We start from the raw sequence: 57,671 nt of genomic DNA, 5'->3' as shown, positions 1-57,671 counted from the left end.
GGCACGCCGTCGGGGGTCAGCGCGGTGATCACGGTGACCCCCGTGGGGAACCCCGCCATCAGCGGGCGGATGTCGGGTACGCTCTCGGCGGCCATACGCAATTTCCCTCCGGTATTCAGCTGGTTGTCCGGACGAGTTCCCCTCGGCCGCCCGGCTCCGGGGCACCGGACCGGCGTATCTCCTCGACCAGTTCGGCGGCGAACGCCGGAAAGTCCGGGCCCAGGAAATGGAAGTGGCCACCGGCGAAAACCCGGAGCCGGAAATCACCGCGCGTCTCGGCCGCCCACTCGCCCAGTTCGGACGGTGGGGCCCAGACGTCGTCGCTGCCGCCGAAAGCCGTCAGCGGCACGGACAGCGGGGTCCGCGCCGGGTCGGGGCGGTACCGGGCCACCGCCCCGAGATCGGTGCGGACCAGCCGCAGGAAACGCTCGCGGAACTCGGGCAGTTCGTCGATCCGCGGGTGCATGCCGCCCATCCGCGTCAGCTGCTTCATCAGCTCCCCGTCGGAGAGCGCGTGGTCGGGCAGGGCGACCGGGGCGCTCCGGCGGGGTGCGACCCGTCCGGACACCCCCAGCCAGGCGGGGGGCCGGCCGGCCGCCTCCAGCACGCGGGCGGTCTCGTAGGCGAGCACGGCACCGAGGCTGTGGCCGAACAGGGCCAGCGGTGCCGTCTCGGTGAAGGGCAGCACGTCGCGCACGGTCACCCCGACCAATTCCCGGACCGAGCCGACCGGCCGCCGGTCGTGCCGCTTGCCCCGGCCCGGCAGGTCGAGCAGCAGCACCTCCCAGCCCGGGGGCGTGACCCGGGTGAGCGGGAAGTACTGGGCGGCGGAGCCGCCGGCGTGGTGGAAGACCACCAGCCGCAGCTCCGGGTCCGGCACCGACCGGGGCCGCACGAAGGCGTCGGCGACGGCCCGCTCCCGCTCCCGCGAGACGTCGTTCATGCCCGCACCCCGCCGGCGATGTCGTCCGCCAGCCGGCCGAGCAGCTCGGTCAGCGGCAGGTCCAGTGGCAGGTCCTCGGCGGTCAGGCCGACCTCGTAGTTCTCCTCGACCCGGGTGATGAACAGGGTCGACATGAACGAGTCGCCGCCGGCCTCCAGGAAGGACCGGGACGGGTCCAGTTCCCCGGGGGCCTCCAGCACGGCCGCCAGCTCCGCGAGCAGGTAGCTCCTGACCGCGACGGGATCGCCGGAGTCGGGGGCGGCCGGACGGTCGTCGGCCCGTGCGCCGGACGGGCCCTGGCCGAGGGCGGGTTCCTCGATCCAGAAGCGGCGGCGCTGGAAGGGGTAGGTGGGCAGGTCGCCGAGCAGCTGCGCGCCGCTGCCACGCAGCGGGTCCAGACGGAGGTCCGCACCGTCGGTGAACAGTGCCGCGAGCGCGGCCGGCAGGTCGCCGGCGGGGTCGGCGAGCGGCGCGGAGCACCGCCGCCCGTCCGCCTCCCAGGTGAGCCGGACGGGTCCCTCGCCCCGGTGCACGGTCACCGGCAGGCCGAACGCCCCCAGTGCGGCGGCGAGTTCCGCCACCGGGTCGCCGCCCGGCGCGGCGGGCAGGGCCGGACAGATCTCACGCAGCGCGGCCAGGCAGGACACCGCAGGCGCACCGTCGGCCGGCTCGCCGGGGAGCAGCAGCACCAGCCGGCGCGGCGGCTGTGCGACGGGCTCGGGCGCGGGGCGCTGGATCGCGGCGGCGAGTACGTCGGCCAGCTCCGCGGCGCCGGTGCCGACGACGGCGATCCGGTGCGCGAAGGCGGCGCGCCCGGCGCGCAGGGTGTGGCAGAGCGAGGGCAGCCGATCGGGTCCGGCCTGCTTGAGGTGGCCGAGCACGGAGGCGGCGAGTTCGCCGAGCGCGACGGGGTCCTTGGCGGAGAGGGTGAGCAGTTCGGGGCGCGGCGCCGCGGAGGCTGCCCGCGGTCCGGCGGCGGGCGGGCGGTACGCCTCCAGTACGACGTGCGCGTTGGTGCCGCTCATGCCGAAGGAGTTCACGCCCGCGATGCGCCGTCCGTCCGCCGCCGGCCAGGGCTGGTTGCGGTCGGGCACGGTGATCCCCATCCGCTCCCAGGGGATGTGCGGGTTCAGCTCGCCGTCCTCGGCGGAGCGGGCGGCCGGGATCTCGCCGTGCCGGAGCATCAGGACGGTCTTGAGGACGGCCGCCATGCCCGAGGCCGCCTCCAGGTGGCCGAGCCGGGACTTGACGCTGCCGATGGGCAGCGGCAGGCCGCGGGCCCGGATCGCCGCGCCGAGCACACCGTCGAGGGCGCCGACCTCGATCGGGTCGCCGAGTGCCGTGCCGGTGCCGTGCGCCTCGACGTAGCCGAGGTCGCCGGGTTCGACCCGGGCGTCCGCGAGGGCCGCGCGGATCACCTCCTGCTGTGCGGGACCGTTGGGCGCGGTCAGGCCGGAGGCGGCACCGTCGTGGTTGACCGCGGTGCCCCGCACCACGGCGAGGACGGGCCGGCCCTCGCGTTCGGCGTCCGCGAGCCGCATCAGCACCAGGACGCCGACGCCCTCGCCGCGCCCGTAGCCGTCGGCGGAGGCCAGGAAGGACTTCGAGCGGCATTCCGGGGACAGGGCGCGGGTCTGGCACAGGGAGACCATCAGGTTGGCCGACAGCAGCAGGTTGGACCCGCAGACCAGGGCGTATCGGCACTCGCGGGCGCGCAGTCCCCGCACGGCCAGGTGCAGCGCGGACAGGGAGGAGGAGCAGGCGGTGTCGACGCTGAGCACCGGCCCGCGGAAGCCCATGACGTGGCTGATGCGGCCGGCCCCGAAGCAGAGGCCGCCGCCGGTGGTGTAGTACGGGTCGATCCGGGTGAGGTCCGCGCGGTCCTCCAGCCGCTCGCTGTACTCGGAGGCCATCATGCCGAGGTAGACCCCGACGTCGAGGCGGTCGGCGCGGCGCACGGCGATGCCGGCCCGCTCCAGGGCCTCCCAGGCGGTCTCCAGCAGCATCCGCTGCTGGGGGTCGAGCAGCCGGGCCTCGCGCTGGGAGATGCCGAAGAAGTCGGCGTCGAAGTGGGTGATGTCGGAGAGGAAACCGGCCTTGTCGACGTACGAGCGGCCGGGGCGTCCCGGTTCCGGGTCGTACACGGCGCGCAGACCGGGGCGGTCCTCGGGGATGGACGAGTAGGCGGTGCCGGTGCCGCGCAGGAAGTCCCAGTAGGCGTCGGGCGTGTCCAGTCCGCCGGGCAGGCGCAGTGCCGTCCCGACCACGGCCAGCGGCGCGTGCCGCTCGTCCTCCAGCTCCCGGACCCGCGACTGGAGGCGGCGGGACAGCTTGAGCTGGTCCTCCATCAGGCGGCGAATCGTGTCCATGTCCATGGTCGGTGCCCTCTACCTCTCTTCTGAGACGTCCGCCTGGACGGCTCGGACGAGTTCGTCGAACGACAGGCCTGCCAGTTCGGGGAATTCCTCGGCGGGTTCCCGCGGTGCCTCGCCGGCTGCCTGCCCGGGGAAGAGCAGCCGTCCGGTGTGGGCCGCGAGCTGGGCGACCGTGGGGTGGTCGAGCGCGACGGTCGCCGGGAGTTCCTCGGCGAGCGCGTGCGCCAGCCGGGTGCGCAGGTCGATGACCATGATCGAGTCGAGTCCGCACTCGGTGAAGCCCAGGTCGTCGTCGTGGTGCAGCGGTGCGCCCAGCGCGGAGCCGGCCAGCTCCCGGATCGCCTGCCGCAGCCGCTCCTCACGGCTGTCGGCGGCACTGCCGGCCAGCTGTTCGCGCAGCCAGCCGCGGGGTTCCGCGGGCTGCTCGGCGCCGCCGTCCCGGGACGCGGGCGGACGGCGCACGAGGCCGGTGAAGAGTGCGGCGGCTCCGTCGGCGCGCAGTTCGGTGAAGCGTGCCGCGTCCACGCCGACGGCGAGCAGTCGTGCCCGGTCGCCGTCGAGGGCGAGCCGGAAGGGTTCCTCGGCCTCCGCGTCGCCGAGCGCCCGGATGCCGAGGCGGGCGATGGCCTGGGCGGTGGCGGCGGAGCCGGCCATGCCCTGCTTGGCGTCCGGGGTCCACGGCCCCCAGTCCACGGTGGTGGCCCGTACGCCCTCGGCGCGCAGCCGTTCGGCCAGGCCGTCCAGGAAGCCGTTGGCGGCCGCGTAGTTGACCTGCCCGGCGGAGCCGAGCACGGTGGACGCGGAGGAGAACAGCAGCAGCCGCGCGTCGGGGTGGCCGGCCAGCGCCTCGGCGAGGTGGACGGCGCCGCGTGCCTTGGCGGCGAACACCCGGTCGTAGGAGTCGGCGGTGAGGTGTTCGAAGGCGCCGTCGGCGGCGGTGCCGGCGAGGTGCAGCGCGGTGCCCAGCGGGGCGGTGCGCGCCGCCTCGGCGACCGCCCGGCGGCAGTCCGCGGGGTCCGTGACGTCGCCCTGGACGACCTGGACGGCGATGCCGCGGCCGGACAGCTCCGCGATCACGGCACGGGCGGCGGCGTCCGGTGCGGAGCGGCCCATCAGGGTGACGGCCGGGGCGCCCAGACGGGCCAGGAAGCCGGCGGTGCTCAGACCGAGCGCACCGAGCCCGCCGGTGATCAGCACGGCGCCGGGGTGGCCCGGTGCGCTACCGGTGCCGTCGCAGGGGGCGAGGCGGGTGACGCGCACGGTGGTGCCGGCGATCTCCACGGGCGCCTCCGCGTCCCGGCCGGCCACGAGGGCGGCCAGGGTCGCGGCCACGGTCGCCGGGTCCGCGTCGGGCGTCAGGGCCAGGCGCAGCAGGCGGCGTTCGGGCTGCTCGGCCTCCAGTGCCGCCAGCAGGCCCCACAGCGTCTCGCGGACGGGGGCCGCGGCCGGGTCCGTGCCGCCGAGGACGGCGTACGGCACCCCCGGGGCCGCGGTCCGCAGGCCCTCGGTGAGGGCGAGGGCCGCCCGGAGGGCCTCGTCGGCGCCACCCTCCGCGGTGGCGAACCGGGCGTCGATCACCAGGTCCGGGACCGCGCCCGGGGCCGGTGCCGGCCCGGCGTCCACGACCTGGTGGCCGAGCGCCTCGAACGTCTCCGCGAGGCGGCGGCCGGTGTCGCCGCCACCCAGCAGGGCCACCCGCAGCGTGCCGGCCGGTGCGGCTGCGAACTCGCGCTCCACGCGGACCAGTTCGTAGGCGAGGGGCGGGGTGTCGCGCAACGACCGCTCCAGGAGGGCGCGGGGGGCGCGGCGGAAGCGGAAGCCGTCGGCGGTCAGGACGGTGGTCCCGCCGTCGCCGAACAGCCTGAGGTCGGCGGCGCTGACCCGCATCAGGCCGTCGGCCTCGCGGTCGCGGCCGGTGGCCCGGATGTGGCCCCACAGCTGTCCCGCGGAGGCGGGCCGGCCGCAGAAGTCGAGCCGGGCGACCGCGAACGGGATGGCCAGGGCCGCCTCCTCCGTCACGCTGTCCGGGTCGGCTTCCGCGACGGCGAAGGTGACCGCGCTCTGCAGGAGGGAGTCCAGCAGGCCGGGGTGGATCTCCCAGCCGGCCGGGTCCTCGCGCGGGTCGTCGGGCAGGTCGTAGCGGACCAGCGCCTCGTCACCGCGCAGCCAGACCTCGCCGATCCAGCGGAAGGACGGGCCGAGGTGGTAGCCGAGGGTGCGCAGGTGCCGGTAGAAGTCCGCGCCCGACAGGTGCCGTTCGGCTCCGGTGATGAACGCGGCGGGATCGGGGGCGGCCTTGTCCGGCACCGCCGGTGCCGGCACGACCCGGGCCGCCAGGTGCTCCTGCCAGCGGCCGGCGTGCACGTCGACCAGGCTCTGCACGCTGACCGTGCGGGTGCCGTGCTCCTGTTCGGCCTCGATCACCTGCACGGGGTAGCGCTCGTCGTCGCGCAGGACGAGGGCCCGCGGGAAGTGCAGGTCCTCCAGCACGACCCGGCCGCCGTCCGAGCCGAGCGCGGAGAGCGCGGTCGCGGTCTGCGAGGCGCCGGGCACCGACACGACGCCGAAGAGCCGGTGGTCGGTGAGGTGGGCCGGGTACTCGGGGGTGCGCTCGGTGGCCCACACCCGGCCGTGCAGGGCCGGCGAGCTGAGCCGGGTGCCCCAGGCGGGGCCCTGGGCCGCGGCCGGGCGCGCGCTGTCGGGTCGTACGGGTGCCCAGTAGCGGGTGTCGGCGAAGGGGTAGCGCGGGGCGGCGGCCCGGACGGTACCCGTGCCGGGCTGGACGCGCTCCCAGTCCAGCCGCCGGCCGGCGAGGTAGAGGACGCGGGCGGCGTCCAGCAGGGCGGCCCGTTCGCCGGTGCCGCGGCGCAGCGAGGAGGCGAGGCCGCCGGCCGGGGCGAGACCGGCGCCCTTGACCAGGTTCACCAGGGTGCGGTCGGGCCCGATCTCCAGGCACACGTCGACACCGAGACCGGCGAGGGAGCGGATTCCGTCGTGGAAGCGGACCGGGCGGCGGGCGTGCCGGCACCAGTACTGCGCGTCGTACTCCCCCGGTTCGGCGAGACGGCCGGTGACGTTGGAGATGACCGGGGTGTCGGGGTCGCGGAACGCGAGGGGGGCGAGGGCCCGGCCGAGCCGCTCCACCGCCGGGTCCAGCAGCCGGCTGTGGAAGGCGTGCGAGACGCTCAGCCGGCGGGCGCGCACCCCTTGGTCGCGCAGGGCCGCCGCGAGCGCGTCCACCGCGTCGGGGGCGCCGGCGAGCACGATGGACTCCGGGCCGTTGACGGCGGCCACGTCCAGCCCGTGCTCCCGGGCCCAGGAGGACGCCCGCTCCTCGTCGGCGACGACGGCGAGCATCGCGCCGCGCTCGCTCGCCTGCATCAGGCGGGCCCGTTCGGCGATGAGGGCGAGCCCGGTGTCCAGGTCCATGACGCCGGCCTGCACGGCGGCGGAGATCTCGCCGACGCTGTGCCCCATGACCACCGCCGGGGTCACGCCCCAGGACTCCCAGAGTGCGGCCAGCGCGGTCTGCAGGGTCACGAGGGCGGGCTGGGTGCAGCGGGTCTCGTTGATCGCCTGACGGTCCTCGCCGTAGAACATCAGCTCGGTGAGGGAGGCCCCGAGCCGGGGGGCCAGGACGGCGTCGCACCGGTCGAAGACCTCGCGGAAGACCGGCTCGGTCTCGTACAGCTCCCGGCCCATGCCGAAGTACTGGCTGCCCTGGCCGGAGAACAGGAACGCCACCCGGGGCGCACGGGCCGACGCCCGCGAGGGAGCCGTCTCGCGCAGCGCCCTGAGCATCTGCTCGCGGTCGCGGCCCAGCAGTGCGCGCCGGTACGGGAAGTGGCCGCGTCCGGCGCCGGCGACGGCCGCGAGGCGGGGCAGGTCGGTGTCGTCGGCCGTGCTGAGCGCCTGCTCCCAGGCGGCGGTCAGCCGGTCCAGGCCCGCCTCGTCCGGGGCGGACAGCGGCAGCAGGCAGACGGGCGGCTCCTCACCGGCGGGGCCGGGCGGCTCCTCACCGGCGGGGCGGGCAGGCTCCTCATCGGCGGGGCGGGCCGGCTCCGGCGCGGGGGCCGGCGGGTCGGACAGCAGGACGTGGGCGTTGGTGCCGGTGAAGCCGAAGCCCGAGACGCCGGCGATCCGGGTTCCGCCCGCGCGGCGCCAGGGGGTGGCGGCGTCGACGACCCGGACGTCCATCTCCGACCAGGCCACGTGCGGGTTGGGTTCCTTGAAGTGCAGGTTGCCGGGGATCAGTTCGTGCCGGAGGGCGAGCACGGTCTTGATCAGCGACACCACTCCGGCGGCCGACTCGCAGTGGCCGAGGTTGCTCTTCACGGAGCCGGTCCGCAAGGTCCGCCCCGGCCCGCGTCCTTCGCCGAGGACCCGCCAGGCGGCGCCGATCTCGATCGGGTCGCCGAGCGAGGTGCCCGTGCCGTGCGCCTCCAGGTACGACACGTCGCCCGGGGCGATACGGGCGTCGGCCAGGGCGGCCCTGAGCATCTCCTCCTGTGCCGCGCCGTTGGGCGCGGTGAGCCCGGAGGAGGCGCCGTCCTGGTTCATGGCGCTGCCCCGGATCACGGCGTAGACCCGGTCGCCGTCCCGCCGGGCGTCGGCGAGCCGTTTCAGCACGAGCACACCGCACGCCTCGGACCGGGCGAACCCGTCGGCGTCCGCGGAGAAGGTCCGGCAACGGCCGCCGGGCGAGAGCATGTGCGCGCGGCTGACGGCCGTCCAGGAGGTCCGGTCGAGCAGGACGTTGACCCCGCCGGCGAGCGCCGTCTCGCTCTCCCCCGAGCGCAGGGAGCGCACCGCGAGGTGCACCGCCACCAGGGACGAGGAACAGGCGGTGTCGACGGCGACGGCGGGCCCGGTGAGCCCGAAGGTGTAGGCGATGCGGCCGGCCGCGGCGTTCAGCGCGGTGCCCGTGCTGTAGTAGGCGTCGACCTTGTCCGGCCCGCCGTCGGCGAGCAGCCGGGCGTAGTCGGCGTAGCTGATGCCGACGAAGACCCCGGTGCGGGTGGACCGCAGCCGCTCGGGATCGATGCCGCCGTCCTCCAGGGCGTGCCAGGCGGATTCCAGCAGCAGGCGCTGCTGGGGGTCGAGGTTCTCCGCCTCACGTGCCGGTATGCCGAAGAAGGCGGCGTCGAAGCGGTCCAGGTCGCGCAGGAAGCCGCCCTGGTCGGTGGTGGAGGGTCCGCCGGACAGACCGGCCAGTGCGTCCCGGTCCTCGGGTACGGCGGTGATGCCGTCGCGGCCCTCGCGCAGCAGCTCCCACAGCTCCTCGACCGAGTCCGCCCGCGGGAAGCGGCCGGCCATCCCGACGATCGCGACCGGCTCGGGTTCCGTGGAGCCGGCCGCCGCCGGTTCGGGCGCGGCGGGGGCGGTGCGGGCGGGCGGCGGGGCGGCGGGCGGCCCCGGCCGGGGCGCGGGGGCCCGGTGGGCGGCCACGGCGCCGTTCAGCCGAGCGAGGAGGTGGTCGGCGAGGCGGGCGACGGTGGGGTGGTCGAAGACGTCGCCCGCCGGGACGTGGCTGCCGAACGCCTCACCGAGCCGGGCCGCCAGGTCGACGGCGGTGATCGAGTCGAGGCCGAGGTCGAGGAAGCCGGTGGTCTCGTCGATGTCCTCCGCGCGGGCGTGGCCGAGCTGGTCGGCGAGCAGCCGGGCCACCTCGGTGCGCGCGGCGGCCGCGCGGGCGCGCTCGGGCAGCGCGAGCAGCCGGGCCGCGGCGGACGGTTCGCGCGGCGCCCGCGCGGCCGGGGCGGGCTCGCCGCCGAACACGCCGCGGGGCCGCAGGCCGGACATGACGGTCCGCAGCCTCTCCAGGTCGAGGGGGCAGACGACGAGGTGCCCCTCCGGGCCGGGCGCCGTGGTCGTGAGAGCCGCGCGCCCGGTGGCCGCGTCGAAGGAGCCGACGCCCAGCCGGGCGGACCGTTCCAGCAGCTCGCCGTCGGCCATGCCGCCGGATCCGGCGCCGGTGAGGGTCCAGGGGCCGAAGCCGAGGGACGCGGCGGGCAGACCGAGGCTCGTGCGGTGGGCGGCGAGGGCGTCCAGCATGCCGTTGGCGGCCGAGTAGGCGGCGCATCCCTCGGTGCCCCACAGCGCCGAGACGGAGGAGACGAGGACGAAGAAGTCCAGCGGCCAGCCGGCCGAGGCCCGGTGCAGCCACCAGGCGCCGGCCGCCTTGCCGCGCAGTTCCGCCGCGTAGCCGTCGGCGGTGAGGCCGGCGGCCGGGGTGCGGGTGAGGGTGCCGGCGGCGTGTACGACGCCCCGCACCGGGGGCATGCCGGCCAGGGCGGTGCAGGCGTCGGCCAGGGCCTCGGCGGTGTCGCAGCCGCCGCCCCGGTAGACCGCGCGGACGCCGTCGTCGGCGAGCCGGCCGAGGAACGCGCGGGCCTCGTCGCCGAGTTCGCTCGCGGCGCGGCGCCCGATCAGCAGCAGGTGGCGGGCGCCGCGCCGGACCAGCTCGGCCGTGAGTTCGCGGCCGACTGCGCCGAGCGCGCCGGTCACCAGGTAGGTGGCGTCCTCGTGCGGTGCGGGCCGGGCCGCGGGGGTGCCGTCGGCGGGGACGATCCGCGGCACCCGCACCGTCCCGCCCCGGACGGCGGCCAGGTCCTCGGTGCGGTCCTCGCCGGTCACCAGGGCCAGCAGCGCGGCGGCGTCCGCGGGCTCCGGCTCGGCCGGCAGGTCCACGACGCCGCCCCAGCCGGCGGCGAACTCCAGGCCGAGGACGGGCGCGAGGCCGTGCAGCGCCGCGTGGGGGCCGGCCGCGGCCGGTTCCTCGTCGGTGGTGCGCCGCACCCCCCGGGTCACGGCGTGCACCCGGGCGCCCGCCGCCTCGGCGGCGGCCACGGCGTCGGTGACCGCCGCGCACAGCAGGGCCGCAGGGCCGACCGGGTCGGGCGCCGGGGCCGCCGTGTCGGCGTCGGTGTAGGTGTCACCGACGGCCGGGTCGGGCGCCGATGCCGCCGTATCGGCGTTGGCGACGGCCAGGTCGGGATCCGGCGCAGTCGCGTCGGCGTTGGCGACGGCCAGGTCGGACGCCGGGGCCGCCGCGTCGGCGTCGGTGTGGGCGTCGCCGACGGCCAGGGCGGGCGCCGGGGCCGTCGCGTCGTCGTTGGTGTCGCTGACGGCCAGGTCGGGATCCGGCGCCACAGCGTCGGCGTCGGTGTAGGCGTCGCCGACGGCCAGGGCGGGCGCCGGGGCCGCCGTGTCGGCGTAGGTGTCGCTGACGGCCAGGTCGGGATCCGGCGCCGTCGCGTCGGCGTTGGCGACGGCCAAGTCGGACGCCGGGGCCGCCGCGTCGGCGTCGGTGTGGGCGTCGCCGACGGCCAGGGCGGGCGCCGTGGCCGTCGCGTCGGCGTTGCCGGATACGGTCGGCCGGGGGCCGGGGTGGAAGGCGAGGACGAGCGTGGCGGGAGCGGAGCGGGCGGCCCAGTGGGCGGCCCAGTCGGCGCGGCCCGCGGGGAGTTCCGCCCGGTCCCAGCCCCCGGGCAGGGCCGGCGCGTGGTCGCACAGCACGGTGCCCCGGTGGCCCCGGGCCGCCGCCTCGGCCGCCAGCAGGTGCAGCGTCCGTACGTCGTCGCCGGCGAGGACGAGCGGCTCGGCGCCCGACGGCTCGGCGGGCGTGTGGTCCTGCCACACCAGCCGGTGCATGGTGGGCAGCGCCGTGTCGGCGACCCCGTCCGCCGGGCCTGCCGTGCGGTTCTCCGGCTCGTAACGCTGCCGCTGCCAGGGGTAGGAGGGCAGGTCGAGCACCTGCCGGGGCAGGGCCGGCAGGTCCGTCGGGGGTGCGAGGTGCACGGCCGGGCTGTCCTCACCCGCGGCCAGGGACCGCAGCGCGGCGGCGGCCGCCGCGGGGTCGCCGGCCGTGATCCGGGCGCGGACGGTGTGCCGGGCCCGGCCCTCGGTGGCGGTGTACGCGAAGGCCGGGTACCGCTCGGCGGGCAGTCCGTCCAGCCGGTCGGCGTAGCGCGCGGCCAGTTCGCGCAGTGCCTCCGGAGTGCGGGCCGACAGGTCGAAACCGGTGACGTCGGCCGCCGCCGGTTCCGGCGCGGCGTCGGGCGCGCCGAGGATGACGTGGGCGTTGGTGCCGCTCATGCCGAAGGAGCTGACACCGGCGTGACGGCCGCTCCCGGCGGGCCAGTCGGTGGGCTCCAGGGGCAGGGTGATCCGGGTGCCGCCGAGGTCGATGCGCGGATTGAGCGTGCGGTGGTGCAGCAGCGGCGGGATGCGCCGGTGCCGCAGGCAGAGCATCGTCTTGATCAGACCGGCGACGCCCGCCGCCGACTCCAGGTGCCCCAGGTTGGTCTTGACGGCGCCGACCAGGAGCGGCGCGTCGCCGTTGCGGCGGCCGAGGACGGTGGCCAGCGCCTCCATCTCGATCGGGTCGCCGAGCGCGGTGCCGGTGCCGTGGGCCTCGACGTAGCCGATGTCGGCCGGCTCCAGCCGGGCGTCGGCGAGAGCCTGTTCCAGCAGGGCGGTCTGGGAGAGCACGTTGGGCGCGGTGAAGCCGCCCGAGCGGCCGTCCTGGTTGACGGCGGAGCCGTGGATGACGGCCTGCACCCGGTCGCCGTCGCGCAGCGCGTGGTCCAGGCGCTTGAGCACGACGACGCCGCAGCCCTCGCCGCGGGTGAAGCCGTTGGCGCGGGCGTCGAACGTCTTGCACAGGCCGTCCGGGGCCAGCGAGCGGGTCTCCTGCACCAGTCGCATGGAGCGCGGCGACATGATGAGGTTGGTGCCGGCGGCCAGGGCGATCTCGCACTCGCCGCGTCGCAGCGCCTGCGCCGCGAGGTGGACGGACACCAGCGAGGAGGAGCAGGCGGTGTCGACGGAGACGGTGGGTCCGGTCAGGCCGAGCGCGTAGGCGACCCGGCCGGCCGCGAAGTTGTGCCCGTTGCCCGTGGTCCAGTAGGCGTCGGGGTCACCGCTCAGCCACTCGCGGTAGTCCTGCCACATGATGCCGAGGTACAGGCCGGTACGGACGCCGCCGAGCCGGTCGGCCGGCACGCCCGCGTTCTCCAGCGCCTCCCAGGTGACCTCCAGCAGCAGGCGGTGCTGGGGGTCGAGGTGCCGCGCCTCGCGCGGGCTGATACCGAAGAAGGCGGCGTCGAAGTCCAGCACCTCGTCCAGGAACCCGCCGCGCTGCGGCAGGCCCTCCCACTGCGCCGCGAACGGCCCCTTGCGGCGCGGTGGCAGCGGGCCGACCAGGTCGCGCCCGGCGATCAGGGCCGTCCAGTAGTCGTCCGGCCCGTCGATCCCGCCGGGCAGGCGCAGCCCGGTGCCGATCACGGCGACCGCCTGGCCGCCCTGTTGTTCGTCGAGCTGCCGGCGCAGGGTGCGGATGGTCGCGAGCGCCCGGGTCAGCGGAGTCTGTCGGGTTGCGTCGGAGGTGGTGGTGTCCGGCATGGATCGGTTCCTCGCGGTCTGGTCCGGTGACTGTCTGGTCCGGTGAGCGGTGCGATCGGAGGGGCGATCTGGGGCGCCCGGCGGTCTGCGGTCGGTCGTGCGTGCCGCCGCCGGGCGCCTCGGGTCAGGCGAGGTCCGCCTCGGCGGCGGGCTCCAGTTGGGCGCACAGGTGCTCGGCGAGCGCCTTGGTGGTGCCGTACGCCCACAGCAGGGTCGGGGACAGGCGGGTGCCGAAGGCGGCCTCGAGCCGGTTGCGCAGCTCCAGGCTCATCAGCGAGTCCAGTCCGAGGGACTTGAAGGGGGTGCCGGCCTCGATGCGGTCGGCGTCCAGCCGCAGCACCCGGCCGGCCAGCTCGCGGATGCGGCCGGCCGCGATCGCGGTCCGGTCCGCGGGCCGGGCCGCGAGCAGCCGGGAGAGGAACTCCCCGTCGGCCGCGGTACCGGATCCGCCGTCGCCGGCGGCCGCGCGCAGCCGTTGCCAGCTGGCCAGGGCCGCCGTGTCGGGGTAGGCGTCGAACCACTGCCGCAGGTCGATCGGGACGTACCCGACGACCGGCCGGTCGCCCGCGAGCATCCGGGTGAGGGCGCCCCACGCCTGTTCGGCGGAGATGCCGCCCATGCCCCGTTCGCCGAGCCGGGCTCCGCGCGTCTCCTCGCTCGCCGCGAGGCCGATGTCGTCGAACGGGCCCCACTGCACGCTCAGCGCGGGCACCCCGCGGCGGCGCCTGGCCTCGGCGAGCGCGTCCAGGCCGGTGTTGGCCGCCGCGTAGGCGGCCTGGCCCGCGTTGCCGACCAGACCGGCGGCGGAGGAGAAGAGCACGAACAGGTCCAGCGGGTCGTCGGCGGTCAGCCGGTCGAGGTGGGCCGCGCCCACCGTCTTCGGGCCGAGTACCCGCTCCAGCTGGGCGGCGGTGAGATTGCGGACGGTGGCGTCGTCGAGGACGCCGGCCGCGTGCACGACGCCCCGCAACGGCGGGAGTTCGGCGCGGACGGTGTCCAGGGCCGCCGCGAGCGCGGTGCCGTCGGAGACGTCGCAGCGCAGGGTGCGGACCCGCGCGCCGCGTGCGCGGATCCGGTCGATCCGGGCGGCGGCCTCCGGGCCGGGGGCCGAGCGGCCCAGCAGCGCCAGGGCACCGGCACCGTGCTCCGCGAGGTGTTCGGCCAGCGACAGGCCGAGCGCGCCGAGGCCGCCGGTGATCAGGTAGCTGCCGTCCGCGCGGAACGTTCCGCCGGGCATCGGTACGGCCGCCACCGCGTCCACGGTGGAGGGGCCGAGCAGCACCGGTGTCACGGCCGGGTGGGCCGGGGCCTGCGGTGCCGGGCCGGCGCCTTCGGCCGGCCGCGACGGGTCCGACGGCCCGGCGGGTACGGCGGGTACGGCGGGTACGGCGGGGGTCCGCCCGGATCGTGCGCCGGGTCCGCCGGCCTCGGCGAAGGTGCGCGGCGCGAGCGGGAGCGGTCCGGTGGTGGCGGCCCGGTCCCACACCGCCGCCAGGGCGGCGGCGAACCGTTCCGGCCGCCGCTGCAGCAGGCCTCGCGGATCTACGGTGAACAGCGCGGCGCCGGCCGGGAGCGCCGCCGGGTCGGGACGGGTGCCGTCGAGGGTCACCGCCCGCCCGTCGGGGGCCAGCGCGGCGACCGCCCGCGCGGGGCCGGCGCCGGCCGGGCGGCCGATCACCACGTCCACGCCCCGGCCGCCGAGGGCCGACCGGACGGCCCGCGGCCATCCCGGGTCACGGGCGTCGAACACCTCGACACCGGCGAGCACTTCAAGGACCGCGGCCGGGACGCCCGATCCGGGCGCGGCACCGGCATACGCGGACCACCGAGCACCAGCCGCCGGACCGGACACAGCCGACTCCCCGGCCCCGCCCTCCGCCGCAGCCATGACATCGCCGGTGACACCCTCCGCCGGGGCCACGACCCCGCCGGACCCTGCCTCGGCCACAGCCGCGTCCCCGCCGGACCCGCCCTCCGCCGGGGCCAGGACACCGTCGGCGCCGGGCGCGTCCGCCCGCGTGGCCCGCACACGGGCACGCTCGACACCGGCGAGCGACTCGAGAACCGCGGCCGGGACGCCCGATCCGGGCGCCGCACCGGCGTACGCGGACCACCGAGCACCAGCCGACAGACCCGACGAAGCCGACTCACCGGACCCGACCTGCGCCACCGCCGCGACATCACCGGTGACGCCCTCCGCCGGGGCCAGGACCCCGCCGGATCCGCGTTCCGCCGCAGCCGCGGCACCGTCGGACCCGGCCTCCGCGGTCATGACACCGTCGGTGACGCCCGCGGGCGTGAGCGTGGCCAGGACGTGGGCGCCCAGGTCGCGGGCGAGGGCGGCCGCGGCCAGGCCCACCGCGTCGCCGATGTGGACGAGGACCGAGTCCCCGGGGGTGACGCGGGCCGCTTCCACCACCGCGTACCAGGCGGTGGCGGCGGCGACCGGGAGGACGGCGGCGGCCGCGTCGCCGAGCCCCTCGGGTATCGGGCGGGCGAGGTCGGCGCGCACGGTGACATGGCTCGCCGGACCGTCCGGGGCACAGACGGCGGCCCGGTCGCCCACCGCGAATCCCGTCACCGCGTCACCCACGGCGACCACCCGTCCGGCGCAGCCGGCCCAGGGGGCGGCCGGGCCGCCGGGAGCGGTCGCCGCGGTCGTCTCGACCTCGATCTCGCCGGGGCCGGGCGGGCGGCGGGTGAGGGCGACGGGGGTGCCGCCGGGGTCGATACGGAAGGGCTGGTGCCGGGTGCGGGGGGCGGGCAGCGGCGTCGGCTCGGTGGCCGGGCCGCGGGTCAGCCGGGCGGCCAGCCTGCGGCCCGCGCGCAGCGCGAGCTGGTCCTCGGCGTCGGCGCCGCCGCGGAGGAGTTCGGCCGCGCCGTCGGCGCCGCGGCCCGCGTCGGCGGGGCCGAGGTCGATCAGCCGGGGCGCCAGTTCGGCGTGCTCCCGGCGCAGCACGCGGGTGAAGCCCCAGTACAGGGCGGCCCCGGGGTCGGGCTCGTCGTCCGGCAGGGCGGCCTGCGCGCCGAGGGTGACGACGGCGAGCCGCGGCGGGACGGGCTGGGCCGCGCAGGCGGTGACGAGCGCCGCCAGCCGCAGCAGGCCCTGCCGCTGCTCCTCCGGTCCGGCGGGCGCCCCGGGCGCGACGAACACCACGCCGGTGGCCTCGCCGGGCGTCTCGCCGGGGCCGGTGCGCAGGGTCTCCGCGCCGCGGTCGGCGAGTCCCTTGGCGATGGCGTCCGCCTCCACGGGGTCACCGCAGACCACCCAGCGGCCGGGCTCGGCCGCCGTCTCCTCGGCGGGGGGCGGCAGCTCGGTCCAGTCGATCCGGTGCAGCAGCGCGGCGTCGGCGGGGCCCTGGGGGCCGCCGGCCGCGAGCGGGGTGAGCTGCAGGCCGACGACGCTGAGCAGCGGGAGGCCGTCGTGGCCGGCGAACAGGTGCAGGTCGAACCGGCCGTCGGCGCGGCGCCGGGCGTGGGACCACAGCGCGGTGACCGGTTCCTCCAACGCGCCGGTGACCAGCACGCGTTCGATCTCCGTCGGCACCACGGCGTCCTGGCCCGCCTCGCGGCCGCACAGGGCCAGGGAGACCTGGAGCGCACCGTCCCAGAGGGCGGGGTGCAGGCCGTGCGCCCGGTTGCCCGCGCGCAGCCGCTCGGAGAGGACCACCTCGCCGAGGGCCTCGTCGCCGTCGGCCGTGACGGCCAGGGCGCGCACGGTCCGGAAGGCGGGGCCGTACTCCAGGCCACGGGCGGCCCAGGTGCGGTACAGCTCGGCGGCCGTCTCCGGTTCGGCGCTCGCGGTCCAGCCGGGGAGGCCGGCCGGATGGTGCCGGACGTCGCCGACGACGGCGCGGGCGGTGGCGTTCTCCTCCCAGTGCGCGGCTCCCTCGGGCAGTGCGAGCAGCCGGAGCGCACCGCCTTCGGCGGCGTCCTCGGTCCACTCGACGGCGAGCCGGGCGGGTCCGTCGCCGAGGGCGGTTCCCTTGTGGAAGACGATGTCCTCCAGGCTGCCCGGCAGCCGCCCGGTCCGGGACCGTACGGCGGCGAGCGCCGCGGCGAGGACGGCCGTGCCCGGCAGCACCGGGGTGCCGTGCACCTGGTGGTCGGCGAGCCACGGCAGGTCGGTGACGGACGGTTCCAGCAGTCCGTGCCAGCGGCGGGGGTCCCCGGGGGCCGGTTGGAGCCGGGGCTCCAGGCCCCGGGCGGCGCCGGTGCCGCGGGGCTGGTCGGCGGTCCAGTGGCGGTCCTGCCGCAGGGGGTAGCCGGGCACCGGCAGCAGGGCGGTCCGCGGCAGCCCGCCGAAGGGTTCGAGGCCGGAGGCGTAGGCCGCCGCCAGGGCCTCGGCGAAGTCCGCGGTGCCGCCGTGGTGGCGGCGCATGGTCGTCAGGACGGCGACGGGCTCGGTACGGTCCGCCGTGAGCTGGCCGACGGCGGGCGCGAGCACCGGGTGGGGGCTGATCTCCACGACGTGGGTGACGCCGTCGTCGAGCAGGGCCCGCATGGTGTCGGAGAACAGCACGGGGCTGCGCAGGTTCTCCACCCAGTACGCGGCGTCCATCTCGGGGCCGTCCAGCGGCGCGACCCGGACGGTGGACATCAGCCGTACGGTCCCGGGGCGGGGGCGGGCCGGGGCGAGCGCCGTCAGCAGGTCCTCGCGCAGCGGGTCCATCTGCGGGCTGTGCGAGGCGTAGTCGACGTTGACCAGGCGGCAGTACGTGCCCTCGGCCTCCAGCAGCTCCTTGAGGGTGAGGACGGCCTCCTTCTCGCCCGAGAGCACGCACGAGCTGGGGCCGTTGTGCACGGCCAGCGAGATGCTGTCCTCGAAGCCCTCCAGGGCGGCGAGGGCCGCGTCCCGGTCGAGGTCCACGGCGAGCATGCGGCCCTGTCCCGAGGTGAGGCGGGCGATGGCGCTGCGCCGGGCCATCACCAGGGCGGCGTCCTCGTAGCTCAGGATGCCGGCCAGTGTGGCGGCGGTGATCTCGCCCTGGCTGTGTCCGAGCACCACGTCGGGTTCGACACCGCAGGCGCGCCAGAGTTCGGCCAGGCCCAGGGACATCGCCCAGAGGACGGGCTGGAGCATGTCGATCCGGGTGGTCCACTCGTCGCCGGCCCGGCCGGCGAAGATGTCGAGCAGGTCCCAGTCGACGTGCGGGCGCAGGGCTTCGGCGCAGCGGGTGACGGTCGCGGCGAACAGCGGGCTGTCGCGGTACAGTTCGCGCCCCATGCCGTCCCACTGCGAGCCCTGGCCCGGGAAGACGAACGCGGTGCGCCCGCGGGGCACGGCGCGGCCGGTTCCCTCCCCGTCGGGGTTCTCGGCGAGTGCGGTCAGCGCGGTGCGCAGTTCGTCCGGGGTGCCGGCGACGAGCGCGGCGCGGACCGGGAAGTGGTCGCGCCGCCAGGCGAGGGTGCCGGCGAGGTCCCGCAGGGCCGCCGGGTCGTCGGGCACCGCCGCCGTGAGGGCGCGGGCGCGTTCGGCGAGCACCGCGGTCTCCCGGGCGGAGACGGTGACGAGGGCCGGCAGCCCGGTGTCGGGCACGGCGGGCGGCTCGGCGGGGACGTCCTCCGGCGCGGCCAGCACCACATGGGCGTTGGTCCCGCCCCAGCCGAAGGAGTTGACGCCCAGGTAGAGGGGGCCCTCGGTGGGCAGCGCCAGTGGTTCGCGCACCACCCGGACGTTGAGTTCGTCGAAGGGGATGGCGGGATTCAGTTCCGCCGAGTGCAGGCTCGGCGGCACGGTCCGGTGGCGCAGCGCCAGCAGCAGCTTGAACAGGCCGGCCATGCCGGCGCTGGCCTCCAGGTGACCGATGTTGGTCTTGATCGAGCCGATGTACAGCGGGTTGCCGGGGGCGCGGTGCCGGCCCAGGATCCGGCCCAGTGCGGTCGCCTCGATCGGGTCGCCGCGCCCGGTGCCGGTGCCGTGCGCCTCGATGTACACCGGCTGGCCCTCGGGTACGGCGCCGGTGCCGTAGGCCTGCCGGAGCAGGTCCTCCTGCCCGTCGGGGCTGGGGGTGACGAGGCTGTCGCCGCCTCCGTCGTTGTTGACGACGGTGCGGACGACGACGCCGTGGATGCGGTCGCCGTCGGCGCGGGCGCGGCTGAGGGTCTTCAGGTACACGGCGGCCACGCCCTCGCCGCGGACGAAGCCGTTGGCGGAGGCGGCGAAGGCCTGGCAGCGGCCGTCCGGGGACAGACCGCCGAAGTGGGTGAGCCCGATCGTGACGTGCGGGTCGAGCATGAGGTTGACGCCGCCGACGACGGCCCCCTCCACCTCGCCGGAGCGCAGCGCCTGCGCGGCCAGGTGCAGGGCCACCAGTGAGGAGGAACACCCGGTCTCGACGGTCATGCTGGGTCCGCGCAGCTTGAGGAAGTACGACAGCCGGGCGGCGATCACGTCCAGGGCGTTGCCGTACAGGCTGTGCGGGGTGGGCCGGGCGCCGCGGCCGTACCGGAGCAGTTCGTAGTCGTGCCAGGAGGCGCCGACGTAGACGCCGGTACGGCTGCCCGCGAGGTCGGCGGTGCGCCGGCCGGCGTCCTCCAGGGTGCGCCAGACCACCTCCAGGAGCACGCGCTGCTGGGGGTCGAGGGCGGCCGCCTCGCGCGGTGACACGCCGAAGAACGCGGCGTCGAAGTGGTCCACGCCGTCGAGGAATCCGCCGACGGCCTGGATGTCCCGCTCGGGGTCGAGCGGCTGGGAGGTGTCCCAGCGCTCGGCGGGTACGGGGCCGATCGCGTCCCCGCGCTCCATCAGCAGGGTCCACAGGCGGTCGGTGTCGGGGGCTTGGGGGAAACGGCCGGCCATGCCGACCACGGCGATGGGTTCGGCCATGGTCACTCGCCACCGCGCAGCCGCATCCGGACCAGTCCCTTGCTGGCGTTGATCATCCGGGGGCCGATCTCCGGCGGTGCCTCGCGCCGGCACCACACCGCGTTCTTGGCCATCTTCCCGGGCGACATGTCGAAGCAGCGGGTGCCGCGTTCGCCGAGCCGGAAGGACGGTGCGATGAAGTCGGCGTGCCGGATGTGCTCCAGGATCCGCTCGGCGGCCTTGCCGGGAGCGAGGGTTCCCTCGTCGACGGACAGGCACAGGTCCCGGGTGAGACTGCCCATCTCGTTGAAGCCGGAGCTGACCGGCAGCGGCGATCCCGGGTGCTTGCTCTGCTCCAGTTCGAGGAAGACGTCCTCGCGGCCGGTGCGCACGAACCGGTAGTAGGCGTCCTCCAGCATCACGTTGCCGAGCATGGTGCCGAGCATCCAGGTGCGGTTGACGGCGTTCCACAGCTCGTAGTCCCGGAAGCCCACGAAGGAGCTGTGGACGATGTCGTCGTGGAAGTCGAACAGGCCCTGCTGGAGGGCCTCGACGTAGGCGAACCGCTCCTGGGACCAGTCACCGTCCCGGGAGGCGGCGATCAGCCGCCAGCCGAGGGCGTTGACCAGCTCCAGGGTGTTGGTGAGGCCGCGCGAGTAGAGGGCGTCGATGAAGCCCGCGGCGTGCGAGGTGAGGCAGAAGCGCTCGCCGACGACCTGGTGGGCGGAGTACTGGAGCCGGCCGGTGGACACCCAGGGGCGCACGGCCTTGGCTCCCTCGAACTGCCAGGCGATCTCCGGGAAGCGGGCCAGGAAGGCGTCGAACTCCTGCTGCCCGGTCAGCTCGCCCTTGGGGAAGACCCTGGGGTCGAGGGTCAGGCCCACGCTGCACAGCGGGTTGAGGGACTCCGGGTGGTTGTCGAAGGGGATGACCCACAGCCAGCCGCCGTCGAAGACGTGGTGCAGGGTGCCGTGGTGCCACGGGTTGGGCTGCTGGTGGCGGCCCTTGGCGGTGGGCGAGTCGTCGAACGGCTTGACGCCCACCATGTGGGTGAACAGGGAACGCGAGTGGGTGCGGGCCCGGGTGGGGGTCTCGCGCAGGCCGAACTTCTCGGCGAGCGGCGAGCGGAAGCCGCTGCCGTCCACCACGTAGTGGGCGCGGAACTCCTCGCCGCCGTCGGTGCGCAGCACCGCGCCGCTGTCCGGGTCGATCTCCACGTCGGCGATGCGGGTGGCGAGCCGGGGGTGGGCGCCGTACTTCACCGCCAGGTGGAACAGGTAGGCGTCGATGTCCTGCCGGAACAGGTGCGTCTCGGTGCGGATGGCCGAGGGGACCACCAGCTGGTTGACCTCGTCGGCCGCCTGGGAGCGGCCCTCGCGGTGGTAGACGAATCCGAAGTTCTGCTTCTGCCCGCAGTTGCGTGAGACGTGTTTCCGGATCCCCTTGAAGCTGGACAGCGCCATCAGTTCGGGAACCTGGTAGCGGTCGGCGATGAGCCTGGTCATGCCCGAGGTGTACGGGATGGTGGACTCGCCGACGGCGAACCGGGGGTGGGTTCCGGCGTCGAGCAGCAGCACGCGCACTCCGTTGCGCGCGAGCACCGCGCCGAGCATGCCGCCGGCCATCCCGCTGCCCAGGATCGCCACGTCGTAGTCATTGCGCCGCGATGCCGGCTTCGTGCGCGCCATGTTCTTGTCCTTCCCTATGTCTGCGGGCAGTTGGGGCCTGGTGCCGGTTCGGTCCGGGGCCGCCGTGCACCGGCGCCACCGCCGTGGCGGTGCCGCGAGGGCCGCGGCCGGTTCCGGGCGGTCCGGACCGTTCCGGGGGGCGGTGCCTAGCTCCGGACGACCGTGGTCGTCTTCCGGCGGGCGGTGACCGGGGGGATCTCCACCGGCTCCCGGTAGACGCGGGACAGCAGTGGCCCGGTCATGGCGGTGGTCACCACGGCCATGACGACCATGAGCGAGTACAGGGAGCCGTCGAGCAGGCCGAGTTCGAGACCGACGCCGAGGATCACCAGCTCGGTCAGGCCCCTTGTGTTCATCAGCACGGCCACGGCGGCGGCCGGCCGCGGCTGCAGCCGCTGGGAGCGGGCACCCAGGTAGGTGCCGCCGAACTTGCCGACGACGGCGACGGCGAAGATCAGGCCGAGGTCGATCAGCATGCCGCCGTCGAGCCCGCTGAGATCGACGTTGAGGCCGGCGACCACGAAGTACACCGGCAGCAGGATCGCGGTGACCTGCCCGGTGCGGCGGTGGATCTCCTCGCGCAGGGTTTCCGCCCCGGCCCGCGGCATCACCGTGCCGCACAGGAAGGCGCCGAAGATGAAGTGCATGCCCATCGCCTCGGTGGCGGCGGCCGAGAGCAGGGCGAGGATCAGCACCAGCGCCAGGTGCTGGCTGGTGAACTCGACCGGCCGGCCGGCGGGCACGAACAGTCTGCGCAGCAGCGGCCTGACCACGACGACCATGGCGCCGAGGAACGGCAGGGTCAGGGCGACCTTCCAGTGTCCGGAGCCCCCGCCGACGCCGGCCTGGACGGCGGCCAGCGCCGCCCAGGCCACGACGTCGACGGCCGCCGCCGTGGCCAGGGCCAGTCCGCCGACCGTGGTGGTGCTCAGTCCGCGGTCGGTGAGGATGCGCGCCAGCACCGGGAACGCCGTCACCGAGACCGCGAGTCCGACGAAGACCACGAACGCGGTCCTGTTGTGCGGGGCGTGGTCTCCGGCGAGGTACAGGGCGAGCACCAGGCCCAGTGCGAAGGGCACCAGGGTGGAGCCGAGCACCGCGCCGGCGGTGGTCCGCCCGCGCCCGCGCAGTGCCGCTCCGTCCAGTTCCAGGCCCACTCCGAACATGAAGAGCGCGACCCCCACGTTGGCCAGCCCGGTGAGCAGTGGTCTGACGTCGCTCGGGAAGAGCGTGTCGGAGATGGCGCCGTGCAGCAGGGTGGGGCCCAGCAGCACACCGGCGAGGATCTCGCCGACCACGGCGGGCTGCTGCAGCCGGGTCGCCAGTTGTCCGAGCCCGCGGGCCAGGAACAGGATCAGGGCGAGATCGACGAACAGCAGCTGGACCTGGTGGCTGGTCACGACAGTTCCGCGCCCTCGACCAGGTCGTCCAGCCGGAGGTTGAGCATCGGGTGCTTGCCGCTCAGGCCCGAGATCAGCTGGACGAAGTCGGCCGACGGCTCGCGCTCGCGCTCGGGGTCGACCATCTCCTGGGCCAGGCTGTAGTAGAACTCCTTGTACTTGGTGCGGTCGTAGAACCGCTCCACGAAAGCGCGGATCTCGTCGAAGAAGCCGCGGTAGGCGGTGGCGTACCGTTTCAGCGCCTGCTCCTCGATCTCCGGGTGCAGCAGGACCTGGTGGACGATCTTGGAGAGCACGCTGGCGGCCAGGGTGGCCAGCGCGACACCGGTGGAGAACAGCGGGTCGACGAAGGCCGCGGAGTCGCCGACGCAGACCCAGCCGTCGCCGTGGAAGGACTGGCTGGTGTACGACCAGTCGCGCGCCGTGCGCCAGCCGGCCGCCTGGTTGGCGTTCGCCAGCATCTTCTTGAGCTTGGTGCTGCGGTCGACCTCGGCCCAGAACAGCTCCCGCAGCGACTGGTCGGTCTTGCCGACCTGCGAGGAGCGGGTGACGTAGCCGACGCTGATGGTGCCCTTGTCCAGCGGGATGGCCCAGAACCAGCCCTCGTCCAGGCCCTCGATCAGGATGTTGGTGTACTCGTCGCCGGCGAGCCGCTCGCAGTTGTCGAAGTACGTCCAGACGGCGACGTTGCGCAGCTCCTCGTGCCAGGTCACCTCGGCGTAGCGCCGGCTGAGCAGCCGGGACTGGCCGGAGGCGTCGATGACCAGCTTGCCGCGCGCCTCGTAGACCTCCTCGGCGCCGCGCAGGGTGTAGCGGATGCCGACGACGCGGCCGTCCTCCTCGACCGGCTCCTTGACCGTGGCGTCCTCGAGGATGAACGCGCCGAGCTCGCGGGCGCGGTCGAGGATCAGCGAGTCCATGTCGGCGCGGCGGGTGTGGTACGCGTAGGGGTGGGCGCCTCCCTCGACGAACGAGAAGTTCCAGGGCACCTGCTTGTTGCCCCAGACGAGCGTTCCGCCGTACTTGCGCTCGAAACCGCGGGAGTCCATGCGCTCGGTGATGCCCAGCTCCTCCATCGGCCGCATGAAGGCCGGGATGAGCGACTCACCCACGTGGTAGCGCGGGAACCGTTCCCGGTCGAGCACCAGGACGCGGTGGCCCTTCTTCGCCAGCAGTCCCGCCGTGGTGGCGCCGGCGGGACCGCCACCGATCACGACGACGTCGAACTCCTCAGGTACCCCGAACAGTGTGGACGGCATGCCCAGTCCTTCCTGTGCCCGATCTGGTGTGCGGTGCGGCCAGTGTTGAGCGCCGGGCCTGAAGACCCTCTGGACGTCGTCCCCATGTCCCTGTCAGGCCGCGCCGGAGGCCGCCCGGACGATGCCGTCCGTGTCGGAGATGCCCTCGGTGCGCACCACCCGTCCGTCGCGCAGCTCCCAGAAGTGCACGAAGCGCACGTCGAACTCACCGCCGCCGGCGCGGAAACGGCCGTACCAGTTGCCGATGGCGGCGGCCCAGTCGCCGGCGACCCGGATCTCGGTGACCTTGAAGCCGGTGTCCTCAAGGTGTTCGAGCGCGCCGCCGAAGTACTGCGCCGCACCGGCGTGCCCCTGGTAGTGGCCGGTGGACCAGGGCAGGGACGGCGGGGTGACGATCTCGACCTCGGGGTCGAAGATCTCCAGCACCGTCTGGATGTCCGCCTTGTCCAGGGCCTCGTACAGCCGCTTCACGACGGCCGTGGTCTGCTCCGACATCACTGTCTCCTTCGGCTCGGCAGCAGGACGCGGGCGCCTGAGGGCGACCGCGGTGCCGAGTCTGGGCGCGTGGCGCGGGGGCCGTCACCTCCGCAGTTGCCCAGTTGGCCGGTGGGCGAGACGACGGCGGGCGAGTTGGCTAGAGTAGATAGCTAGAGTGCGACTCTAGTTACGGACTACGAAAATCCCCGCCCGTGCGCGTCCCGACGGAGGAGAAGACAGTGACGACCGAGCAGTTCGATGTCGAGGAGGCCCGGGCGTCGACCGCCGGCACCTCCCGGCCCCGACTGGCCCTCACCGTGATCGCCGGCTGCCAGCTGATGGTGGTCCTCGACTCGACGATCGTGAACATCGCCAACCCGCACATCCAGCGGGCCCTGGACTTCTCCACCTCGGACCTGTCCTGGGTGGTCAACGCCTACACGCTGACCTTCGGCGGCCTGCTGCTGCTCGGCGGCCGGATCGGCGACATCCTGGGGCGGCGGCGCGTGTTCACGTCCGGCATCCTGCTGTTCACCCTGGCCTCGCTGCTCGCGGGGCTGGCCCAGGAGCCCTGGCAGCTGCTCGCCGCGCGGGCCCTGCAGGGCATCGGTGGCGCCATCGCCTCGCCCACGTCGCTGGCCCTGATCACCACCACTTTCCCCGAGGGACCGCAGCGCACCAAGGCGCTCGGCGTCTACGCGGCCGTCTCCGGCGGTGCCGGCGCCATCGGACTGCTGGCCGGCGGCATGCTCACCGAATGGCTCGACTGGCGCTGGATCTTCTTCATCAACCTGCCGATCGGACTGCTGATCGCGGCACTCACCCCGGCCGCCGTACCCGAGTCCGAGCGCCGCCCCGGCCGCTTCGACCTGCCCGGCGCGTTCACCTCGACGCTCGGCATGGCGTCCCTGGTGTACGGCTTCATCCGGGCCTCCGAGGACGGCTGGCGCGACACCTGGACCATCGCCGCGTTCGTGGCCGCCGTCGCGCTGCTGGCCGGCTTCGTCATGGTGGAGCGCCGGGTCGCGGAGCCGATCACGCCGCTCAGGCTGTTCGCCGACCGCAACCGCTCCGGCAGCTACGTCATCATGCTCGGCCTCGGCGCCGCGCTGCTCGGCCTGATCTTCTTCCTGGTCCTGTACGTGCAGAACGTGCTGGGCTACAGCCCGATCAGTACCGGTGTGAACTTCCTGCCGGTGACGGTGGCCATCCTCGTCGCGGCCGGCGTGGCCCAGCCACTGCTTCCCCGGGTCGGCCCGAAGCCCTTCCTAGTCGTCGGCACCGCCCTCGTCACCGGGGCGCTGCTGTGGTTCACCCGGATCGGGCCCGACAGCACGTACCTCGGCGGTGTGCTCGGGCCGATGGTGCTCTTCGGCCTCGGGCTCGGCCTGACCTTCGTCACCCTGACGCTGACCGCCGTCTCAGGCATCGCGCACGAGGAGGCCGGCGCCGCCTCCGGTCTGCTCAACGCCACCCAGCAGGTGGGCGGGGCGCTCGGACTGTCCATCCTGGTCACGGTGTTCGGCACGGCCAGCCGCAACGAGGCGAAGCAGCAGATCCCCCGCTTCCTCGCCTCGGCGAGCCCCGAGCAGCAGGCCACGTTCGCGAAGACACACATGCTGCCCCCTCCGTGGAGCGACACCGTCCTGACGCACGGCGTCACCACCGCCTACTGGGCCGGCACCGCCATCATCGGGGTGGCCCTGCTCACCTCGGTCTTCGTGATCAAGGTGCGCCGCAGCGACCTCGCCGCGCTCAGCGGCACCACGGGCATGCCCCTGGGCTGACCGATCCGGCACCGCACCGGCCACTCGCGCGACCGCGCGGGCGGCCGTCCGCCGTGCGGCGCGCCGCCCCACCGGGACGTCACGACCGCCCGCCGCCCCGGGTCCGGGGCGGCGGGCGGTCGTGGGAGAGGTTCTTCGCCGCACCGCGGCGCGCTCAGGCGGCCGGGGAACGGCCCGCCGCCCACAGCGAACGGACGACCGTGCCCGGGTGCAGGATCGCGCTCGGCGGCACCAGCAGGTGCTGCATGTCGAGCATCACCCGGTGCGCGTCGGCCGAGACATGGCTGGCGAGCATGACGCGTTTGACGTAACGGTTGATCAGGCCCACGCCGAACGGCCGGGGGCCGTCCGTCTCCGGGTACATGAAGTCCCCGCCGGTGGCCATCTGCCACGGCGTCGCTATCACCTGGGCCGCGGCCCGGTAGTAGGACCGCGCCATGGCCGACGAGGCCGACCGGTACCGGTCCAGCGTCCGGCCCAGCGCCTCGGCCTCCAGCGTGGCGACCGTCATCCCCTGCCCGTACAGGGGGTTGAAGCTGCAGATCGCGTCCCCCAGGGCCACGTATCCGCCGACGGGCCGCCGCAGCTTCTCGAAGTAACGGCGCCGGGCCTGCGGATAGGTGAACTTGCGGGCGTCCCCGGCCTCCACGGGCTCGGCCCGGTCGATGAGTTCGGCGATGTGCGGGCTCGGCAGCCGGGCCGCGAACTCCCGGAAGCCGTCGGGGTCGACCGGGGTGTGCGCCCGGTGCCAGCCGCCCAGGGTCACCACCCAGCGGTTGCCCTCGACGGCGAACACCGCAGCCGCCCGCTTGTCGGCCGGGGGAACGGTCGCCAGCAGGTACAGCAGTGCCCCGTCCCGCAGCCGGTCGCCCGGCGGACGGTGGAGCAGCCGGGTGGTGTAGCCCACGTCGATCTTGACGGTCACCGTCTCGGGTGCCTCCCAGCCGAGGGACTCCAGCCAGCGGTCCGTCCGGCCGGCGCGGCGCCCGGTGGCATCCACCACCAGGTCCGTCGGCAGCGTGTCGCCGGCGTCGGTCTGCACGCCCGTGACCCGGGCCGCGCGGGCGGTCAGTCCGCCGACCGCCGTCCGGTCGCGGATCTCCACGTTGGGCAGTTCCCGCACCCGGGAGCGGACGGTGTGCTCCAGGAAGGCGCGGCTGAGGCTGATGCCCAGCTTCCCGCTGGTGAACCTGGCCCGGTGCGCGCCCATCTGATGGAACAACAGATCGGAACCGGGGTCGAAGGGCACCGCGCCGCCCCCGATCAGCTCGTGCGTCAGACCGGGGAACAGCTCCTCCAGTTTCATCCGGCCGCTGATCAGCAGGGCGTGCGCATGACCGCTCTGCGGCACGCCCTTGCGGTCCTCGGCGGACCCCGGCAGGCTGTCCCGGTCGAGCACGGTCACCCGTTCGTATCTGCGCGCCAGCACCCGGGCGGCCACCAGGCCACCCATCGATCCGCCGATCACCACCGCGTGGCCGCCGATCGTCGCCATCGCCACTCCCCACTTCTCAGGACCGCGCCAGTTCGCGGCATCATCGGGAGTCTCGGCGCGGCGCACGGCGACTGTCGTCTCCGCGGTTGCTCAACCGGCGATCAGCCGCCGGATCAGGACGCGAACATCCCCGGCAGCGCGTAGCCGAGCACCACCCGGACGTCGTCGTGCTGGGTGCGGGTCGGCGGCTCCAGCCGCAGCCGCACCCGGGCCTCCTCGCCGTGCACCAGGCTCAGCGGAGCACTGGCACCGACCACGATCGAGTCCGGTCCGGTGCCCACGGAGCGGGAGACCGCCTGAACGATCCAGCGCCCCTCGGGCACGTGCGGGATGTACGAGGGGCCCGCTCCCCGCGCCAGCTTGCGGCACCGGGCCGGCCGCCGGGAGGGGCGCGGGTCGATGCCCGGGCCCACCGCGAACGCGGCGACGTAGACCGGCTCGTCGACGAGTCCATCGGCGCGCGCGACACACACCAGGACCGAGCCGTACGCGCTCGGTGTGTCCTGGCCGGCGGCGACGAAGTCGACCGCTTCCGCGCCCAGGGAGAGCAGCCGGCGGTACCGTCCGGGCGACACGCCCACGGTCTTGGTGAACCTCGTGGTGAACGCTCCGATGCTGGCGTAGCCGCACTGCACGGAGATGTCGGCCACGCTGTCCGACGTGTGCAGCAGCCGGTGCCTCGCCTCTTCCAGGCGCACCGCGGTCAGGAAAGAGGCCGGCGGCAGGCCCGTCTCCTCACGGAAGAGCCGCGCCATGTGAAACGGACTCAGCCTGGCCATCTCGCCCAGTTCGGTGAGCGTGAGATCTTCGCCGTATCCGGCGCGTATGCCACTGACAACCCGTTCGATCTCCGTGCGCATCGGACCCCCCGTCCAGGAGGCGCCTGGCGGCCTCCCCCTATGCTGCGCGCCAGGGAAGCAGACGCCGTATCGGCCGTCAAGTGCACGCGGAAATCGGAACTTCCGACTCCTGCCCGCCGGGCTGAGCAATATCGGCGATGACAAAGAATTCACTGTCAGTCACAGTGAAGTCTGCGTCCACTCGGCGACGGGGATGAGGAACCAATGCGACTTGAACTCCTGGGTTCGATCCGAGCATGGAACGAAGAGGGTGAAGTTCCCCTCGGGCCGCCGAAGCAGCGCGCGGTTCTCGCGCTGCTGGCCGGCCAGGCCAACCAGGTGACCGGAATTGATCAGATTATTGACGGTGTATGGGGCACCGATGTCCCGCAGTCGGCCGTGAATTGTGTGCACACCTATGTCGCCGGACTACGCCGGATCCTGGAGCCGGAGCGGGGCCGGCGGGAGTCCGGCGGAGTCCTGGCCTCGGCCGGCGGCGGGTACGTCCTGTCGGTCGCCGCCGAGGCGATCGACGCCGGTCGCTTCGCCCTCGCCCACATGCGCGCCCGCCGGCTGCTGTCCGAAAGCGACCGCGCCGGAGCCATCGGCGCGTACGAGGAGGCGCTCGCGCTGTGGCGCGGCGACGCCTACGCCAACGTACCCGGACCGTTCGCGGCGCTGGAGCGGGCCAGGCTGCACGAGGCGCGGCTGACGGCGGTCGAGGAGTGGGCGGAGGCGCTGCTGAGCGTCGGCCGGCACACCGAGGCGATCGCCGCCCTGACGGACATGATCGCCAAGGATCCGCTGCGTGAGCGGCTGCGCTGGCTGATGATGCTCGGACTGCACCGCTCGGGGCGCCGGGCCCAGGCCCTGGCCGTCTACCGGGAGACCCGTCAGCTGCTCCAGGAGGAACTCGGCATCGATCCGGGCACCGACCTGCGGCGGCTGCACCAGCAGATCCTCTCCGACCACGCCGCGCTCGCCCTGCGCGGCGCGGACCCCGGCGCAGGCGCGAGCGGCGCACAGGGCGCCGCTCGGGCGCCGGCCCTGCCGGTCCGCCCGGCCCAGCTCCCGCCGGGCGCGCGGAACTTCACGGGCCGCGCCGAGGAACTCGCCCGGCTGCGCAACGTCGTCGAGCGCGAGTACGGCGAGGGCCAGGCCGCGCTCGCCGTGATCGAGGGCCCGCCCGGGGTCGGCAAGACCGCCGTGGCGCTCCAGCTCGCCCACCAGCTGGGCAGCCGCCACCCCGACGGGCAGCTCTTCGCCGACCTGTGCGGTTCCCATCCCGACCGGGCGCCGCTCGGCGCCCGCGAAGTGCTGGCCCAGCTGCTGGGCGGCCTGGGCATCGGGCCGGACCGGCTGCCCGACGACCTGCCGGGGCGTACCGCGCTGTTCCGCAGCCTCGTGCACGGGCGCCGGATGCTCATCGTGCTGGACGACGCGGCGCACGCCGAGCAGGTGCGGCCCCTGGTGCCGCGCGGGCCCGCGTGTGTGCTGGTCACCAGCCGCCGACGGCAGTTCGGGCTGGCCGCGCGGGACGGTGCCTACCGGATCGAGCTGGGTCCGCTCGCCCCGCGGGACTCCGTCGAACTGCTGGCCCGGGTCGTGGGGCGGGAGCGGGTGACGGGTCAGCAGGAAGCGGCCCGGGAGCTGGCCCGGCTGTGCGGCAACCTGCCGCTGGCGCTGCGTATCGCGGCGGCCGGCCTGGCCGCCAAGCCCGCCCTCTCGCTGGCCGAGCTGGTGGTCGACCACGCGACCTGCACGGCACGCCTGGACCGGCTCGCCGTGGAGGACGACGTCGCGGCGAGCCTGCGTACGGCCTTCGACGCGTCGGTGCGCAGCCTGCCCGAGGGCGCCGCCCGCATGTTCGGTGTCCTGGGGCTTCGTGAGCAGCAGCTGATCACCGTGCCCGACGCCGCCGCGGCGGCGGACCTGACCGAGCGGGCGGCCGCCCGGCAGCTGGCGGTCCTGGCCGATCACCATCTGCTGGAGGAGGTGGGCCGGGAGCGGTACCGCTTCATCAACCTGATCGGCCTGTACGCCGCCGAGTGCGCCCGCGGCAGCCGGACCGACCCGGACGCCGCCCTGGACCGGCTGCGCCGGGAACCGGCGCAGGTCGGCACCGATGTGCTGGGGTTCATGTTCTCGGCGACCGACTGCGGCTCCTGAGCAATATCGGAGATGCAGGGCCGAAGCCGTTCGTGCACAATTCAGCCATCGATCCGAAGATACTTGAAAGTCGCAACATAATTGACTCATCGGGGGAGCGAGGGGGCATGCGACGAATCACGTCGTCCGGGCCGTCGGCCGCATCGGCGATCGCCGTGGTCGGATACTCCTGCCGCCTCCCCGGCGCACCGGACCCGGACGCTTTCTGGGAGTTGCTGGAGAATTCCCGAAGTGCGGTATCGGAAGCCCCGGAGAACCGCTGGGAACGCTCTGAGCCCATTTCGGACGACATCCGGACGGGCGGCTTTCTGGACGCGGTGGACCTCTTTGACGCCGACTTCTTCGGTATCTCCCCGCGCGAGGCGGCCGCCATGGATCCGCAACAGCGGCTGCTTCTGGAACTCGGCTGGGAGGCCGTGGAACACGCCGGAATTCCGCCCGCCGTACTGGCCGGCACCCGCACCGGCGTCTTCGTCGGCGCCGCCCTCGACGACTACGCGGCACTCACCGCCCGCCGTGGCCCGGCCGGGATCGGCCGGCACAGCCTCACGGGCACGCTGCGCAGCCTGATCGCCAACCGGCTGTCACACGTCCTCGGTCTGCGCGGTCCCAGCATGACCGTGGACACCGGGCAGTCCTCCTCGCTCGTCGCCGTCCATCTGGCGTGTGAGAGCCTGCGTGGCGGGGAGTCCGGTATCGCCCTGGCCGGCGGGGTCAACCTCAACGTGCTCGCCGACTCCACCCTCCGCGTCGCCCGGTTCGGGGCCCTCTCCCCCGACGGCCGGTGCCACACCTTCGACGCGCGGGCCAACGGCTACGTGCGCGGCGAGGGCGGGGGGCTGGTACTGCTCAAGCCCCTGGAGACGGCTCTCGCCGACGGGGACCGGGTGCGCTGCGTGATCCTCGGCAGCGCCGTCGGGCACGACGGTGCCGGTGAGGGGCTGGTGGTGCCGAACGGCGAGGCCCAGCAGGACGTGGTGCGTGCCGCCTGCGAGGCCGCCGGGGTCTCCCCCGCCGATCTGCAGTACGTCGAACTCCACGGCACCGGCACCCGGGTCGGCGACCGGGTCGAGGCCACCGCCCTCGGCACCGCCGTCGGCGCGGCCCGGGCGCCCGCCGCGCCCCTGCTGGTCGGGTCCGCCAAGACCAACGTCGGCCACCTGGAGGGCGCCGCCGGGATCGTGGGACTGCTGAAGACCGCGCTCAGTGTCGAGCACCGCGCTCTGCCGGCCTCCCTGAACTTCGAACGCCCGCATCCGGACGTGCCGTTGGCCGACCTCAACCTGTCGGTCGTGCGCACGCCCCGCCCCTGGCCCGCGCCGGAGGGGCGACTGCTCGCCGGAGTCAGCTCCTTCGGGCTGGGCGGCACCAACTGCCATGTGATCGTGGCCTCCCCCGAATCCGCGACCGCGACGGACGGGGCACCGGTACCTGAACCGGCACCGGCACCGGTACCTGAACCCGCACCCGCACCCGCACCCGCACCCGCACCGGAGACGACGCCGGTCCCGCGTCCCCGCTCGGCCCTGGACGCCGGATCGGACGCCGGACCGGCCATCGCCCCGGACACCGCCTCGGACGCCGCCCCGGACGCCGCCCAGGACCCCGCACCGGGCCCCCGGGCTCCGCGACCGCTGCTGTGGCTCGTGTCCGGGCGCGGTCAGGCCGCGCTGCGGGGCCAGGCACGGCGGCTGCTGGAGTTCGCCGCCGCGCGGCCCGAGCTGGACGCGGCGGCCGTGGGCCGGACGCTGGCCACGCGCCGGACCGCCTTCTCGCACCGGGCGGCGGTGCTGGCAGCGGACGCCGGTGAGCTGCGCACCGGGCTGGCGGCGCTGCGCGACGGGGTCCCGGCCGCCCATGTCACCACAGGAGTGGAGACGCCCGGCCGGGTGGCGCTGGTGTTCCCCGGCCAGGGCGCGCAGTGGCCCGGCATGGCCACCGAACTCCTCGCCACGGAGCCGGTGTTCGCGGCCCGGCTGGCCGAGTGCGCGGACGCCCTCGCGCCGCACGTCGACTGGTCGCCGATGGATCTGCTGCGGGCCGGCGACCGTCCCGACCCGGCCCTGTGGGAGCGGGTGGACGTCATCCAGCCGCTGCTGTTCGCCGTGATGGTGGCCCTGGCCGCCCTCTGGCGCTCGGCCGGTGTCCGGCCCGACGCCGTGGCCGGCCACTCCCAGGGGGAGATCGCCGCCGCCTGCGTCGCGGGTGCGCTCTCCCTGGAGGACGCGGCCCTGCTGGTCACCCGCCGCAGCCGGGCCGTGTCCGCGCTCTCCGGCCGCGGCGGGATGCTCGCGGTCGCCCAGAGCCACGAAGAGGTCGCGGGCCGGCTGCGCGGGGACGGCCGGCTCGACATCGCGGTGGTCAACGGTCCCGGCGCCTGCGTCGTCTCCGGTGCTCGCGACGCGCTGGACGAGCTGCACGAGGCCCTTCGGGAGGCCGGTGTCGAGGCGCGCCGCGTCGCGGTGGACTACGCCTCGCACTCGCGTCAGGTGGAGGAGATCCGCGAGCCGCTCCTGGCGGCACTCGCCGGCGTCCGGCCCGCCCGGGGCACCGTACCGCTCTACTCCACGGTCACCGGCACGGCCCTGGACCCGACGGAGCTGACGAGCGAGTACTGGTACCGCAACCTGCGGCACACGGTGCGCTTCGACTTAGCCGTGCAGGCCCTGCTGGCGGCGGGGCACCACGCGTTCATCGAGGTCAGCCCGCACCCGGTGCTGCTGGCCGGCCTGCGCGACACCCTGGGCGGCACCGGCCGCCGCGCCTTCGCCGTCGGCACACTGCGCCGCGGCGACGGCGGCCCGGCACGCTTCCTCGGCTCCCTGGCCGAGGCGCACAACCACGGCGTCACCGTCGACTGGGACGCCGTACTGGCCCCGGCCGGCCCCGTCGACCTGCCGACGTACGCCTTCCAGCGCGAACGCCACTGGCTGGACGGGCCGCAGCCCGCCGACGAGCCGTTCGTCCCCGGGCCGGCCGCCCCCGCGGCCCGGGAGCCGGCGCCCGGCGCCGTTCCTGTCGCGGAACTGCGCCGCCGGGTCCCCGAGTTGGTGACCGGCCATGCCGCCGCCGTGCTCGGCCGCAGCCCGGCGTCGCTGCCCCTCGACAGGCCGCTGCGCGCGCTCGGCTTCGACTCGCTCGGCCTCACGGAGCTGTTCCGGCGGCTGGGGCAGGACCTCGGGCTGCGCCTGCCGACGGCGATCGGCTACGACCACCCGACGGTCGAGGCGCTCGTCCGGTATCTCGGCTCCCTGCTCGACGACACCCCCGAGGACCCGGGCGTGACGCTGCTCGACCGCCTCGACGCGGTGAGCGCCGAGCTCACCTCGGGCGAGCTGGACGAGACCGTCCGGCGGCAGGCCCTGGCCCGGCTGCGCACCCTCGTACGGCGGTGCGACGAGGAGCGGGCCCCGGCAGACGATCTCACCGCGGCGATCCTCGCCGCCACCCCCGAAGAGATTCTCGGTCTCATCGACAGCAGAGGCGAATCGTGACGAACGCGGACCGGCTCACCGAATATCTGAAGAAGATCACGCTCGACCTGTACCAGGCGGAGGCCCGGCTGCGGGAGGTCGAGGGACGGGCGACGGAACCGGTCGCCCTGGTCGGGATCGGCTGCCGTCTGCCGGGCGGCGTCGACTCCCCGGAGCGGCTGTGGCAGCTGCTCCGCGACGGGACCGACGCGATCTCCGCCTTCCCCACCGACCGCGGCTGGGACATCGACGGACTGTACGACCCCGAGCCCGGACGCCCCGGCCGGACCTACACCCGGCACGGCGGATTCCTGCACCGGGCAGCCGACTTCGACGCGGCGTTCTTCGGCATGTCCCCGCGGGAGGCCGCCGCCGCCGACCCCCAGCAGCGGCTGCTCCTGGAGACCGCCTGGGAGGCGGTGGAGCGCGCCGGTATCGATCCCGCCTCGCTGCACGGCAGCACGACCGGCGTCTTCGCGGGGGTGAGCCACAACGGCTACGGCGGCACCCTCGACCAGGCCACCGAGGACTCCTCCGGCTATCTGCTCACCGGCAACGCCTGCAGCGTCGCCTCCGGCCGGATCGCCTACACGCTGGGCCTGACCGGGCCGGCCGTCACCGTCGACACCGCCTGCTCCTCCTCTCTCGTCGCGCTGCACCAGGCCTGCCAGGCGCTGCGCTCCGGCGAGTGCGACCTCGCGCTGGCCGGCGGGGCCTCGGTGATGCCGCATCCGGGCATGTTCCTGGAGTTCAGCCGGCAGCGCGGGCTCGCCGCCGACGGCCGCTGCAAGCCCTTCGCCGAGGCGGCCGACGGGACCGCCTGGAGCGAGGGCGCGGTGATGCTGCTGCTGGAGCGGCTCTCCGTGGCCCGGGCGCACGGTCATCCGGTGCTCGCGGTGATCCGCGGCTCCGCCGTCAACCAGGACGGCGCCAGCAACGGGCTGACGGCGCCGAGCGGTGCCGCCCAGATCCGGGTGATCCGGCGGGCTCTGGAGAACGCGGGCCTGAGCGCCACCGAGATCGACGCCGTCGAGGCGCACGGCACGGGCACCGCACAGGGCGACCCGATCGAGGCCCGGGCCCTGATCGCCGCGTACGGCGGCCGGGAGCGCGCCGGCACGGCCGACCTGTTCGTCGGTTCGCTGAAGTCCAACCTGGGACACACACAGGCAGCGGCCGGTGCCGCCGGCGTCGTCAAGATGGTGCTGGCGATGCGGTACGGGCTTTTGCCGGCCACGCTGCACACCGACCGCCCGACCCCGCACGTCGACTGGGCGGACAGCGGCGTGCGCCTCCTCCCGGAGCCGACCCCCTGGCCCGAGCGCGACCGGCCCCGCCGGTGCGCGGTCTCCTCGTTCGGCATCAGCGGCACCAACGCCCACCTGATCCTGGAGGCGGCCCCCGCCGAACCCGCCCCGGAGGCCGCCGGCACCGGCTCCGAGCCCGCCGTCCGGGCGGCCGCAGCCACCGTCCGGGCGGCCGCACCGGTCACCCCGCCGCACCCGGTGCCGGTGACCGTCACCGGGCGGGACGCGACCGCGCTGCGCGCCCAGGCCGGCCGGTTGCACGCCCTCCTCTGCGCCGACCCGGAACTCGGCGCGGCCGACCTCGGCCACGCCCTCGCCGGCTCCCGCACGCTCTTCGAGCACCGGGCGACCGTGCTCGCCGAGACCCGGGACGACCTGCTGGAGTCGCTGCGGGCGCTGGCCGCGGGCGACTGCCCGCCCGGGGCGCTGCTCGGCGCCGCCCGGCCCGGACCGCTCGCCTTCCTGTTCGCCGGGCAGGGCGCCCAGCGTCCCGGCATGGGACGCGAACTCCACGCGGCCTTCCCGGTGTTCGCCGACGCGTTCGACGAGGTGTGCGCCCGTCTCGACCCGCTGCTCGACCGCCCGCTGCGGGACCTGGTCCTCGCCGCTGAGCCGGCCGCGGAGCTGGACCGCACCGGCTACGCGCAGCCCGCCCTGTTCGCCCTGGAGACCGCCCTGTACCGCCTGGTGCGCTCCTTCGGTCTGACACCCACCCACCTCCTCGGCCACTCGGTCGGCGAACTCAGCGCGGCGCACGCCGCCGGGGTGCTGTCGCTGGCGGACGCCTGCACGCTGGTCGGCGCGCGCGCCCGCCTGATGCAGGCGGCCCCGGGGCGCGGGGCGATGGTGTCGGTCGCGGCGACCGAGGAGGAACTGCGCGAGACGCTCGCCGCCGAGCCCGCCGTGTCGGTCGCCGCGGTCAACTCCCCCACGGCGACGGTGATCTCGGGTGAGGAGGAGGCCGTCCTGCGGGTGGCGGGGGTGTGGGCCGGACGCGGGCGGAGCACCAGCCGGCTGCGGGTCAGTCACGCCTTCCACTCCCCGCAGATGGACCCCGTGCTGGAGGAGTTCCGCGCCGTCGCCCGCGGTCTCGACTTCCGTGCGCCCGGCATCCCGCTGGTCTCCAACCTGACCGGCCGCATCGCGACGGCCGAGGAACTGCGCTCGCCGGACTACTGGACCGAGCAGTTGCGCCGGCCCGTCCGTTTCCTGGACGGCCTGCGGGAGCTGGCCCGGGAGCGGGTGAGCGGCTTCCTCGAACTGGGTCCGGGCGGCACGCTGACCGGACTGGTGCGGCAGAGCGGCGTCGCCGAGCACGCCGAGGGGGCGGTGTCCGTACTGCGCGCCGGCCGGCCCGAGGCCCGTACGCTGCTGACCGCGCTGGCCCGGCTGCAGGCCGACGGCGCGGCCGTGCGCTGGCCCGCGGAGCTGTTCGGACCGGCGCCCCGCCGGGTGGAGCTGCCGACCTACCCCTTCCAGCGCCGGCGCCACTGGCTGCCGCAGCCGACGGCGGCGGGTCCGCGGCCCGCCGCCGGTCATCCGCTGCTCGGCGCCGAGATCGAGCTGGCCGACAGCGCCGAGCGCCGGTACGGGCAGACGCTGACCACCGAACGGCCCGCGTACCTGAGCGGACACCGGCTCGGCGGCACGGCCGTGCTCCCGGGCAGCGCGATGCTGGACTGGGTGCTCGCCGCGGCCCGGGCGGGGTCGGCCGGCGCGGGCGCCGACTGGACGGTCGAGGACGCGGCGTTCACGAGCTTCCTGCCGGTCCCCGACGGCACGCCGGTCACCGTGCAGACCGTCGTCCACGAGGGCGGCCGGGTGCGCTGCCTGAGCCGGAACGCGGACGCGGAGGGCGGCTGGACGGTCCATGCCGAGGCCGCCTCCGCCGGCCCGGGCGGCGGGACGCGGCCCGCCCCCGTCGACCCCTCCGGGCTGCACGCGGCAATGGCCGAGCGGGACCCGGCGGACCTGTACGAACGGTTCGACCGGATCGGGCTCGGCTACGGGCCGGCGTTCCGTTCGATCCGGCGGCTGTGGTCCGACGGCGACCGTGCCGTGGCCCTGATCGAGCTGCCGGACGAGTCCGGCGAGGGCGGCGGGGACGGCGAGCTGCTGCATCCCGTCGTCCTGGACGCGTGTTTCCAGACGGTCGGCGTGTTCACCGCCGGGGAGCCCGACCCGTGGGTGCCGACCCGGCTCGCCCGGCTCGTCGTCCACGAGCGGCTGCCGCGCCGGGTGTGGTGCGAGGTGCGCTGGCAGCGTGCCGCGCACGCGCCGGAGGGCACCCTCGACCTGGACCTGCTGGCCGAGGGCGGGGAGCGGCTCGTCACGGTGCGCGGCCTGCAGCTGCGCGCGGTGCCCCGCTCCGCCTTCCCCGTGCGCACCGGACCGGGCCGCTACGCCACCGTCTGGCAGCCGTCCACGCCGCTCGCCGACGACGCCGCGCTCCCCGCCGGCACCTGGCTCGTGCACACCGTCACCCCCGGCGGAAGCACCCTCGAACACCTGGTTGTGGCGGCCGACGGAACGCTCCGGCACCCCGAAGCGGGCGACGGGCCCGCCGGGTCCCCCCGGGGGGTGCTGATCCGCCTGGCCGGCGCGGACACGGACGGGTCCGCACCGCGCCCGGAGATCCACGAGACGGCCTACGGCCTCGCCGAGCCGGTGCTGGAGATCCTGCGCGAGACGCTGCGGGAGCACGCCCCGAGCCGGCCGGACCTGGTGCTGTGCACCACCGGCGGCACGGCCCCGCGCCCCGGGAAGGACGATCCGGACGTGCGGCAGTCCGCGGCGGCCGGTCTGCTGCGCGCCGTTCCGGCCGAGTATCCCGGCCTGCGGTGCGTGCACCTCGACCTGGACCCGGCGGCACCCGGTCCCGGGACGGCCGAACTGCTGCGCCGCGCGGCGGCCCACGCCGGCTCGGGGCACCTGGCCGTCCGTGACGGTGTCTGGTACGAGGCCCGGCTGCGCGAGCAGCCCGCGGCCGGCCGGGAGCCGATGCCGGTCCGCCCCGACGCCACCTACCTGATCACCGGTGGCTGGGGCGCCCTGGGACTCGCCACCGCACGGTGGCTGGCCGACCGGGGGGCCCGCTGCCTGCTGCTGGTCGGCCGTACCCGGCCCGAGGCCGAGCCCGGCACCGTGACCCGGCTGCGGGCCGCGGGAGTCCGCGTCGAACTGCGCGCCGCCGATCTGGCGGACGGCGCCGCGGTGACCGATCTGCTCGCCGGGGCCGCGGCCGGCCTGCCGCCGCTGCGCGGCATCGTGCACGCGGCGGGGGTCAACCTGGAGGCCCCGCTGGAGCGGTACGACGTCGACCGGCTGCGCGGGACGCTGGATCCCAAGGTCCGCGGCGCCTGGCTGCTGCACCTGCACACGGCCGCCGCGGAGCTGGACTTCTTCGTCCTGTACTCCTCCATCGCCTCTCTCTTCGGCGCCCCCGGCCAGGCCGGCTACGTCGCCGCCAACGCCTTCCTGGACGCCCTCGCCGAGCACCGGCACCACCACGGACAGCCCGCGCTGAGCGTCAACTGGGGCCCGTGGGCGGAGTTCGGCATGGCGGCCGACGACCGCGTCCTGGCCCGCTACGCGGCGGAGGCGATCACCCCGCTGGGCACCGAGGAGGCCCTGGCCACGCTGGGGACGCTCGGGACCACCCCCGGGAGCGGTGTCGTCACCGTCGACTGGGCGCGCTTCACCGCCGGACGGCGCCGTCCGCCGTACACGCTGCTGGCCGATCTGGTGCCCGCCGTCACCGGCGCGGCCGGGGCGGGGGAGGACACCGCCGACCCGGGCCGGATCCGTGAGCTGTCCCGGCTGGCGGTCGACGACCCGGCGCTGGCCCGCGGCACGCTGATGGAGGAACTCCTCACCCGCACCACCCGCCTGCTCGGCATGACCGGACCGGAACGGGACGCGCTGCGCCCCGCGTTCGCGAAGCGGCGGCTCAGCGAGCTGGGCTTCGACTCGCTGACGACACTGCAGCTGCGCAACCAGCTGCTGACCGACTTCGGCGCCGACGTGGCCACCAACGCCCTGTTCGGCGGCACGCCCGCCGAGATCACCGACCTGGTCTGCCGCCAGCTGGCGGCGCTGTCCGTACTCGCCGACGCCGACGACCTGGGCGACGACACCTCGGACTCCGAAGTCCTGACGCTCTGACCCGCACCTGCCCGCCGGCCCCGGTCCGGCCTCCGGGTGGACAAGGAGACACCGCTGTGAGTGCAACCGGTACGACGACCGTGCCCGCGCTGCTCGACGAGCTCGCCCGCAACGGGATCCGGCTCCAGGCCGCCGAGGACGGCCGCCTGGAGGTCCGCGCCCCCCGCGGCCGGCTCACCGCCGGCCTGCGGGACCGGATCAGCCGGCACAAACCCGAACTGCTCGCCTGGCTCGCGTCGTTGAGCGGCGGCCGGCCGCCCGCCGCGGTCCTGCCGCAGGTGGTTCCGGACCCGGCCGGACGCCACGAGCCGTTCCCGCCCTCCGACCTCCAGGCGTCCTTCATGATCGGCGGCCGGGAGGGGTTCGAGTACTACGTCCGGCCGCACCAGTACTTCGAGTGGGAGCTGCAGGACCTCGACCCGGTCCGTCTCGAACGGGCGATGAACGCCGAACTGCACTACCAGCGGAACAATCTCGTGGTGGTCCGCGAGGACATGCGGCTGGAGACGGTGCGCGACCCGCGGCCCGCCGTGCTCGGCGTGCTCGACGCGCGGCACCTGGACGAGCGGGAGGCGGAGCGGGCGGTCGAGGACGTCCGGCGGGAGATGGCGGGCACCGAGCCGGTGCACGACCGCTGGCCCTGGGTCGACCTGCGGCTGAGCCGGCTGCCCGGTGGCCGCAGCCGGCTGCACCTGAACAACAACAACATCTTCAGCGACGCCCCGGCCACCCTGCGCTTCGTGTCCACCGTGCTGCGCCGCTACCGCGAGCCCGACTGGTCCCCGGCCGAACTGGAGATCGGGTTCCGTGAATGCGTACTGACCCTGGCCGAGCTGGAGGAGTCGCCGCTCGGGCAGGCCTCGAAGGCGTACTGGACGGAGCGCATCGCCGACTGGCCCGAGGCGCCGCCGGTGCCGCTGAACGGCTCCGATCCGCGCACCCGGTCCGATCTGCGGCGCCGCGAGATGCTGTTCGAGCCGGAGGTCTGGTCGGCGCTGCGGCAGAGGGCGGCGGAGCGCCACCTGACGACCACCAACGTGCTGTCCGCCGTACAGGCCGAGGTGCTGTCGTACTGGAGCGGCTCACGGCACTTCCTGCTCAACAACATGATCACCCACCGGCTGCCGCTGCACCCCCAGCTGCCGGACGTGCTGGGCAACTTCGCCTCGCTGTATCCGCTAGAAGTGGACTGGCGGCCCGACGAGCCGTTCGAGGCCCGGGTACGGCGGCTCCAGGACCGGGTGCTGGCCGACGCCGAACACGGCTACTGGAGCGGCGTCAAGGTGCTCCAGGCGCTCAACCAGGCGCGCCGTACGCCCGGCAGGGCCGTCTGCCCGTTCGCCATCGGCAGCGCGCTCTTCGTGGGCCCCCAGGACCGTCCGGTGGCCAGCCGGCTGGAGACCCCGCAGACGCTGATCGACTGCGAGTTCTGGGACCTGACCGACGGCCGCCTGTGGGTGGTCTGGGACGTCATCGAGAAGATGTTCCCCAAGGGGCTCATCGATGCCATGGAGCAGGGCTACCGCACCGTGGTGCGCCGGCTCGCCGCCTCCGACGAGGCCTGGTCCACCGTCGCCTTCGACCTGCTGCCCGAGTCCCAGCGCCGGCGGCGCGCCGAGCTCAACCGGCCCTCGTCACCGGTGCCGGCGGGCCTGCTGCACCACCCGCTGCGCGGCCGCGCCGCCGACCGGCCCGGACACCCGGCGGTGCTGGCGGCCGACGGGGAGTTCGACTACCGGGGGCTGCGCGAGCACAGCGAGCGGATCGCCGCGCTGCTGCGGGCCGGTGCCGCGCCCGGATCGGGGCCGGTGGCCGTCGTGTTGTCCAAGGGACGTCTCCAGATCGCCGCCGTGCTGGGCGTGCTCACCGCCGGCCGAGCCTATGTGCCGCTGGATCCGGGCTGGCCCGAGGAGCGGCTGCGCGCCGTCCTCGCCGACGCCGCGCCGAGCGCGGTCCTGACGGACGCGGCCGACCGTGCGCGGCTGGCCGCCCTGACCCGGACGCCGGTGCTCGACGTGGCGGCCCCGGCGTCGGACGCGCCGCCTTCCGCGGGCCCGGAGCCGGCGCCGACCGACCTGGCGTACGTCATCTACACCTCCGGCTCCACCGGCCGCCCCAAGGGCGCGATGCTCGACCACCGGGGGCCGCTCAACACCATCGCCGAGATCAACCGCAGGTTCGGCGTGACCAGCCGGGACGTGATCTTCGGCGTCTCCTCGCTCTGCTTCGACCTGTCCGTGTACGACGTCTTCGGTGCCGTGCACGCCGGCGCCACCCTGGTCCTGCCCGAGCCCGGCGACCCCGACCCGGCCGCCTGGCTGGCGTCGGTGCGCGCCCACGGCGTGACGGTGTGGAACTCGGTCCCGGCCCTGATGCAGCTGCTGGTGGAGGAGGCGGAGGCGACCGGCGCGCAGTGCCCGTCGCTGCGGACGGTGCTGCTGAGCGGCGACTGGATCCCGGTGGACCTGCCGGACCGCATCCGCGCCGTCGCGCCGAACGCCGCCGTGATCGGACTGGGCGGCGCCACCGAGGCCTCGATCTGGTCGATCTGCCACCCGATCGGCCAGGTCGACCCCGCGTGGGTCTCCATCCCCTACGGCAAGCCGCTGGCCAACCAGAGCTGGCACATCCTCGACGACCACGGGCGGCCCGCACCGGCCTGGGTGACCGGGCACCTGCACATCGGCGGTGCCGGACTGGCGCTCGGCTACCTCGGCGACGAGGAGCGCACCCGGGCCGCGTTCGTCGGCCACCCGCAGACCGGCGAGCGGCTCTACCGCACCGGCGACCTGGGGCGCTACCTGCCCGACGGCACCATCGAATTCCTCGGCCGGGCCGACCAGCAGGTGAAGATCCAGGGCTTCCGCGTCGAACCCGGCGAGGTGGAGCACGCGCTGACGGAACTGCCCTCGGTCGGCCGGGCCGCCGTGGTGGCGCACCGCACCGACTCGGGCAACCAGCTGGCCGCGTACGTCACGGCCGCCGAGGGCGGCCGGCCGCCCACCGCCGGGGAGCTGACCGCACAGCTCGCCGACCGGCTGCCGAGCTATCTGGTCCCGGCCCGGATCACCGTGCTGGACCGGCTGCCGCTGACCCGCAACGGCAAACTGGACCGCGCCGCACTCCGGGCGCGCGGCGCCGAGGAGGCGTCGGCCGCCCGCCGGTACACCGCGCCGCGCACCGAGCGCGAGGCGGTGCTGGCCGAGATCTGGGCGGGGGTCCTGGGCGGCGGGCCGGTCGGTGTGCACGACGACTTCTTCGACCTCGGCGGGCAGTCGTTCACCGCGCTGCGGGTGATCGGGCAGATCGCGCGCCGGCTGAACCGGCGGGTGCCGCTCGGCACCCTGCTGGAGCGCCGCACGGTGGCACGCCTCGCCCAGTGGCTGGACACCGGGGCGGAGCCGTGGTCCCCGATGGTCACGCTGCGCGACGGGGACGGCGTCCCCTGGTTCTTCGTGCATCCGGCCGGCGGCAATGTGCTGTGCTACCGCGAGCTGGCGGAACGGCTCGGCCGGCCGTTCCACGCCTTCCAGGCCCCGGCCGCCCCGCCCGGGACCATGGACGCACTGGTGGCGCCCTATCTGCGGGCGCTGCGCGCGGCACAGCCGCACGGCCCCTACCGGCTGGGCGGCTGGTCGTCCGGCGCCGTGATCGCCGCGGCGCTGGCCGAGCGGCTGGAGGCGCTCGGCGAGGAGGTGGAGCACCTCGTGGTGGTCGACTCCCCCGCCCCGCTCACCGCCCGGACCCCGGACCCGGCGGATCTGCCCGCCTGGTTCCTGGAGGACCTGGGGACCGGCTTCGACCCGCTCACGGCCGACGCCACCGCGCTCAAGGCGCTCGCCGCACCCGCGGACCCCACGCGGACCGGCGAGCTGCTGCACCGGGCCGCCGGGCCGGGCTGCACCCTCGGGCCGGCCGAACTCGCCGCCGCCTACCAGGTGTTCCGGCCCGTCGTGCTCGCCTGCAACGCTCACGCGGCGGGCCGGACCGGCGCGGACGTGACCGTGGTCCGGGCCGCCGACGGAACGGTCGGCGAGTTCGCGGACCACCCGTACGGCGACGACCCCGCCTGGGGCTGGGGCGCGCTCACCACCGGCCGGGCCGCGGCCGTCACCGTGCCCGGCACTCACCACACCCTGCTCACCGGAGAACTGGTCGGCGCCGTCGCGGACGCCATCACCCGGTGCACCGAGGAGGACGTTCCCCGATGACCCAGGACCTGCTGGTCGAGCTCCACCGGCGCGGCATCAGGCTGCGCCTGGTCGACGACCGCCTCGACGTGGTCGCACCGGCGGGCGCGCTCACCCCCGACCTGCGCGCCGAACTGACCGCCCGCCGGGACGAGCTGCTGGCCGTGCTGCGCGGGGTGCCCACCGGGACCGCCCGCCCGGCGCTGGTGCCGCAACCCGGGCTGCGCCACGAGCCCTTCCCGCTGACCGACGTCCAGCACGCCTACTGGGTGGGCCGCCGCCCCGCGGTCGAGCTGGGCGGCGTGGCCACCTACCTGTACACCGAGCGCGAGCGCGCGGGTCTCGACCCGGCCCGCCTGGAACGCGCCCTGAACCGGGTGATCGAGCGGCACGAGATGCTCCGGGTGGTCGTGCTGCCGGACGGCCGGCAGCGGGTGCTGCCCGAGGTCCCGCCGTACCGGATCGCGGTGGACGACCTGCGTGGGCTGCCCGGACCGGAACGTGCCGCCCTGCTCGCCGCGACCCGTGCGGCGATGGACCACCAGGTGCTGCCCACCGACCGCGCGCCGCTGTTCGACATCCGGGCGTCGCTGCTGGACGACGACCGCGTCCGGCTGCACATCGGGCTGGACATCCTGGTCGTCGACGGCTTCAGCATGTACGTGCTGTACCGGGAGTGGCAGCGGTTCTACGAGGACCCCGACTGGGCGCCGGAGCCGCTGCGGCTCTCCTTCCGGGACGTGGTGACCGCCGAGGAGGCGGCCCGGGAAGGGGCCGCGTACCGTGGCGCCGAGGCGTACTGGCGGGGCCGCCTGGCCGAGCTGCCGCCCGCGCCGTCCCTGCCGCTGGCCGTGCAGCCCGGGCAGCTGGGCCGGCCCGTCTTCAGCCACCGCCACGGCCGGCTGGCGGCCGAGCACTGGCGGAAGGTGAAGGCGGGGGCCCGGGAACGCGCGCTGACCCCGTCGGCGGTCCTGATGACCGCCTACGCGGAGGTGCTGCGGCTGTGGTCGCAGCAGCCGGACTTCACGGTCAACCTCACCCTGCTCAACCGTCCCCCGCTGCACCCGCAGATCGGCGAGGTGATCGGGGACTTCACCTCCACCACGCTGCTGGCCGACCCGGCCCGCCCCGGCGAGGGGTTCTCCGCGCGGGCCCGCGCGCTCCAGGAGCAGCTGCTGCGCGACCTGGAGCACTCCGCCTTCAACGGGGTCCGGGTGCTGCGCGAACGCGCCCGGGCGGACGGCGGCGGTCCCGGCGCGGGCATGCCGGTGGTGTTCACGGCCATGATCCTGACCGGCGAGGACGAGGACCCGGCGGCCGGCGCGGAGTTCTTCGGCGAGCTGGTGCACCAGATCAGCCAGACACCGCAGGTGTGGCTGGACCACCAGGTGACCGAGGAGCACGGGGACCTGGTCTACAACTGGGACGCGGTGGACGGGCTGTTCCCCGACGGCCTGCTGGACGACATGTTCGCCGCGTTCGGGCGGATCGTCGAACGGCTCGCGCAGGACCCGGCGGCCTGGGACGCCGTCACCCTCACGGACCTGCCGGCGTGGCAGGCCGAGGTCCGCCGGCGGGTCGGTGACACGGCGCGGCCGATCGCCGAGCGGACGCTGTACGAGCTGGTCGCCGACAGCGCCGGCCGGACGCCCGGCGCCACGGCCGTCGTCACGGAGCACGGCGAGCACACCTACGGCGAACTGCTCGGGCGGGCGCACCGGCTGGCCCGGGTGCTGCGGCGCCTCGGCACCCGGCCGGACACCCTGGTCGGCGTCGTCCTCGACAAGGGCTTCGACCAGGTGGCCGCGGTGCTCGGGGTGGCCGCCTCGGGCGCGGCCTACCTGCCCGTCGACCCCGGCTGGCCGGCCGAGCGGCGCCGGCTGCTGCTGGAGCAGGGCGAGGTCCGCGTCGTGGTCACCGCCGGCCACGGCACCGCCGACGGCCTGCCGGAGGGCGTGCGGGTGGTCACGCTCGCCGACGACGAGGTCCGCGCGGCCGACCCCGGCCCCCTGGACAGCGGTCCGGCACCCGCGGACCTGGCCTACGTCATCTTCACCTCGGGTTCCACCGGCCGCCCCAAGGGCGTGATGATCGACCACCGGGCCGCCGCGAACACCGTCCAGGACATCAACTCCCGCTTCGGCGTGGGCGCCGGGGACCGCACGCTGGCGCTGTCCGCGCTCAGCTTCGACCTGTCGGTGTACGACGTCTTCGGCACGCTCGCGGCGGGCGGCGCGGTCGTCCTGCCCACGCCCGGCCGGGAGCACGACCCGGCGCACTGGGCCGACTTGGTGCGTCGGCACCGGGTGACGGTGTGGAACTCGGTGCCGGCGCTGATGCAGGCGTGGACGGAGAGCCCGGCCGCCGCCCCGGGCGCGGACGCGCTGCGTCTGGTGCTGCTCAGCGGCGACTGGATCCCGGTGGCGCTGCCGGACGCGGTCCGCGCCCTGCACCCGGGCGCCGAGGTGGTCAGCCTCGGCGGCGCCACGGAGGCCGCCATCTGGTCGGTGTTCCACCCGGTCGGCGAGGTGCCGGCCGAGTGGACCCGCATCCCCTACGGCCGGCCGCTGGCCAACCAGCGGCTGCACGTCCTGCACGGTGACTTCCGTCCCTGCCCGGTGTGGACCCCGGGCGAGATCCTCATCGGCGGCGCCGGCCTGGCCCGCGGTTACTGGGCCGACCCGGAGCGCACCGCGGAGCGGTTCGTCACCCACCCGGAGACCGGCGAGCGGCTGTACCGCACCGGCGACCTCGGCCGCTACCTGCCGGGCGGGGACATCGACTTCCTGGGCCGCATGGACTTCCAGGTCAAGCTGAACGGCTACCGGATCGAGCTGGGCGAGATCGAGGCGGCGCTGCGGGCGAGGCCGGGCGTGGCCGAGGCCTTCGCCTCGGTGCGCACCAGCCCGCGCACCGGCCGCCGGCAACTGGTGGGGCACGTGGTCCCGGAGCCCGGCGCGGCGCCCGACGCCGGCGCGCTGCGCGCCGCCCTGGAGGAGGTCCTGCCCGGCTACATGGTCCCGCACCATCTGCTGACCGTGGACCGGGTGCCGTTGAGCGCCAACGGCAAGGTGGACCGCGCGGCCCTCGCCGACCCCTGGCAGGAGGAGGACTCCGGGCCGCGCGCCGCGCCCCGGGACGAGATGGAGCGGCTGCTGCTGAAGCTGTGGGCGCAGGCCCTGGGCGACCAGGAGTTCGGGGTGCACGACAACTTCTTCGAACTCGGCGGGGACTCCCTGCACGCGGTGCGCATCCTCGGCCTGATCCACGCGGAACTGGGCATCGAGCAGCAGGCCGAGGAGGACCTGGAGATGCTCTTCGACAACCCGACCATCGCCGAGCTGGCCCGGACGCTGGCCACACGGATCGGGCAGTGACGGCATGGCTACGGTGAACCGCGCCGAGCCGGTCTGGGACGACATCGTGGTCGGCGGCGGCTCCTCTGGCTGTGTCCTCGCCGCCCGGCTCGCCGAGCGGCCGGACCGGCGGGTGCTGCTGCTGGAGGCCGGCCGGGGGCGGACCCCGGACGGCGACCGGCCCGTGCTGTCCGGCGCCAACTGGGACCTGACGGCCCGGGTCGGCGACGCCGGTCCGCAGGGACGTTCCTGTCCGTACCCGGTCGGCCGGGGGCTCGGCGGGTCCTCGGCGGTCAACGGGGCGCTGGCGCTGCGCGGACTGCCGGGCGACTTCGACGGCTGGGCCGCCGCGGGCAACGACGCGTGGGGCTGGGAGCAGGTCCTTCCGGTGTACGCGGCGCTGGAGGCGGACGCGGACTTCAAGGGGCCCGGGCACGGCACCCACGGACCGCTGCCGATCCGCCGCACCCCCGCCGCGGAGCTGGTCCCGCTCGCCGGGGCGTTCCTGCGCGCCGCCGCCGCGCTCGGCCTCCCGGGGGCGGCGGACCTGAACAGCTCCGAGGGCGCGGTCGGCGCGGGGCCGGTCCCGCTCAACGCGGTAGGGCGCCGACGGGTCTCGGCCGCCGACGCCTATCTGCGGCCCGCCCTGGACCGGCCCAACCTGACCGTCTGGACGGACTGCGAGGTCCGGGACGTGCGGATTGCCGGCGGCCGGGTGACCGGGGTGAACGCGGTCCGCGCCGGCACACCGGTGACCCCGCGCGCCGGCCGGGTCACCCTGACCGCCGGCGCCGTCAACACGGCCTGCCTGCTGCTGCGTTCGGGCATCGGGCCGGCCGGTGAGCTGGCGGCCCAGGGCATCCGCCCGGTGGCCGACCTGCCGGGGGTGGGCCGCGGCCTGACCGACCATCCGATCGTCGCCCTGTGGGCGGTCACGGCGCCGGACGGCACGGACCCCGACCAGCCGATGCACCAGGTGCTCGCCCGGGTCAGCAGCACCGGGGCGGCGGTCCCCGACCTCAACCTGACGCTGGTGAACACCCTGGCCGGCCTGGAGGTGCCGGGCGCCGCCGCCGTGCTCCGCGGCCGTCCCGCGATGTCCCTGCACGCCACGTTGCTGCGGCCGCGTTCGCGCGGCGGGGTCACGCTGCGCGACGGGAAGCCGGTGATCACCCTGCGGCTGGCCACCGACCCCGACGACGTCACGGCGCTGATGAGCGGCATCCGCCGGGTCTGGGAGCTGGCCGGCCACCCGGAGCTGGCCGGACGTCTTGACCGGGTGCTGATGTGGACCGACCGGATGATCGGCACCGACACGCTGCTGCGCCGGGCCGTGACCTCCTTCGTCGCCCCGGCCTGGCACCCCGTCGGCACGGCCCGGATGGGCCCGGACGGCGACGCGGGCGCCGTGGTGGACCAGCGGCTCGCCGTGCGCGGCGTCCGGGGCCTGCACGTGGCCGACGCCTCCGTGATGCCCGCCATGCCGAGCGCACCCACCAACCTGACCTGCCTGATGATCGCCGAGAGGGCCGCCGCATGGATGTGCTGACGACGTCACGCCGCTCGGACTGGCTCGCCGTCTGGTCCCCCGCCCCCGCCCCGGCCCCCCGGCTGTTCTGCCTGCCGCACACCGGCGGCGGCGCGGCCGTCTACCGGCACTGGGCGCCCCGGCTGTCCCCGGACATCGAGGTGGTCTCGCTGCGGCTGCCCGGCCGGGAGAGCCGGTTCCGGGAACGCCCGTACGACCGGCTGACCGATCTGGTGCCGGCTCTCGTCGACGCCGTGGCCGGCCGGCTCGACCGCCCGCACGCCTGGTTCGGGCACAGCATGGGCGCCCTGGTGGCGTACGAGGTGTGCCGGGAGCTGGCCCGGCGCGGTCTGCCGCAGCCGCTGCGGCTGCTGGTCAGCGGGCGCCGGGCGCCGCACCTGCCGTCCCGGACCAGGCCGGTGCACGCCGCTCCGGCCGACGAACTCCTGGCCCACCTCGCGGAGTTGAACGGAACCCCGGACGAGCTGCTGACCAGCCCCGCGGTCCGCGCCACGGTACTGCCGCGGCTGCGCGCCGACTTCGCCGTCTCGGAGACCTACCGCTACCGGCCCGGGCCGCCGCTGGCGGTGCCGATCACGGTGCTCGGCGGTGCCGCCGACCCGGTGACGGACCCGTACGAGCTGCGGGGCTGGCGGGAACACACCCGTGCCGACTGCGCCGTACGGATGTTCCCCGGCGACCACTTCTTCCTCCACCAGGACCCGGAGCCCGTGCTCACCGCCGTGGCCCGGGCCCTGCTGCCGACCAGCCCGCCCCCCGCCGGAGGCCCGCGATGACCTCGCCCGACGACCGCACGTTCCCGCTGACCGATCTGCAGGCCGGGTATCTGGTCGGCGCCAGCCCGCTCATGGAGCTGGGCGGTTTCCGGCCCAACCTGTACTACGAGCTGGACGTGGTCGGCTTTGACCCCGAGCGCGCCGAGCGCGCCGTGCGGCTGCTGGTCGACCGGCACGAGCACCTGCGCACGATCGTGCTCCCCGAGGGCGAACAGCGGGTCCTCGGTCCGCGGGAGACGACGCCGTTCCGTCTGGAGACGATCGACGTCGTCGGCGCGGGCCCCGACCGGCAGCGGGCCGTGCTCGCCGCCACCCGGGAGCGGATGCGCGACGAGGGGCCGGACCCGACGGGCTGGCCGCTGTTCGAGATCACCGCGGTCCGGCTGCGCCGCCACCGGGTGCGGCTGCACCTGGCGATGAGCCTGCTGCTGCTCGACTCCGGCTCCACCCGCCTGCTGGAGCGGGAGTGGTGGCAGCTCTACCTCGACCCGGCGGCCGAACTGCCGCCGGTGCGCGGCACGTTCCGGGAGTGCGTCGCCGCGGCGGCCGCACGGGCCGGCACCCCCGAGCACCGGGCTCACCTGGACTACTGGGAGTCCCGTCTGGACAGCCTGCCGGAGGCGCCCCGGCTGCCCATGGCCCGCCGTCCTGCGGCGATCGATCCGGTCCGGCTGACCCGGCGCTCCTTCTTCCTCGACCGGGCCGGCTGGCAGCGGCTGCGCGCGGCCTTCCGCACGCACCGCGTCCTGCCGACGACCGGGCTGCTGCACGTGTACGCCGAGGTCCTCGGGACGTGGGCGGCGGCCCCCCGGTTCTGTCTGAACGTGCTCCACCAGAACTGGACGAACCGGCACCCGGAGGCGGCCGGCGTGGTCGGACAGTTCAGCGCCACGCTGCCCCTGGAGGTGGACCTGGGCGCCGAGGACACCTTCTGGGCCAGGGCCGCCGTGCTGCAGCGGCGGCTGTGGCGCGACCTGGAGCACGCGGACGTCTCCGCCGTGGAGATCACCCGTGAACTGGCCGCCCGCCGCGGCTGGACGACGACGGCGGCACTGCCGTACGTCTTCAACAGCATGCTCGGTCCCGCGCCCGACCGGCGGCCGGCTCCGGGCCGCCCCGTGTGCCGCACGGTCCACACGGGTCTGCGCACGCCCCAGGTGCTGATCGACAACCAGACCAAGGACGCCCCGGACGGCGGCGTCGAGTGCGTCTGGGACATGGTCGACGAGGCGTTCCCCGACGGGCTGCCGCAGCTCCTGTTCGACACCTACCGGCGGGTGCTGCAGGAGCTCGCGGCGCCGGACGGCGCCGACGCCGTGCCCGACCTGCTGCCCCCCGGGCACCGGGACACCGTCGCGGCGCTCAACCGTCCCGCGGCCGCCCCCGCGGGCCGGCTGGAGGACGCCTTCCTGGCGCAGGCGCGGCGGCGGCCGGACGCCCCCGCGGTGGTCGCGGCCGGCCGCACCCTCGGCTACGGCGAACTGGAGCGGGCCTCCGGCGCGCTGGCCGGCCGGCTCGCCGCGCTCGGTGCCGGCCCGGGCCAGGTGGTGCCGGTGGTGATGGCGAAGGGCTGGGAGCAGGTCGTGGCCGTGCTCGGCGTGCTCCGGGCCGGTGCGGCGTACTGCCCGGTGGACGCCTCCCTCCCGGCCGACCGCATCGCCCGGCTGACCGCCGCCTGCGGCTCCCCCGTCGTGCTGACCCAGTCCCACACCGAACCCCGGCTGCCCGACGGCGTCACCGCGCTGCGGGTCGACGAGCCGCTGCCGGGCGAGGCACCGCCGCCGGAGGGGCCGCGCGGCGCGCGGGACGTCGCCTACGTCATCTACACCTCGGGCTCCACCGGCACCCCCAAGGGTGTCGTGATCGAGCACGAGGCGGCGCTGAACACCGTCGTCGACGTCTGCGGCCGTATCGGGCTCGGCCCCGCCGACCGGGTCTTCGGCATCTCCTCGCTCAGCTTCGACCTGTCGGTGTGGGACGTCTTCGGCACCCTGGGGGCCGGCGCGGCCCTGGTGCTGCCGGCGGCGAGCTCCCGCCCCGACCCGGTGGGCTGGGCCCGCTGCGCCGCCGAGCACGGAGTGACGGTGTGGAACTCGGTGCCCGCGCTGGCCGAGATGCTGGTGGAGCTGATCGAGGAGGATCCCGGCCGGCACACGCCGCCGGTCCGTGCCTTCCTGCTCTCCGGGGACTGGATCCCGACCACCCTGCCGGGCCGGATGCGCCGCTGCCTGCCGGACGTGCGCGTCCTGGCCATGGGCGGCGCCACCGAGGCGGCCATCTGGTCCAATCTGCACGAGGTCGCCGAGGTCGATCCCGCCTGGCCGTCCGTCCCGTACGGCGTACCGCTCACCGGCCAGACCATGCGGGTGCTCGACCACCGGCTGGAGCTGCGCCCGCCGTGGGCCACCGGCCGCATCCACATCGGGGGAACCGGCCTGGCCCGGGGCTACGCCGGGGACGCCGAGCGCACCGCCGAGCGGTTCCTCACCCATCCCCGCACCGGTGAACGGCTGTACTGGACCGGCGACCTCGGCCGCTACTGGCCGGACGGCACCATCGAGTTCCTCGGCCGGGAGGACCGGCAGCTGAAGATCCAGGGCTTCCGCGTGGAACCCGGCGAGGTGGAGGCGGCCCTGCGCGGCCATCCCGGTGTCGTCGAGTGCGCGGTGTGCGCCGTACCGGCTCCGGGCGGCCAGCAGGCGCTGGTCGCGCTGGTGGTGGCAGCGGGGGGCGAGCCGCCCGCACCGGCCGCGCTGACCGCCCACCTCCGCGACCGGCTGCCCGCGTACCTGGTGCCGGGCCGGATCCACCTGGTCGACCGGCTCCCGCTGACCGCCAACGGCAAGGTGGACCCGCGGGCCGCGCTGGCCCTGACCGGCGACGCCGGCCCCGACGACGGCGGCACGGACCTGGACGACCAGGTGCTCAAGCAGCTCGCCGAGGTGTGGAGCGAGCTGCTGCGGGTGCCGTCGGTCGGCCCGGACAGCGACTTCTTCGCGCTCGGCGGCAACTCCCTGCTGGCGCTGCGGCTGGTGAACCGGATCCGGGTGGTGTTCGGCACCGAGCTGGGGTTCGGCGAGGTGTTCGAGGCACCGACGCTGCGAGCCCTGGGCGCCCGGCTGCAGAGCGGCGGACGGACGGCCTCGTGCGCGGTGCCGCTCTCCGGCGGCACCGGCCCGGAACTGGTGCTCTTCCATCCCGTGGGCGGCTCGGTGAGCAGCTACCTGCCGCTGGCCCGGGTCTGGCCCGGCCCGGTGCTGGGCTTCCAGCACCCGGCCCTCACCGGGGACGGGGACGCCTTGCCGGTGCCGGACCTGGCGGCGCTTGCCGCGGGGTACCGGGAGGAGCTGCAGCGGCTGCGTCCGCGGGGGCCGTACCTGCTCGGCGGCTGGTCGCTGGGCGGGGTCCTGGCCCAGGAGGTGGCCCGGCAGCTGGCCGAGCGCGGCCACGACTGCCGGGTGGTCATGGTGGACAGCGTCGTACGCGAGCACCGGGTGCCCGCCGACGAGACCGAGCGGCAGCTGGAGTTCCTCCGCGACCTGGCGGGCGGGCGGCTGTCCGACGCGGTGGCCGGCGCCGTGCGCGCCGTTCCGGCCGACCTGGCCCCGGCCGCCGCCCGGGACGCGGCCGTGGCCCACGGACTGCTGCCGGCGGAGGTCGCCGTCGCCGACCACCTGCGGCTGTCGGCCGTGCACGCCCGGAACCTGGCGCTGCTGGCCGCACACCGCCCGTCGGTCTGCACGCCACCCGCCCTGCTCGTCGTCGCCGACCGGGAGCGCCGCTCGGGCGACCCGGCCGCGGACTGGCGGGCGCTGTGTCCCGCGCTGACGGTGGTCCGGCGTCCGCGGGACCACTACTCGATCGTCTCTCCGGACGAACTCGGCCTGCTGGCCGAGCAGTTGTCCGCCTGGCTGAACGACGCCGGTCCGTCCGGCGGTACCGGCCCGGGCGGTGGAACCATCAGCACACCGGCCCCCGTTGTCGAAAGGGACAGAACGTGATGACCGACCCTCAGCCCGGCGAGGCCGTGGCCCGAGCACTGGGCGGCTCCTTCGCCGGAGCCGTACATCTGCCCGGCGCGGAGTCGTACGGCACCGAACGGCTGGCCTGGATGCGTGCCGTCGACTCCCACCCGGCGGCGGTCGCCGAAGCCACCGGCGCGGACGACATCCAGGCGGCCGTGCGTGCCGCCCGGGAGCTCGGGCTGCCGTTCGCGGTGCAGAGCACCGGGCACGGCGCGGTGCTCCCTTCCGACGGCGGACTGCTGCTGCGCACGTCGACCCTGAACCGGGTGGAGGTGGACCCCGCCGCGCGCACGGCGCTGGTCGGGCCGGGCGCGCTGTGGTCCGACGTGATCGCCGCCGCCGCGCCGCACGGCCTGGCGCCGCTGTCCGGCACCGCCTCGGTCGGTGCGACGGGATTCACCCTCGGCGGCGGGATCGGCTGGCTGTCCCGCGCCTACGGGTACGCGGCCGACAGCCTGCTCTCGGCCGAAGTGGTGTGCGCGGACGGCGAGTTGCGCACGGCGAACGCCGACGAGAACGGCGACCTGTGGTGGGCGCTGCGCGGCGGCAGCGGCAACTTCGGCGTGGTGACCGGGTACGTCATCCGCCTGTATCCGGTGCGGACCGTGTACGCGGGCGCCGCGTTCTTCCCCATCGAGCGCGGCGCGGACGGTCTCGCGCACTACCTGGAGTGGGTGCCGACCGTACCGGACCAGATGTCCACGGCCGTGCTGCTGATGCGCATGCCGCCCGGCCCTCCGATGCCCGAGCCGATGCGCGACAAGCAGTTCCTGTGCCTGCGGGTGTGCTACGACGGCCCGGCGGACGAGGGCGAACGGCTGCTGAAGCCGCTGCTCGACGCGTGGGGCACACCGCTGATCAACCACATCGCCGAGATGCCGTACGCCCAGTCCGGACCCGCGATCACCGGGCCGCCCCCACCGCCCATGGTGGCCGCCCAGGAGATCGATCTGTTCCACGAACTGCCCCAGGACGCCGTGGACATGATGGTGGCCGCCGGGGGCGCCGACTCCCCCGCGCCGCCCATGTCGACGGTGGAGGTGCGGCACTGGGGCGGCGCGATGGCCGCACCCGGCCCCGACGCCGGACCGGCCGGCCATCGTGACGTACCGTTCTCCGTGATCACCACGGCGATGGTGCCCGCCCCGGAGGCGGCCGAACGGGTCGACGGCTGGGTGCACGGGCTCGCGGACCGGCTGCGGCCGTACGCCACCGGCGGGACGTTCCTCAACTTCCTCACCGACGGCACCCGGACGCGCACCGCCTTCACCGACACCAACTGGGCCAGGCTGACCGAGGCCAAGCGCAGGTGGGACCCGGACAACTTCTTCCGCGTCAACCACAACATCCCGCCGCGCTGACATCCTCGTGCCGTGACCTCCGGTCCCCCGCTTCGTTCTGACGTTCTGGCGGAGCAGGGGACCGGACGTGCTCCCGGACACGGAAGGAGACGGGCCGATGGCGGGGCTCGCCAACACCGAGCAGGCACAGGCGTGGAACGGCTACGAGGGACGGCACTGGGCCGAACACCAGGACCGCTACGACGCGGTGAACGCGGGGTTCAACGAGCCGCTGCTGACGGCCGCGGCGATCCGGCCGGGCGAACACGTCCTCGACGTGGGCTGCGGCAACGGACAGACGACCCGGCTGGCCGCGCGCCGCGCCCGGCCGGGCCGGGTGCTGGGCATCGACCTGTCGGGGCCGATGCTGGCCCGGGCCGGCGACACGGCCGCGCGGGAGGGTGACGGCAACGCCTCGTTCGTGCAGGGGGACGCCCAGGTCCACCCGCTCCCCGAGGGCCGCTTCGACGTGGTGCTGAGCCGCTTCGGGACGATGTTCTTCGCCGATCCGGTCGCCGCCTTCGGCAACCTGGCCCGGGCCCTGCGTCCGGGCGGCAGGCTCGCCGTACTGGCGCTGCGCCGCATGTCCGAGGGTGAACTCGGGCCCGTGCTGGCCGCGTTCGCGCAGGCCGTGACGACGGAGCCGGCGGGCCGGGACGCGGCCGGATTCGCGCCGGTCTCGCTCGCCGATCCGGGCACGGTCAGCGAGGTGCTCGGCGAAGCCGGTTTCGCCGGTGTGCGCACCACGCCGGTCGAGGCCGACCAGTACTGGGGCCGCGACGCGGGGGACGCCGCGGAGTTCCTCGCCTCCTGGGGGCCGTTGCGCCACCGCCTGACGGCGCGTCCGGAGCACACCGGACGCGCCGTGCAGGCGCTGCGCGCCGCCTTCGCCCGCCACGAGGGGTCCGACGGGGTGCGGCTGCGCGGCGCGGCCCTGTTGATCCAGGCGGTGCGGCCGGTCAGTCCTGACCGGTGACGCCGATCACGTGCAGGTACAGCACGGCCGAGCCGATGCCGTCCACACCCACCAGCTGGTTGACCGCGTCGTCGTAGTAACCGCTGAGCCCCACCGACGACTTGCCGAGCCAGGTGGCGGTCAGCGCCAGGTTCTGCGCCAGGTGCCCGGTCTCCTGGAGCACCAGCCGGTAGGAACGCAGCCCGTAGTGCAGCCGCTGGTAGGTCAGGTCGCCGACGGTGAGGATCCACAGCGGGCAGCGCGACGCGTCCACGTTCCCGCCCGCCTTCGGCGGGGTGAGCACGTCCGGGTCGGTGGCCGGCGCGCAGCGCTGGAGCTCCGCGGAGATGTCCTCCGTGCCGAGCAGTTCCAGCGCGTGCCCGTCGGGCTCGTAGCGGTAGGTACCGCGGGGCAGGCCCGTGACGTCGTGGCAGTACAGCACCAGCTGCAGCGGGTAGCGGGTGCCGCCGCTCGGATAGGGACGGACCCGGTAGGAGAGTTCCGGGCTCATCTGCTTCACGGCGGTCACCGCGGCCGAGTGGTGGAGCAGGGTGGACAGTTCGGCCAGGGTCAGCGGGCCGCGGTAGCTGCCGTAGCCGCTGCGCCGGGCGAGCAGCACCTCCGGCAGGGCGGGACCTGCGGGCGGCGCCTGCGGCTCGGGCAGCGGGACGGTCTCCAGCACCGGCCCGAGGGGGTGCCGTCCGCCGGTCTCCGCCTGGACCAGGTCGGGCCGCTGGTCCTGGAGCCGGACCCCGATGTACTTGCTGTCCTCGTGGTAGCGGCGGTCCACGGCGTCGGGGCCGTCGGCGAAGTACGGCTCCCGGGGTCCGGGCAGTGCGGCCAGCGAGGCGATCCACGCCGTGTACGCGCGTTCCTCGGCGCTGAGACCGAGCTGGCGGCCGGTCAGCTCGGCGGCCCGGTGCAGGGTGTCGGTGCCGGTGCGGCCGACGCGGGCCAGGGTGTCGCGCCAGGTGGCGAGCCGGCCCCCCGGGGCGCGCAGTTCGCCGGTGACCCGGTCGTGGCGGCGGAGCCACTCGGCCTGGTCGCGGTGGAAGTCCGTCTCGGCCCCGCGTCGGCCGCGGTCCGTCTCTGCCGGGGTGCCCTGCCGCCGGGCGTGCGCACGCAGCCAGCGCAGCCGGGCCAGCGGGTCGGCACCGGCGGTGTCGGCGGCGGCGAGCAGCAGGTCGGCGGCGGCGCGCAGCCGTTTGGGACGGGACCGGGTCGCGGCGATGACCTCGACCGCGAGCGCGGTGGCGGCCGTCAGATGCGCCTCGGGCCAGGCGTCGGCGACGGGCCAGTCGGTCCGCGTGACCTGCCCGCCGGGGGCCGTGGAGACGGCGGCCGTGAGGTGCTCGCTCAGGTCGGTGACCGGTTTCTCACCGTCGCCGAGCACGGCGATGACCAGGCCGTGCGGTGTCCGGTCCACCGCCCAGCCGGTGATCGCGCCCGCCACGAGCGCGTCATCGGCCCAGGGCCGGACCAGGCCGACGAGGAGTTCCTCCGGATCGCCGCCGCTGACCGCGAGGCAGTACCAGGCTGCGGGTCCGGTGCCGCCGCCGTCCTGGAGGGCGCCCGCCCGGGGGGTCCCGGCCCCGGGCGCGCCCGCCGCCGGGGCGCCTGTCCATGAGGCGCCTCTCTGTGACGTGCCCACCGCGGACACGCCCGGCTGGGACACACCCGTCCGGAGCGCGCCCGCCTGAGGCATGGGCACCTGGGGCATGCCCGCCTGAGGCGTGACCGTCTGAGGCGCGCCCGCCTGAGGCGTGACTGCCTCGGGCATGCCCGCCTGGAGCGTGGCCGTCTGAGGCGCGCCCGCCTGGGACGTGCCCGCCTGGAGCGCGCCCGCCTGAGGCGTGACTGCCTCGGGCATGCCCGCCTGGAGCGTGGCCGT

24 protein-coding genes (1 of these 24 running past the window's edge) are annotated in these 57,671 nt (G+C 75.3%); 12 read left to right on the top strand and 12 right to left on the bottom strand.

Going from position 1 to position 57,671, the window contains the following annotated elements; translation table 11 throughout:
- The 9 genes from AB0B40_RS26430 to AB0B40_RS26390 form a co-directional block, all read right to left on the bottom strand.
- On the bottom strand, window positions 1-95 hold the start of the coding sequence (locus AB0B40_RS26430; protein WP_345055745.1) for a flavin reductase family protein. Its footprint begins 433 nt before the window's first position; the window shows 95 of its 528 coding nt (coding positions 1-95); the start codon lies at window positions 93-95; its stop codon lies beyond the left edge, outside the window.
- Window positions 96-115: 20 nt separating this feature from the next.
- Entirely contained in the window at window positions 116-943 is an 828-nt protein-coding gene (locus tag AB0B40_RS26425) for an alpha/beta fold hydrolase (RefSeq protein ID WP_345055747.1), read from the bottom strand.
- Entirely contained in the window at window positions 940-3,312 is a 2,373-nt protein-coding gene (locus AB0B40_RS26420) for a beta-ketoacyl synthase N-terminal-like domain-containing protein (RefSeq protein ID WP_362265899.1), read from the bottom strand. Before AB0B40_RS26420 ends, AB0B40_RS26425 begins: the two co-directional genes overlap by 4 nt.
- A gap of 18 nt (window positions 3,313-3,330) precedes the next feature.
- Window positions 3,331-12,723: an SDR family NAD(P)-dependent oxidoreductase gene (locus AB0B40_RS26415; protein WP_362265898.1), complete on the bottom strand. Its 9,393-nt coding sequence runs from the start codon at window positions 12,721-12,723 to the stop codon at window positions 3,331-3,333.
- Between the two features lie 124 nt (window positions 12,724-12,847).
- A complete protein-coding gene (locus tag AB0B40_RS26410; RefSeq protein WP_362265896.1) occupies window positions 12,848-19,552 on the bottom strand; it encodes an SDR family NAD(P)-dependent oxidoreductase in 6,705 nt (2,234 codons plus the stop codon).
- A 2-nt stretch (window positions 19,553-19,554) separates the two neighbouring features.
- On the bottom strand, window positions 19,555-21,219 hold the full coding sequence (locus AB0B40_RS26405) for a tryptophan 7-halogenase (protein ID WP_345054385.1): 1,665 nt from the start codon (window positions 21,217-21,219) through the stop codon (window positions 19,555-19,557).
- A gap of 146 nt (window positions 21,220-21,365) precedes the next feature.
- A complete protein-coding gene (locus AB0B40_RS26400; RefSeq protein ID WP_345054383.1) occupies window positions 21,366-22,619 on the bottom strand; it encodes a cation:proton antiporter in 1,254 nt (417 codons plus the stop codon).
- Window positions 22,616-23,878 carry an NAD(P)/FAD-dependent oxidoreductase gene (locus AB0B40_RS26395; protein WP_345054380.1) on the bottom strand — a complete coding sequence of 421 codons (1,263 nt, stop codon included), beginning with the start codon at window positions 23,876-23,878 and terminating at the stop codon, window positions 22,616-22,618. Before AB0B40_RS26395 ends, AB0B40_RS26400 begins: the two co-directional genes overlap by 4 nt.
- 93 nt (window positions 23,879-23,971) lie before the next feature.
- Window positions 23,972-24,373, bottom strand: coding sequence for a nuclear transport factor 2 family protein (locus AB0B40_RS26390; RefSeq protein WP_345054377.1), 402 nt, complete (start codon window positions 24,371-24,373; stop codon window positions 23,972-23,974).
- A 287-nt stretch (window positions 24,374-24,660) separates the two neighbouring features.
- Between AB0B40_RS26390 and AB0B40_RS26385 the strand changes: the two genes are divergently transcribed.
- Window positions 24,661-26,142 carry an MFS transporter gene (locus tag AB0B40_RS26385; RefSeq protein WP_362265924.1) on the top strand — a complete coding sequence of 494 codons (1,482 nt, stop codon included), beginning with the start codon at window positions 24,661-24,663 and terminating at the stop codon, window positions 26,140-26,142.
- A gap of 154 nt (window positions 26,143-26,296) precedes the next feature.
- Here AB0B40_RS26385 and AB0B40_RS26380 read toward each other — a convergent pair whose 3' ends face one another.
- Window positions 26,297-27,637 (bottom strand): NAD(P)-binding protein, encoded by a 1,341-nt coding sequence (locus AB0B40_RS26380; protein WP_345054375.1) that lies wholly within the window; start codon window positions 27,635-27,637, stop codon window positions 26,297-26,299.
- Between the two features lie 113 nt (window positions 27,638-27,750).
- A complete protein-coding gene (locus AB0B40_RS26375) occupies window positions 27,751-28,497 on the bottom strand; it encodes a helix-turn-helix transcriptional regulator (protein WP_345054372.1) in 747 nt (248 codons plus the stop codon).
- Window positions 28,498-28,701: 204 nt separating this feature from the next.
- Here AB0B40_RS26375 and AB0B40_RS26370 point away from each other — a divergent pair, with 204 nt between their 5' ends.
- The 10 genes from AB0B40_RS26370 to AB0B40_RS26325 all read left to right on the top strand — a co-directional run bounded on the left by AB0B40_RS26370 (window position 28,702) and on the right by AB0B40_RS26325 (window position 55,801).
- Window positions 28,702-30,645 (top strand): BTAD domain-containing putative transcriptional regulator, encoded by a 1,944-nt coding sequence (locus AB0B40_RS26370; RefSeq protein WP_362265891.1) that lies wholly within the window; start codon window positions 28,702-28,704, stop codon window positions 30,643-30,645.
- Window positions 30,646-30,752: 107 nt separating this feature from the next.
- On the top strand, window positions 30,753-34,139 hold the full coding sequence (locus AB0B40_RS26365; RefSeq protein WP_362265890.1) for an acyltransferase domain-containing protein: 3,387 nt from the start codon (window positions 30,753-30,755) through the stop codon (window positions 34,137-34,139).
- The gene (locus AB0B40_RS26360; protein WP_362265888.1) at window positions 34,136-39,589 is read left to right on the top strand and encodes a type I polyketide synthase; all 5,454 of its coding nucleotides are present in this window, start codon (window positions 34,136-34,138) and stop codon (window positions 39,587-39,589) included. Before AB0B40_RS26365 ends, AB0B40_RS26360 begins: the two co-directional genes overlap by 4 nt.
- Before the next feature lie 56 nt (window positions 39,590-39,645).
- Window positions 39,646-43,800, top strand: coding sequence for an amino acid adenylation domain-containing protein (locus AB0B40_RS26355; RefSeq protein ID WP_362265886.1), 4,155 nt, complete (start codon window positions 39,646-39,648; stop codon window positions 43,798-43,800).
- Entirely contained in the window at window positions 43,797-47,156 is a 3,360-nt protein-coding gene (locus tag AB0B40_RS26350) for an amino acid adenylation domain-containing protein (protein ID WP_362265884.1), read from the top strand. Before AB0B40_RS26355 ends, AB0B40_RS26350 begins: the two co-directional genes overlap by 4 nt.
- 4 nt (window positions 47,157-47,160) lie before the next feature.
- Complete coding sequence (locus tag AB0B40_RS26345) at window positions 47,161-48,684, top strand: GMC family oxidoreductase N-terminal domain-containing protein (RefSeq protein WP_345054358.1); 1,524 nt, start codon at window positions 47,161-47,163, stop codon at window positions 48,682-48,684.
- Complete coding sequence (locus AB0B40_RS26340) at window positions 48,672-49,460, top strand: alpha/beta fold hydrolase (RefSeq protein WP_345054355.1); 789 nt, start codon at window positions 48,672-48,674, stop codon at window positions 49,458-49,460. The genes AB0B40_RS26345 and AB0B40_RS26340 overlap by 13 nt, the downstream gene beginning before the upstream one ends.
- Window positions 49,457-53,461, top strand: a complete 4,005-nt coding sequence (locus AB0B40_RS26335) for an amino acid adenylation domain-containing protein (protein WP_362265881.1) — start codon at window positions 49,457-49,459, stop codon at window positions 53,459-53,461. The genes AB0B40_RS26340 and AB0B40_RS26335 overlap by 4 nt, the downstream gene beginning before the upstream one ends.
- Window positions 53,461-54,846, top strand: coding sequence for an FAD-binding protein (locus tag AB0B40_RS26330; protein WP_345054350.1), 1,386 nt, complete (start codon window positions 53,461-53,463; stop codon window positions 54,844-54,846). The genes AB0B40_RS26335 and AB0B40_RS26330 overlap by 1 nt, the downstream gene beginning before the upstream one ends.
- Before the next feature lie 97 nt (window positions 54,847-54,943).
- Window positions 54,944-55,801 carry a class I SAM-dependent methyltransferase gene (locus AB0B40_RS26325; RefSeq protein WP_362265879.1) on the top strand — a complete coding sequence of 286 codons (858 nt, stop codon included), beginning with the start codon at window positions 54,944-54,946 and terminating at the stop codon, window positions 55,799-55,801.
- Here AB0B40_RS26325 and AB0B40_RS26320 read toward each other — a convergent pair.
- Window positions 55,785-57,485: a SagB family peptide dehydrogenase gene (locus tag AB0B40_RS26320; protein ID WP_362265922.1), complete on the bottom strand. Its 1,701-nt coding sequence runs from the start codon at window positions 57,483-57,485 to the stop codon at window positions 55,785-55,787. The genes AB0B40_RS26325 and AB0B40_RS26320 overlap by 17 nt on opposite strands.
- Between AB0B40_RS26320 and AB0B40_RS26315 the strand changes: the two genes are divergently transcribed.
- A partial coding sequence (locus AB0B40_RS26315; RefSeq protein WP_362265920.1) for a pentapeptide repeat-containing protein occupies window positions 57,447-57,671 on the top strand: 225 nt, incomplete at its 3' end. The genes AB0B40_RS26320 and AB0B40_RS26315 overlap by 39 nt on opposite strands.

Source organism: Streptomyces sp. NPDC042638 (assembly GCF_040647235.1).
Taxonomy (GTDB): domain Bacteria; phylum Actinomycetota; class Actinomycetes; order Streptomycetales; family Streptomycetaceae; genus Streptomyces; species Streptomyces rameus.
This window is presented reverse-complemented; position numbering and strand designations above follow the sequence as displayed.

What these genes read in the sequence shown, in the direction of transcription:
- AB0B40_RS26425 (WP_345055747.1), bottom strand. Translation starts at nt 943, where the DNA reads ATGAACGACGTCTCGCGGGAGCGGGAGCGGGCCGTCGCCGACGCCTTC.
- AB0B40_RS26420 (WP_362265899.1), bottom strand. Translation starts at nt 3,312, where the DNA reads ATGGACACGATTCGCCGCCTGATGGAGGACCAGCTCAAGCTGTCCCGC.
- AB0B40_RS26415 (WP_362265898.1), bottom strand. Translation starts at nt 12,723, where the DNA reads ATGCCGGACACCACCACCTCCGACGCAACCCGACAGACTCCGCTGACC.
- AB0B40_RS26410 (WP_362265896.1), bottom strand. Translation starts at nt 19,552, where the DNA reads ATGGCCGAACCCATCGCCGTGGTCGGCATGGCCGGCCGTTTCCCCCAA.
- AB0B40_RS26405 (WP_345054385.1), bottom strand. Translation starts at nt 21,219, where the DNA reads ATGGCGCGCACGAAGCCGGCATCGCGGCGCAATGACTACGACGTGGCG.
- AB0B40_RS26395 (WP_345054380.1), bottom strand. Translation starts at nt 23,878, where the DNA reads ATGCCGTCCACACTGTTCGGGGTACCTGAGGAGTTCGACGTCGTCGTG.
- AB0B40_RS26390 (WP_345054377.1), bottom strand. Translation starts at nt 24,373, where the DNA reads ATGTCGGAGCAGACCACGGCCGTCGTGAAGCGGCTGTACGAGGCCCTG.
- AB0B40_RS26380 (WP_345054375.1), bottom strand. Translation starts at nt 27,637, where the DNA reads ATGGCGACGATCGGCGGCCACGCGGTGGTGATCGGCGGATCGATGGGT.
- AB0B40_RS26375 (WP_345054372.1), bottom strand. Translation starts at nt 28,497, where the DNA reads ATGCGCACGGAGATCGAACGGGTTGTCAGTGGCATACGCGCCGGATAC.
- AB0B40_RS26370 (WP_362265891.1), top strand. Translation starts at nt 28,702, where the DNA reads ATGCGACTTGAACTCCTGGGTTCGATCCGAGCATGGAACGAAGAGGGT.
- AB0B40_RS26365 (WP_362265890.1), top strand. Translation starts at nt 30,753, where the DNA reads ATGCGACGAATCACGTCGTCCGGGCCGTCGGCCGCATCGGCGATCGCC.
- AB0B40_RS26350 (WP_362265884.1), top strand. Translation starts at nt 43,797, where the DNA reads ATGACCCAGGACCTGCTGGTCGAGCTCCACCGGCGCGGCATCAGGCTG.
- AB0B40_RS26345 (WP_345054358.1), top strand. Translation starts at nt 47,161, where the DNA reads ATGGCTACGGTGAACCGCGCCGAGCCGGTCTGGGACGACATCGTGGTC.
- AB0B40_RS26340 (WP_345054355.1), top strand. Translation starts at nt 48,672, where the DNA reads ATGGATGTGCTGACGACGTCACGCCGCTCGGACTGGCTCGCCGTCTGG.
- AB0B40_RS26335 (WP_362265881.1), top strand. Translation starts at nt 49,457, where the DNA reads ATGACCTCGCCCGACGACCGCACGTTCCCGCTGACCGATCTGCAGGCC.
- AB0B40_RS26330 (WP_345054350.1), top strand. Translation starts at nt 53,461, where the DNA reads ATGACCGACCCTCAGCCCGGCGAGGCCGTGGCCCGAGCACTGGGCGGC.
- AB0B40_RS26325 (WP_362265879.1), top strand. Translation starts at nt 54,944, where the DNA reads ATGGCGGGGCTCGCCAACACCGAGCAGGCACAGGCGTGGAACGGCTAC.
- AB0B40_RS26320 (WP_362265922.1), bottom strand. Translation starts at nt 57,485, where the DNA reads ATGCCTCAGGCGGGCGCGCTCCGGACGGGTGTGTCCCAGCCGGGCGTG.